Source organism: Rickettsia endosymbiont of Villa modesta (assembly GCF_964026485.1).
Classification (GTDB): Bacteria; Pseudomonadota; Alphaproteobacteria; order Rickettsiales; family Rickettsiaceae; genus Rickettsia; species Rickettsia asembonensis.
This window is the reverse complement of record NZ_OZ032157.1, coordinates 230686-288356: the sequence shown is the minus strand read 5'-3', so window position 1 is coordinate 288356 and position 57671 is coordinate 230686. Positions and strand designations below refer to the sequence as shown.

Below are 57671 nucleotides of genomic sequence, written 5' to 3'. Positions count from 1 at the left end.
GATAGTAGAATAGCTCAAAGTATTAATTTTTTATTATATGCTCCACTTTTTCGAGAATCAGAAATATATGAGAAAATATATAAAAAATCACCGGAAGAAGCATTGAAAATAGAAGGAGGAATAGCTGCTCCTAACGGTAAGTATGTTAAACAATTAGTAGATGCTAAAATAGGAACTAATATACATTTTAATACCAAAGAAAATTTAGAAAATAAAGCAAGTGAAGAAAAAGAGACTAAGATATCTTCAATAATTGAAAAAGCAATAACAACACTAGAGAAAGACAAAAAGGTAAGTATTGAAGATAAGAGACGAGAAGAAATAAAAAGGCATTTATCTAAATCCTTAGAAGGAGCTTCTGATTATATATTAACATTCAAAAAAAATGATTTAGTAGATATAATACATCAAGAATTAGATAAAAGACAAACTTGGTGGTCAAAGATTGTTAATTATATAAGTATAAAATCATATTCTATTTCTAAAGAAAATCTTGAGAAAATAGGAAAAATAATAAATAGTGAAATTAAAAATTCTCATACTCCTTTAAAGGTAGAAGTACAAGAACAGTTAAAAAAAGAGTTAAATAGATTAAATAATCCGGCATTGCCGTCAGAAGCTAAAAAGGTTCAGGCAAAATCCAAAAAACCTCCTGTTCCTCCAAAACCTGAACATCTCAAAAAAAGAAATCACGGATTATAATGTCATTCCTAGCTAAAATCGGGAATCCAGAAAAAAAGCGAAATTATTTGAGCTTTTAATTTCAAAAATTTTCTGTATTTATACTTTTTTTTTGGATTCCCGCTTTCGTGGGAATGACATAAAGAGCATTTACCGGCCCACGCAACAACGCCACGCGGGAATGACATCGAACACGTTTAATTATCTATGAACAATAATTTATAATTTATTACTTCCCATAATATTATATCCGCAATCTACATAATGAATTTCACCGGTAACACCTTTAGATAAATTACTAAATAAATATACTGCTGCTCCTCCGACATCTTCTTGGGTAGTATTACGTTTTAACGGTGCGGTTGCAGCGTGAGATTTAAGCATAGTACTAAAATCACCTATTGCACTAGATGCTAGAGTTTTGATAGGTCCTGCCGAAATAGCGTTTACTCTAATATTATTTTCTCCCAAATCGTTTGCTAGATATTTTACACTAGCCTCAAGTGCAGCTTTAGAAATCCCCATGACATTATAATTAGGTATAACTTTTTCAGCACCGTAGTAAGTTAACGTCACAATGCTTCCGCCGTCATGCATTAAGGCTTCTGCGGACCTCGAGAGTTCTAAAAGAGAGTAACATGAGATATGTAAAGAATTATGAAAATTTTCTAAGCTAGTATCAACATAACGTCCTTTTAATTCATTTTTATCGGCAAAAGCCATACCGTGAAGTAAAAAATCGAAGCTACCCCATTTCTCTTTTATATCATCAAATAAATTACTAATTGATTTTGGATTCGTAACATCAAGTTCGCTAACAAAATTACAACCTATTTCCTCAGCGAGTGGTTTAACGCGTTTTTCTAGTACTTTCGATTGATAAGTAAACCATAGCTCTGCTCCGTGTTTTTTAGCAAGCTGTGCAATCGCCCACGATATTGACATATTATTTGCAATGCCTGTAATTAAGCCTTTTTTTCCTTGTAGTAATCCTGTAGTCATTTATTTACTCATTATATTAAAACTTGCTGAAATGATAGCATGATGTATTATTTTGTAAACAAATAATCGATAAAAATGTATAAACCTAAAATCATATGTTTACTGCTAGGGATGTTAAGCGGTTTAGTTTTTGCTCCCACTTTCTTTATACCGGCATTATTAACGTTATCTTACTTATGTAATATAGTTCAAAAATCCGAAAATTGGCAAGAAGCCGCAAAATTTGGTTATTTATTCGGTTTTGGGCATTTTTTAAGTGGAATATATTGGATAAGTATTGGTGTTAGCGTTTATATTGCGGATTTTTGGTGGGCAATTCCTTTTGCGTTATTTGGGCTACCTATAGTTTTAGCTTTCTTTATATCGGCAAGCTGTATGCTTAGTTTTTTTGCTAAAAATAATAAATATTACCAATTTATATTCTGTTTATGTTGGGTATTATTTGAGTGGATACGTTCATGGATTTTTACCGGTCTTCCTTGGAATTTGATCGGCTATGCTTTCTCGTTTTCAGATATTTTAATACAGCCTTTAAGTATAATAGGGATATATGGACTTAGTTTTATAGTTATATATATTTCTACATCAGCTTATCCTTTATTTAGCAAACAATTTACTCAGTTAAAAATATTACTAGCTAGTTCAGTCTTAATATTAACCGTAATTGTCATTTATGGAGCAGTAAGGCTAAGTAATAACCCTACAAATTTCACTGATATAAAAGTACGATTAGTACAGCCTTCAATACCTCAAACCGAAAAATGGAATGAAGAAGAATTTTGGCATAATTTAATGCTACATATTAATTTATCGGAAAATTCCGAACCCACCGATTTAATTATTTGGTCTGAAGCAGCATTAGTAGTACCTGATGATATACCGCAAGTTAAATCAGAATTACTAAAAATGCTAAATTCTACAAATGCTATTTTGATAACAGGAGGGATCTCGGATAATAAAAAACAAGGTGATGAGTTTGAACTTTACTCAGCTATGTATGCTCTTGATAAAAATGATCATAAATTATTTGAATATCATAAATCACATTTAGTACCTTTCGGTGAGTATATGCCTCTTAAAAAGATACTACCGTTTAAGAAATTAACTCACGGTTTAATTGATTATAAAGAAGGAGACGGAGGGCTTGTTTATCTTGAAAAATATAATCTTAAAATTAAACCTTTAATTTGTTATGAATCTATTTTTCCTGATTTTGTACGGACGAATAATGAAATAGCCGATGTAATAATTAATATTACAAATGATGCGTGGTATGGTAAATCAAGCGGTCCATATCAGCATTTTCATATTAGTAGAAGTAGAGCCGTAGAGAATGGTTTACCTATGATTAGAGTAGCAAATAACGGTATTTCAGCTATAGTAGATCCTTTTGGTAGAACAATAAAAAAACTAAATCTAAATGAAATAAATTATACTCAAGGTTTAATTCCTAAAAAACTAACCTCTCCTACTATATTCTCGCAATTTGGTAATTTTACTATTCTATTACTCATCGTTTTTATACTTTTAATTAATTATTTATTAGCCTTAATTCTTGATAACTAAAGGGTTGTAGCATTATTATATTTAATTTTTAATAAAGTTGCTTGATTAAATATAAAGTATTATATATATATACTACATTTAAAGTTGAATAGACTTTATTAATAATTAAAGCTTATTGTTAAAATGAATGATTCAATAAAACATTTTTAAATTTTCATTGACTTAGCATTACCAAAGCATTAATTTTTTTTAAAATTAATGATCGTTATGATACCGGTTTAACAGGTGAAGAGCCGCCTATAAGTTGGACTGCAGGTCAAGATGTTCTATCGCAATTAATAGGGCAAACGGTATTAGAACAAACAGAAAATACATAGTTTAAGAAATGAATTTCTTTTTCATTTTGCAAGCCTTGCTGCATAAGTACTGAATCTTCATTGCGAGGAGCGAAGGGCGTTGTTGCATGGCTCGTTTATGTCATTCCCGCGTAGGCGGGAATCCAGTAAAAAAACATAAATACGGCAAGTTTTTAAAATTAAAAGCTCGATTTATCTCGCTTTATGCTGGATTCCCGCCTACGCGGGAATGACATTGAAGTATGGCTATCTCAGGCAATTCTTTTAGGTAATACTATTTATTGGTTATTGACATAATCTTAAAATGGTGCTTAACATTAAAAGTTAAGAGACTATCTATAAATAAGTTTAATTAGTAGTGAAAGAGCTTTTTTAGCAAAAATTGATAAGATTTTTGAAAGAATATTATTTGTATTTCAAATAAATCTTACTATTTGCAGCAAAAAATAATTTAATTAGCCTTAAAATTTATTTACAGATAGCCTCTAAGGTAGAGCTTTCTTGACTATTTAGCTTCTAGTCAAAGAAAGATAAGTTTTTTATCTTTACTTTACATTTCTACAGTTAAAAATATTTATGATATCTTTAAAGGTTAATAGTTTAATACAAAATTGGCGTTGGCGTAGATAATTTTTTGCGTTTATATGTTTGCTATATGCAAATTTAGATTTTGATTATTAAATTATAACTTATGACAGGATATTAAAATGTTTATCTCTAATATTTTTCAAAAATTTTTTTCTTTTCTTTTTGTTTTATTTATCACAGCTGCAATTTATGCGGATCAAAAAAAAGTAGCAATTATTGTTCCGCTTGAACATGCTGCAATGACCGAGATTATATTGGGAATTAAAGAGTCGCTAAAAGATATAGATGCAGAAATTATAGTTAAAAATGCTCATGCTGATTCTAATATACCTCTAGTAAATGAAAAATTGTCAAAGAAGTCAGCAAGTGTTATTAAGTAAGAATGGATTTATAGAAAATTAACATCAGTAGAAAAAGAAGAATTAAAGCTTTACCATAGAAGCGAAAGGGATAAGAGGATTTGTGATAGAATCAAAGCTGTTCTCACGTATGATGATAGCTATAGTATTGATGAGATATCGAAAGTGTTATTACTGAGTGATGAAGGGATAAGAAAACATTTAATAGATTATCATAATGCTCAGAAGCTTAAGCCTGGAAATGGCGGTAGTGATAGTAAACTTACTAGACAGGAGGAAGCAGAGTTAATAGTTCATCTAGAAAATAATAATTATGTGTATGCTAGAGATATAGGTTTGTTCATAGAACGTCAATATGGAGTAATCTATACATTAGCTGGGGTAATCAAGCTGTTACACAGACTTGGTTTTAGTTATCAGAAACCTAAGTTAATGCCTGGAAAAATAGATTTAGCTAAGCAAGAGGAATTTAAGCTGCAATATATACTTCTTTTACCTGAAGAATTGGTAGTGTTAGACATTAATTATCCATAAGAACATTGATTATTCGCTCATCTAAATATTCATTTTCCAACTTTTCAAGTTAAAGAAGTATAGTTTGCTAAAAAATAATTTAGCTAAAGATGAGTCTATTTATTTTATGGATAGTGTTCATCCTCAATACCAAACTCGAGCAAAATTTGGTTGGATTAGAAAGAATGTAGTTAAAACATTACCAAGTTTCAGTGGTTGGAAGCGTAAACATATTATTGGTGCTATTAATCTTAAGGATTTAGAGGTAGTAACAACTGACAATCCTAAGGTTAATGGTGATTATATTATTGAATTTTTAAAGAAATTAGAAGCAAATAATCAAGATAAAAGTAAGATTTATTTGATATGCGATAATGCTGGATATCATAGGTCAAAAAAGGTAAAAGAATATCTACAATACAGTAAAATAGAGTTACTATTTTTGCCAGCATATAGTCCTAATTTGAATCCAATTGAACGACTGTGGAAATTTATGCATTCTGTTGTAAGTAACAATAAATTTTATGCGAATTTTGAGACATTTACTGATTCTATACGAATATTTTTTGAAAATATTGAAAAATATAAAAATAAAATTTCTTCATTGGTAAATGACAATTTTCAAACCATTGTGCCTAATCATTTTAACAACTCTTCATGTTGAAGAAGTATACTTCTTTAACTTGAAAAGTTGGAAAATGAATATTTAGATGAGCGAATAATCAATGTTCTTATGGATAATTAATATCTAATACTACCATTCTTCAGGTAAAAGAAGTATATATAATTATTTATTAAAGCATCTTTATCAAAACCACGATCATATGCCCCCATTTTTATTTTCTCAATCGGCAGCACTTTAGCAACATCAGCTAAATCTATAGTTTTACCTTGTTCTATATATTCGTTTATCTCTTTATCTATCCTTTTGGAACATAATCTTTAACTATTTTTTTAAAATAATCGCTTGAAAATTCTTGTTCTTTTGAGGTTTTAAATAAATCAAGCATAACATTATCCAGCGATTTACTCCTATTATTCTCTTTAATGAGATTATCCAAATAAAGTGCAAAAACAAACCCACGATAATACGGTAATTTCTCTACTGTATAATCTTTCCAATAATCTGTTTTGATTAAATTATTAGGTTCATTTATTACAGGTGATAAATAATAATCCTGAAAGAATTGGTTAAATGCTTCTACAAACTCTTCAAGCGTTATAACTTCGGCACGCAAAGCTAAAACACGTGAATAATAATCGGTAAACCCTCACTCCACCAATAATTTAGTGCTTCGTCTTCTAAATTATTACGTATTTTCTTACCTATCCAATTATGCAGATGTTCATGAGCAAGCAACGTTATATACTTCTTTTACCTGAAGAATTGGTAGTATTAGATATTAATTATCCATAAGAACATTGATTATTCGCTCATCTAAATATTCATTTTCCAACTTTTCAAGTTAAAGAAGTATATAATCCCGTTTATCCACACCTTGAGGAATAAACGCGGTAAAACTATGAGTTAAGCCCGTTCCGCCCATATGTCTAGGTTGATTCCCCTCGATTAAGCTTATTAGATAATAAGGAAAATCATTATCATGGAAAAATGCTCTTTGTCCCTTGATAATTTTATTTATATAAGAAGCTATTTCTTCATCTTTAAGATCAAACTGACCATGCAGAGAAAGATATACAGGATTTTTTTGATCGACAATTTTGTAAATACGTAAATCACCCGCTGCATAAACGGCACTATATAATTCAATCGGCGTAACTTTAAATTTCACGCTTTTACCAAGACCATAATCTGATATTGTTTTCCAGCTATCAGGAATATTATTCCATTCAATATTAAACTCTACTATGTCATTTCCATTTAAATCGCCGGGAGTAGCAAAAAGCCCATAACCCGGTGAATGAATTAAATTTTGTCTAATTATTGCTTCGTGAACATCGCAAGGATTACCGGTTTTTTGATATATTTCGTAGCTTAAACGAATAATATTGATTTTTCCCGTATTTAAAATAACTTCATTCGAGTCTTGATTTCTAAACTGCAACTTTCCAATTGGATATTCTAGCTTAACATTTTTGATTTGCTGATAGTATGAACCGCTTGCCCAAGCATAGGGTAAATCTAAAATAACTTCACCGCTCATATCGCCTATTATTTCCGTTTCAACTTTAATAGCTGAAACAGGCATGTTAGACAAAGGTGTTATTTTGTAATTTACCTGCCGATAAGTATTTGCTAATACTAGATTTGGAATTAGAATTATGAATATTATCAAAAAATTTTTTAGAAAGTACATTTTCAAAACTCATGGATTTTAGAGATTATTTAGATTGTTGTACGACTCTCGATGCCATTCCTGCGTGGCATTGTTGCATGGAGCAGTTTCGCCTCTGTCATCCCGTGGCTTGACCAACGTTGTTACATAGAGCGTTTTATGTCATTCCCGCGAAAGCGGGAATCCAGTAAAATCTATGAAAAATTTATTTTTTTAGGTTTATTTTGTCAGTATTAAGACTATTTTTTCTAGATTCCTGCTTTCGCAGGAATGACATCGAGTAGGTTTACCGCTCCACGCAACAATAGCTGCTCACAATGACGATATCTATGTAGGCATGTATTCTATTTAATTATTACTTTCTACCATTAATTTATAAGCTTCATCATCTTCAAGCCATTTAGCGTTTTCTATTAAATATGATTCTTGAAATGCGGCGAGTTTTGGATCAGGTTCTCCCATTAAATGTTTAAGCCCGTCAAATAAAATACCTAAAAATCCAATATTATTCTTTTTACAATAATCTCTTACATCTTCAACATGCTTTTCACGGTCATCAATAAATACAATAAAACTAGCATTTAGTGCTTCAGAAAATTTTGATAAAGTACCGCTCTTTGAATGATTACCTGTTATAAATATCCCTTTATAACAAATAGCATCATCCTTTTGTCCTGAATTACACGCTGCTAATTCTTCATTATCTGAAAATTCTATACCTAGACTCTTTAATTCTTAATATCGCCAATCTTGCATCGAAAGAATATTGCCGAACTCTCCCGTATTCATTTGTGTAAGAGCATAAACAGGAAACTCTGCCTTGAGCTTGTTTATAACTTCTACCCACTCTTCATCAATTAATATTACTTTTCGCTGAAGCCGCCAATTACTGACAATTTCTTCATAATTATCATAATTACTTTTATTTTCCTTAATTCTATCAATCATTTTATTATAAGGCGGCTTCTTAAAAGTTTTTGATTTAGGAGCAATAATAGTATCGTCAACATCAATAAATATAGATACATCATCAGGGGCATTTTTTATTATTAAATCATAGATTTTTGCGGCACTATCGGCAGTTTCAAAATCTTTCATACGTTATTAAATTCAATCCTAAGCTCTTTAGTTAAAATATCCATCAGCTCAAATTCTGCTCTATTTTTCCATTTTCCTTGTTCATAAAAAAAATGATAAGGACCGCTAACCGGTGACGATAACCAAATTTCTTTGGCGGCACTTTGTTTATTTATTACATATATACCCTTATCAGTATCAAGATTTAATATATCACCTTGTAAATCCACGTCTATACTTGCTTCTTTATCTTGCTCTTCTATCTTGTCGGCTATATATGCAATTGTTGTTTCGGCTATTTTACTAAATTCTGTATTATTCATGATAACATCCGTTAAATGGATAAAAATATACGAAGATCAACTTCAAAAAGAGCAAGGAGTCTATAAGGAGAGGAACGCAGCGTATACTTAATACGTGAGTACCGCAGATCTTATAAGACAACGTAGCCAATTTTTGAAGTTCATCGAGTAGATGGTGTTTCAGGGTCAATTTCCGGATCAGGTACTTTAATCAAACTTTTTCGATAAGTTTCAACAAATCTATTATGATCATTAAGATTGTTAGAAAAATTATGTCCGCCTTTACCGTCAACCACAAAAAATAATGCATCCGTTTTAGAGGGTTTTACCACTGCTTCTAAAGATTTTAACGACGGACAAGAAATCGGACCGGGCGGTAAACCTTTTATATAATAAGTATTATACGGCAGTTCTTGCAATAAATCTTTTTTTGTTAAAGCTCTTACTAATTTAAATTTTCCTTCAGTCAAAGCATATATAGTAGTCGGATCGGCTTGTAGCTTCATATTTTTCTTTAAACGATTAATGAATACTGCTGCTATAATAGGCTTTTCTGCATTTGAGCCGGCTTCTTTTTCAATTATCGAAGCTAGAGTTAATACTTCAAGTCTAGTTTTTAACGGAGAGTCCGGTGAAAGATTTTGCATTACCTTATCTAAATTAGCAGACATTAAATTTCTCATTTGATCGATTATCTGCTCTTTTTGATCTCCATAAGAGAAAAAATACGTTGACGGCATTAAAAACCCTTCCGGTATTATCCCTTTTATTTCTCCAAATAAACGATTTTCTTCATTAATTTTTTTTATAATCTCACTAACTACCGTACCTTCCGGGACAATTATCTTATGTATTATAGATTTACCGCTTGCTAATATTCTTAAAGTTTGCAGAGGCGATATATTACGAGTAAACACATATTCACCGTTTTTAAGAGGTCTTTTTATAGAATAAATTTTAGCAATTACCTTAAAAATTCTCGGATATTTGATTACTTCATTAGAATAAAGTTTTGTAACTATTTGATTTACGGATAATTTAGGTTCAATAATTATCGTTTTATTTTGAGTAAGATCACCCGGCACAAAAATATAAAATATACTAAAATTTAGCAAAGTAATAAATATAGTTAGAGATACTATAACTAAAAAAAGTTTAGTTTTTAATAGGTTTTTTAACATAATAACTATTATTTTTATAAGACTTAGAAATATTGATAAAAAAATTACCGCGAAATATGGTTTTTTCTTGACATTTGAAATAACATATAGTAAAACTAACTTAAAGTTTGGTTGAAGTTAAATATTTGCTGAATTTAAATTATATAGTTTTTGCTAAATAAATCAATAGTTTTAATATTTGGTAATTAAAATATTAAAATTAGATGACTAACAAGCAACAAATTAATAACGTAAACCAATTTACTATAACAATAGTATACTCCTGTAAAATGAAAAGTTAGAATTTTTATTACAAACGAAAAATATAAATCTTTATTCATAGTTCATATTACTATACCGGCGTTAATACTGATCTTATAATGGGCATTATATATTATGATACAAGATCACAATACCGATCTAAAACACGAAGAACATACTGAAAGGTTAAAAGCTTTACAAAATAAGTTAGGAAACTTATCCGGTTTCTTGACAACAATGCGTTCTGACAACAATGAGGAATACAAAAAAATTTCCAATGATTTAGAAATTTTAATGAAACAACTTAATACTATAAGAAAAAATATGGAAATATATTTTGTTATTATATTAATATTAATGTTTATTATAATTCAGAAAATGTTGTGGACCACCGGTTCAAGACTTATATTTTAGGTTCTAAAAACTCCTGTTTAATAATTTCTGCAGCTATATAAGAAGGTATAGCATCATCTCGATCACTTGATACAAGCGAATTTTCTAAGCTAAGCCTGTGCTCACGTACTTTTGTACGCTTAGCTAGCGTACCTTTAAATTCATCGTGTCTAAAGCTTTCTGATTTTAGCTGTAATCGTTTTGATTTAAATCCTAATTGCTGCAAAATTTTTTGGCTTTCTGTTACCTGCTCATACGCTTTTTTAGAATTAAATAATAACTCTTGAAGCTTATTACTCATAAGACTAGCTCGGCAATTAAATTGGATAAATTCCGGAATTATTTCGCTACCTGCTATAATATTTATCAACGTAACATATTTTATTTTTATCAATAGCCTGATAATAAAAAAGCTTATAAGATTAACTTTATAAGCCACAATCATAGGAGTACCGGAAGCTGCTATCTCTAAAGTATTAGTACCGGATTTTGCTAAAGCTGCATCCGCAACAGCATAAGTTTTAAGTCTTTCACTTGAAAATAAATAATTAAACTTAACATCTTCTAAAAACGGCTTTATTATTGCCTCATGAGCAGGATTTGCAAGAGTAAATATAACTTTAAGATTATTACAACTCTTGAATATTTCTTCAATAGAAGAAATAAAAACCGGTAAATGCCTTAGAATCTCTCCTTTTCTGCTTCCAAGAGTAACACATAAAACTCTCTCATTCTCATCTATTTTAAACTCTTCACGTAAAGCTATTTTATCACTATAAAACTCCTGCTCCATAATCGGATGACCTATATATCTACAGTCAAGACCGACTTTAGTAAAATATGGAGGTTCAAACGGTAGTAAAGCAAATAAACAATCATAAATTTTAGCGTATTTTACTGCCCTACCCTCTTTATATGCCCAAACTGACGGTGCAACGATATGAATCATTTTCAGCTTTGGTAAAAGTTTTCTTACTCGCTTTGCCACACGATAAGTAAACCCCGGTGAATCTATGGTGATTAATAAATCGGCTTTACTATTTATTATATCCTCCACAGTTTTATCAATTAATTTTTTAAGCTTAAAAATATGAGGCAAAATTTCTACAAAACCCATTAAATTTATGGAAGTAATAGGAAATAAGCTTTTAAAGCTACCGGCTTCCTCCATACATTTACCGCCAACACCGACAAACTTTATACTCGTTGAATCCCCAAAATTGGCTGCGTCATCTTTATAAGTCCTTGAATGCTGAACGTTTAATATATGCTCCACTCCTCGGCTGAACTTCATATAACTACTCTTCATTTCACAGGAGCATATTCCTGTATTGTTTTTTAAATGCTGCATTATACGACCACCGATAAAATCGCCTGATACCTCACCGGCTATAAAGTAAATTTTTGTCATATTTAAATATTAATTGATTTTTTTGTCATTGCGAGAAAGCATTGTTGCGTGGCTCGTTTATGTTATTCCCGCGTAGACCTTGTTGCGTGGATCAATTTCACCTCTGTCATCCCGCGACTTGATCGCGGGATCCAGTCAAAAATACTAAAATTATTAGTATTTTTATTGTTTTTCGGATACCGTGGTCAAGCCACGGTATGACACCGAACGGATTTTTCGATCCACGCAACAATGCAACATGGGAATGACATAGGCAACCATACAGCAACCTCTTTATCTAATTACATATTATTAAATTCCATTTAACGGTAGCTTAAAGCTTCAGCAATATGAATTTTCAAGACCTTACTTTCATTCTCAAGATCGGCAATCGTACGTGCTACTCGGAGTATTCGGTTATAAGCACGCATTGATAAACGAAATTTATTTGCTGCTTCATTAAGTAAATCTCTGCCTTCATCCCCCGGCATAGCGTAATCTATTAGCAACTGCCCGTCTAATCTGTTATTTGTTTTAATATTATAACCCTCATATCTCTTTTCTTGAATCACACGCACTTTCTCGACTCTTGCAGCTATATACTCAGATTCTTCCTCAGAGTTATCTGCAATCAAATCATAATTATAAATATTAATATTTGATACCTCTATATGCAAATCAAATCTATCCATAATAGGTCCTGAAACTTTCATTTGATAATCGCTAGCACATTTGGGGGCTTTCATACATTCTTTATAAGGATCACCCAAATAACTGCATTTACAAGGATTCATAGCTGCTATTAACTGAAAATTCGCTGGATATTTTATATGAGTACTTGATCTTGAAATCAATATTTCACCATTTTCAATAGGTTGTCTTAAGGAATCAATAACATTATGTGGGAATTCAGGTAATTCGTCTAAAAATAATACGCCGTTATGAGCAAGCGTAATTTCACCCGGCTTTACTTTTTTTCCCACACCCCCACCGACCATAGCAGCAAGCGAGCATGAATGATGCGGAGTTCTGAATGGCCTTACTTTTGTAAGCTTACCGTCTGAAAATTTTCCAGCGATACTTGTATACTTCTTTTACCTGAAGAATTGGTAGTATTAGATATTAATTATCCATAAGAACATTGATTATTCGCTCATCTAAATATTCATTTGCCAACTTTTCAAGTTAAAGAAGTATACTTATGATAAATGAAAAGTAAAGTATATAGGTTTGAATAGAATAGCTATTCTCCTAATAATTTTATTTCAGCGTACAAATCTTCAAGATTTATATACTGATCATAAAAATTATTATATACTTCTTCAACATGAAGAGTTGTTAAAATGATTAGGCACAATGGTTTGAAAATTGTCATTTACCAATGAAGAAATTTTATTTTTATATTTTTCAATATTTTCAAAAAATATTCGTATAGAATCAGTAAATGTCTCAAAATTCGCATAAAATTTATTGTTACTTACAACAGAATGCATAAATTTCCACAGTCGTTCAATTGGATTCAAATTAGGACTATATGCTGGCAAAAATAGTAACTCTATTTTACTGTATTGTAGATATTCTTTTACCTTTTTTGACCTATGATATCCAGCATTATCGCATATCAAATAAATCTTACTTTTATCTTGATTATTTGCTTCTAATTTCTTTAAAAATTCAATAATATAATCACCATTAACCTTAGGATTGTCAGTTGTTACTACCTCTAAATCCTTAAGATTAATAGCACCAATAATATGTTTACGCTTCCAACCACTGAAACTTGGTAATGTTTTAACTACATTCTTTCTAATCCAACCAAATCTTGCTCGAGTTTGGTATTGAGGATGAACACTATCCATAAAATAAATAGACTCATCTTTAGCTAAATTATTTTTTAGCAAACTATATTGCAGCTTAAATTCCTCTTGCTTAGCTAAATCTATTTTTCCAGGCATTAACTTAGGTTTCTGATAACTAAAACCAAGTCTGTGTAACAGCTTGATTACCCCAGCTAATGTATAGATTACTCCATATTGACGTTCTATGAACAAACCTATATCTCTAGCATACACATAATTATTATTTTCTAGATGAACTATTAACTCTGCTTCCTCCTGTCTAGTAAGTTTACTATCACTACCGCCATTTCCAGGCTTAAGCTTCTGAGCATTATGATAATCTATTAAATGTTTTCTTATCCCTTCATCACTCAGTAATAACACTTTCGATATCTCATCAATACTATAGCTATCATCATACATGAGAACAGCTTTGATTCTATCACAAATCCTCTTATCCCTTTCGCTTCTATGGTAAAGCTTTAATTCTTCTTTTTCTACTGATGTTAATTTTCTATAAATCCATTCTTACTTAATAACACTTGCTGACTTCTTTGACAATTTTTCATTTACTAGAGGTATACGCTGTGGTGCTGCGTTCCGTGTTTCCTCCAAATTCCTCTTTATAAGATAGGTTATGCAAGAAGTCTATTGTTATACTCAATCGTTATTGGGAGCAGGCATTGTTGCATGGACCTGTTTATCCGTCATTGCGAGGAAAAATTGAAAATTTTGACGAAGCAATCTCGTGCTATAGTCCTGAGATTGCCATGCTCCTTTCAGTCGCTCGCAATGACGGTTAGGTGTCCACACGGGCAATGCCTTGCGGGAATGACATAGAGAGTTACGCACTAGTTAGTCGTTTTATTATCTCTTCTCTATCAATCAAAGGTAAAACACCTGCGATTTCCGGTCCTGATTCTCTACCGGTTAAAGCAAGGCGAAGAGGCAAAAATAACTCCTTACCTTTCTTGCCTGTTATATTCGTTATTTCTTTAGTCCAAATACTCCAGCTATCTTTAGTAATTTCTCCTTGCGGTAATAATTCTGCAGCTTGCTTTAAATAGTCCTTATCTAAATTTAGATTTGCTACATTCGGAGTTTTATGACAAATCTCCCACCAATCTTTTACATCACGTAATTTTTGTAAATTAGGTCTTACCGATAACCAAAAATTTTCATCAATATACTCGGCATCGATTTCTTTAAGGCGGTCTTTTACTTCGTCAAAATCTAAACTTATCAATAATTTATGATTTAGTCTTTCCAAATCTTCCGGCTGATAGATAGTCGGGCTTTTAGAAAAATTACTTATCTCAAATTGATTTGCTAGCTTCTCCATTGATTTATAAGGTAAGATTTGTGCCGATGAACCAAGTAAGCTAAAAAAGCTAGCTATTGCCATAGCTTCGATTCCGATTTCTTTTCTAAGAGTTGCAATCTCAAATCCCCCGACTCTTTTAGAAATTTTCTCATCCTTGTTAATAATTAGGCTTAAATGTCCAAAAGTCGGAGGAGGAGTATTTAAAGCCTCAAACATTTGAATTTGAATAGCGGTATTGCTAACGTGATCTTCACCCCTAATAATATGAGTAATACCATAATCAATATCGTCAATAACCGAGCATAACATATAGGTCATACTACCGTCTGCTCTTATCACTATTGGATCACTTAAAGCCTTGCCGTCATATTTAACTTCGCCTTTGATCATATCATGCCAGCTAATCGGTTCGTAATTTACCAAAAATCTATAATGCGGCTTTCTTCCTTGCTCTATATATTTTTGTATTTGTTCTTCAGTTAGATTTAAACTAGCACGGTCATAAATTGGCGGTAAACCTTTAGATAATTGAAATTTACGCTTTAATTCTAGCTCTTCAGGAGTCTCATAGCAAGCATATAATCTTTTTTTGTCTAGTAATAGATTTTTGATTTCATCATATCTACCTAAACGACTTAATTGATTAAATGTCTGATCCCAATTAAGACTTAAAAATTTTAAATCTTCTTCGATAGCGTCTTTATATTCCTGTTTACTACGCTCTAAATCCGTATCGTCAAATCTTAAAATAAACTGCCCGTTATGCTTCTTTGCATATAGCCAGTTAAGCAATGCTGCCCTGATATTTCCGACATGTAACATACCGGTCGGTGACGGAGCAAATCGTGTTATAACTTTTGTCATTTTTACTTATTTTTTTAGTGTTTCGTACTATTTTCTCGTCATTGCGAGGAGCGTAGCATTGTTGCAATCTCGTCAAATATCCTGAGATTGCTTCGTCGAATTACGTTGTAATTCTTCTCGCAATGACGATTATGACATTCTTACGCCTGTTTCTTTTCTAACTTCGCTTTATTATCTTCAATTAATTTCATCGCATCATCTAAGCTTAAATTTAGAAAATCATATTTTTTTGGCACTGAAATAAATTTACCCATATATTTTATGTAAGGACCGAATTTACCGTATCCTACCATAATTTCCTCGCCACTATCTTTATGAATACCTATTTTTAGCGGTAAGCTTAGAAGCTTTAATGCCATCTCAAGTGTGATGTCGTTTTGATTCAAGCTAGCAGGTACGGGGCTACGTTTTGGTTTTACTTTGCCTTCTTGTTCGCCGTGTTGAATATAAGGTCCGTAAGGTCCTTTTTTCAGATATATCTCTATCCCGTCTTTATCAGTGCCTAAAATTTTATTCTCATTAGGAGTAGCGGCAAGGTCGCCTTCATTTTCGTTATTATCGTTACCGCTAACAATAGATTTTCTGAAAGTACATTCAGGGTAATTACTACATGCTAAAAACGCTCCGAACTTACCAAGCTTTAAGCTAAGTTCGCCTGTTTTACATGAAGGACAAACTTTAGATTCTTTATTCTCACCGAACAAGTGATAATCAAGGGCTTTCTGTACATAGCTAATAATCTCGGTTATTTTTTGTTCGTTTACCGATTCAATATTATGGTTAAAACCGCTCCAAAAATTATTTAAAGCAGCTTTCCACTCAAGCTTACCTGCCGCTATTTCATCTAATTCATTTTCAAGACCTGCAGTAAAATCATATTCTACATATTTCTTGAAAAAACCGACTAAGAATACCGTTACCAAACGTCCTAATTCTTCAGGCATAAATCGTTTTTTCTCAAGAGAAACATATTTTCGATCTTGTAAAACCGATAAAATACTAGCATAGGTCGAAGGGCGACCGATCCCAAGCTCTTCAAGTTTTTTCACTAAGCTTGCTTCCGAATATCTTGGAGGAGGTTCTGTAAAATGCTGATTAGGAATAATTTCTTTAGTTTTAAGCGGTTCTTGTTCTTTTAAAGGCGGCAGCATTTTATTTTCTTCTTCAGCCTCATCGTCCACACTTTCACGATAAACCTTATAAAACCCGTCAAATGCTATAGTTGATCCGTTTGCTTTTGCCAAATATTCTTTATTTTCCGAAGCTAAACTTGCAACTACCAAATCCATTATCACATTTTCCATTTGGCAGGCTATAGTCCTTTTCCAAATTAGTTCATAGAGTTTATAATAATCCTTTTCTAGCTTTTCTTTTAAGCTATCAGGAGTATAAGTAATATTTGTCGGTCTTATAGCTTCATGAGCTTCTTGAGCATTTTTTACTTTGGATTTGTAAATTCTAGGGCTAGTCGGTAAATATTTGTCACCGTAATTTTTATCGATTAACTTACGTATATCAGCTATTGCGTCATTTGATAATGTAACGCCGTCGGTTCTCATATAGGTAATAAGCCCTATAGTTTCCTTACCTATGTCAACGCCCTCATAAAGTTTTTGTGCTATTTGCATAGTCTTTTTAGCACTAAAACCTAATTTTCTTACTGCTTCTTGTTGTAGTGATGAAGTAATAAAAGGAGGTTGCGGCTGACGTTGTTGTTGTTTCTTTTCTATCTTATCAACATGACAATTTTGAGATTTTAATTTTTCGGTTAAATCTTTGGCGTCTTTTTCGTTAATAATTGAGAATTTTTCTAACTTCTGATCGTTTACGTGAGTCAATTTAGCAGTAAATAATTCATTATTACTATTTTGCATTTTAAGGCTAATATCCCAATATTCTTCCGACTTAAAACGCTCTATTTCATCTTCTCGCTCACATATTAATCGCAGAGCCACGGACTGTACACGTCCCGCCGATTTACATCCCGGTAATTTACGCCATAAAAGAGGTGAAAGGGTAAAGCCGACTAAATAGTCTAAAGCTCTTCTTGCTTGCTGGGCATTTACTAAGTTAGTATCAAGTTTTCTAGGGTTCTCAACGGCATGAATAATTGCTTTTTTAGTGATTTCATTAAAGGCTACCCTTTTGAAAAAATCATCGGATTTAACTTTATTCTTTTCTTTTATTACCTCTGCAACATGCCATGAGATAGCTTCACCCTCACGATCCGGATCGGTTGCAAGATATACTGCATCAGCTTTTTTAGCATCTTTAACTATGGCATCTACATATTTACCGGCTTTATCGGAAATATCATATTTCATCGCAAAATTTTCATCAGGTAACACTGAGCCTTTTTTAGAAGGTAAATCTCTAATATGACCGAATGATGCAATGACCTTAAACTCATCACCTAAATATTTATTTATCGTTTTTGCCTTTGCAGGCGATTCTACTATTACTAATTTCATCTATTTATTATAAACTAATGATATTTTATTGCCGGCGTGACGTATTGCTTTGCCGGCGAGTTCTAATTCTAATATTACCGTATATATAATAGGAAGCGGTAATTCCGTTTCTTTTTGTAAATATTCAAAATCTATAGGTACTGCCGATAATAATTCCAATATAGCAGTACGCTCCTTTTGTGACGGTTCTTTAACATATCTCGTATTTACTGTTCCTAGCTCAACAAAATCCTTAAATAATCCATCATCTTTTTTCATAAATTCTTCATATTGCGGTAAATTAGCTATAATATCGTCCACTGATTCCACTAAATATGCTTCCTCTCTAATCAATTTATTTGTACCTTGACATCTTGGATCTAAAGGAAAGCCGGGAACGGCAAATATTTCTCTATTTTGTTCAAGTGCAAATTTTGCAGTTATTAATGAACCGGATTTTAAGCTTGCTTCTACTATCACTACTCCTAAGGCTAGTCCCGATATTATCCTATTACGCTGTGGAAAATGTTTTCCACGCGGAGTAGAGCCGATAGGTAACTCAGCTAATATTAAACCTTCTTCTGCTAAATTTTCAAATAGTTTTTTATTTTCTGGTGGATATATATTCAATACCGCCTGCAATAACTCCGATAGTTTGAGAAATTGCAGCTTGATGTACGCTGCTATCTATCCCCCTTGCTAATCCTGAAATAGTTATATACCCTTCTTTTACTAAATCATTTGCAATTTTATGAGCAAAGCTTCTTCCGTTTGCAGAAGCGTTTCTTGCACCTACTATTGCAACGCATTTATTATGATTTAATAACTCTATATTACCTATTATAGCTTAATATTGGAGGTGGATCATAAATTTCAAGTAATAATTTTGAATATTCCGGAGATTTATATGTGATAATCTTAGCATTGTCTTTTTCACGAAGCTCTAACTCTTTTTCAGCAGCACTTTTACTGAAAATTTTAATTGGTTTTGACTTTCCGCCTCGCAATGAAAAATCCGGAGCGTTATCTATGGCAGTTGCTGCATCACCGAATAATTTAATTAAACTAAAGAAAGTTTTAGGACCGATATTTTCACTCCTAATAAGACGTAAAATATTAATTGTTTCAATATCATAAGATATTTTAGGAGCAGAAAATAATTCTTTTAGCATTATTTAGGGTTATTTGATAGTGGTTAGTGCTGTATGTCATTCCCGCGTAGGCGGGAATCCAGTCAAGCGTATAAAAATTTGTGCTTTTATATGCTTATTTTGTTAAAATATAATTTTTTATCAATGTTAAGGTTATTTTTTTATGGATTCCCGCCGTTGCTAAGAATGACATCAGAACCATGCAACAAGACCGGACAAGCCTTGGTATGACACAGTAAAAAACTACAGCTTCTCAGCATGTGAGCTTAAATAATGTGCTATACCTTCATGTGACGGGGTAATTGCTTCCTCACCTTTATGCCAGCCGGCAGGACAAACTTCGCCGTGCTTTTGATGATGAGTTAAAGCATCGATTACTTTTAATGTATAATTAATATCACGACCGATAGGTAAGTCGTTAACTAGCATGTGACGTACTATGAAATCCTTATCAATTAAAAAAGTTCCACGCAAAGCAACACCGTCTTCATTAAGTACGTTATATTTTGAAGAAATATCCTTTTTTATATCGGAAACCATTGGAAATTGTACTTGTCCAAGTCCGCCTTTATTATGCGTAGTATTTTTCCAAGCTAAATGGCTAAAATGAGAATCAACGCTAACAGCTACTACTTTAGTACGTCTTTCGGTAAATTCACCAAGCTTATTGTGAAATGCTATAATTTCCGATGGACAAACAAAAGTAAAATCTAGAGGATAAAAAAATAACACTATATTATCCCCTGCAGCATAATCGCTAAGTTTAAACTTTTCGTCTATATTATTATTAGGCATAATAGCTTTAGCTGTAAAATCCGGAGCAGTTTTGCCGACAAATACTGACATATTCATAACCTTTTATTAATTAATAATCTGATATGATATATAAAACTAATTATTATTACAATAATAAATCTTTATAAATTGCTACTTATCTATTTTCTTTTCTGAAGAAGCTTTTAATTGGTTAAATATAGTTAACGCTCCGGTTACAAAACTACTCGGTTCTGAAAGATTTGCGGGTAAAATTACGGTGTTGGTATCTTTAGCCAAATTACCGAATGCACTAATATACTGCTCGGCTATTTTAAGAGCTACTGCATCGCTTCCTCCTGTTTTTTGTACGGCAGCTGCGACAATCTCAATACTATTTGCCGTAGCGGTAGCGACTAAGCCTATTGCTTCAGCTTCACCTTTTGCTCTGTTAACTTGATCTGTATAAGAAGCTTCTGAATTCAGTACGATTTGTGCTTTTTCACCTTCTGCATGGTTAATTTTTGCTTGTCTATTACCTTCAGATTCTAGAATTTGAGCTCTTTTTTGACGCTCAGCCGCTACCTGCAATTCCATAGCTTTAAGGATAGTTTGAGGAGGCTGTATATCTTTAATTTCATAACGCATACATTGTATACCCCAATTTATAGCAGCCTGATTAATAGCTGCTACAATCGCTACGTTTAAAGTTTCGCGTTCTTCAAAAGTTCTATCTAAAGGAAGTTTACCGATTTCCGAACGCATAGTAGTTTGAGCAAGCTGCGTTATAGCATAGTAAGGATTGTTAACCCCGTAAGATGCTGCCATCGGATCAATGATCTTAACATATAAAACACCGTCAATAGATAATGTCACGTTATCATTTGAAATAGCCGTTTGAGCGGTAACATCTATGGCTTCTTCTTTTAAAGTATGTTTGTATGCTACTCTTTGAATAACAGGGATTAGTAAGTTTAAACCGGGTTGTAGTACTTTGTCAAACTTCCCCAATTTCTCTACTACCCATGCTTGTTGTTGAGGTACAACTTTAACCATTTGTATTATAACTAAAATCGCTATAATACTGAAAATTAATAATGCATATTCCATAATTCAATACCTTTTTTTATTTCCACTCTATATTATTTTTAATAATAAAAAAAGGATTTAAATTAAACGGTACTTAAAATTATATATTTTTTTATCAAAAAAATGGGTTTTAATTACTTTGAGTAAAGAAAGAATGCTTGAATATTCTTCAAGTTGTTCATTTATATTTTTTATCTCATTTAAAGCACTATTAAAATCTTTCTGTAATAAATAAGTTTCAGCGGCTTTATTTTGTTCCAGTGTTTTAAGTAAAATACTTTGTAAAAATCTATAATAATAGTCGTCTAGTTTAGGTATATCAGACATAATAATAAATTATATAATTATTGAGATTTTAATTTATATATAAATTTTTTAATAATTCAATAATTTTTAACTAGATTTACATATACTTAAGTCTTTATCTACTATGTCGGAATCTATATTTAAACAGTCAAGGATTGAATGAAATACATAATCATGGCTAATTTCAGTATTAGCATAATTTTTAATTGAGTCTACCGATTCAGGATATTTTTCTCTAAAATCATCTGATACCCAAACTATAAGCGGCACTGTTATTTGTTCTGCAAGTAGTGGACCACCGTGACCGTAATAACCATTTTCTCCTAACGATTCGCCGTGATCGGATACATATAGTAAAAATGCATTTTTATCTTTAAGCAAATCTATTAAATTAGATAAAAAAAATCGGTGTATAAAATTGAATTATCATAGCTGTTAACTAAAGCAAGCTTATCGCAATCACTTGCATCTCCTTTAACTTTAATAGGGCAGGTAGGAGTGAAATGTTCAAATTCTTTAGGATATCTTGCGTTATAGTTCCAGTGACTTCCTGAGGTATGAACTACTAAAAATTGTTTCTCTGAATTTGTTATTATTTCTTTTATAAAAGGCAATATTTTTTCATCATGATCATTTAAAGAAAATAGAGCAGAGCCGCCCGGTACTATAGTAAAATTAACGTCATTATATATATTACTTAGGTCAAAATTTGCGAAACTCCTCATTAAAGTTTGAGTACCGATCCAGGTAGTATTAAAGCCAAGATTTGTTAAAATTGATAAAAAGCTGTTCTCTTGTCTAGTATTTTCAATTTGACTTGCAGGATAACGTGAAAGTAATGACGGTACGGAAAGATAGGTAAGATTAGAAGAGGATTTAGCTTTGAAAGAAGTTAGATTTTGGGCAGTTTTTAAGTAAGGAGTCGTATCTCTTTCATAACCGTTAATACCGAAATGATCAAATCTTGCCGATTCTCCTATAACTAAAACACCGATAATATCTTTATCTGATTTATCTATAAAGTTATATTGCTTACTAATATCTATACATGCATAATTTTTACCGGTTAGGTTTCCGGCAAAATTAAGGTAGCCATTATGTAAATACTGAATGGGAAAATAATTTTTTAGTATCTTAAATGAAGGAGTAATAATATTATATACAAAAATAAGTAAGCAAGCGGCAGATAATAATTTTGTTACGAATGATTTAGAATTTTCGGCAGCAAAAGATTTGAGAGTATAAAAACAGCTAAAAAGGCAAAAAATTATCCATATTATTAATTTAATGCTGACTAATTCATAAACTTCGTTTAAATCCGTTGAGAAAAAACTACCTATTACTTGTTTAGTAGGATTGATTTTGAAGAAATAAATGTAATAACTAGCAATAGCGGATGTTATAAATAAAAACCCTACGCCGATTTTTAACACTAATTTATGTACGCTAAGACCAAAAAATGCTATAAAAGAAAATATATAAATATAACAAAAATCTTTTGATAGCTCTAATATCCCTCTAAAAATCGTTGCTTTATAATAATCAAATTTATAAATCAATATTGCGGTATTAAATAACAAACAATAAATAAAGGCTAAAATAGCCGATAATTTAATTAATTTCGTATCTAAATGTTTTTGAATAGTTTTTAGCATATATAATAATTAATAAAGTAATTTTTATAACTATCATGATCATAAAAAATCTTCAAGAATTTTATCAGCTTTTAATACCAAATGCTCCGCTTATCGCTATTGATTACGGAAGCAAAAAATTCGGAATCGCATTATCTAATCAAGAACGTAGTATTGCTATGCCCTTAAACACTATAATTGAGATAAATAAAAAAATCGTTATTACTTCCTTGCTTAATATTATAGAAAAATATAAAGTTTGCGGTGTTGTAGTAGGTCTACCGATTGATATGAACGGAGCAGTAACGGAGCAAACAAATATAGTGATGAAATTTGCAGAAGAATTAACAAAATCTATAAACTTGCCTATATATTTACAAGATGAAAGACTAACTACAAAAGCTGCGAATAATTTCCTTAAATCATTCGGTGTTAAAAGAAAAGACCGTAATAACAATGATGATGCAGTAGCTGCTAGTATGATTCTTGAAACCGTGCTTGATTCGATTAAGAGGTTTTAGATTTAAAATCAAAAAATTATTAATTAATCAATTTAATAAATTGATTAATTTCATCAAAAAGAATAAAATATAAAAAAGTTCAAAAAAATTAATTTAATTATTTTTTATGATAGTACAAAAAAGTTATATTGATAATAACGGTAGACTTGCTATTCCTATAAAAGTAAGACAGAAATTAAAACTTAAAATAGGAGACGAGGTAACAATTAAGTATAACGATTCGGAATTAATAATATCGAGTTTTCATTCAAATATAGAAAAAGCAAGAAACATATTGGATAAGTATAAAGATGTTGATTTATATAAAGAATTACAGCTTATGAGAAAAGAAGATGCTGCAAAAGAATAAAACACCGGTAAAATCTAAGCAGGCTATATTAGATACTTCTGCAGTTATTGCACTTTTAAAGAGAGAACCGGGCTATAAATTATTAGAAGATATTATAGCAAGTAGTAGTATATCAAGTGTTAATTTAAGTGAATTTGTTAGTGTACTTACAAGAGCAAATATTCCTGCACATGAAATAGATGAAATAATAACTGATATTATACCGGAAATTATTCCATTTTCTGAAGACATTGCAATTCTAGCAGGAAAATTAATTAGTTATACTAAAGAATATGGCTTATCGCTTTGCGATAGAGTCTGTATTGCTACCGGTATATATTATGATATAGCTATATATACTAGTGATAAAATATGGGCAGGACTTAAAATAAAAAACGCTAATATTAAATTAATTCGTTGATAATTATACAATTTCTAGCTTTTCAAAAACCTTATTGTAAAGATATATTATTTATGATAGAAACGATGCAAAATAAATAAAATATATCATGAAAATATTAATTCTAGGTGTTACCGGTATGCTGGGTAACAGTATGTTTAGATTTTTAAGTCAGGATAGTAAGTTTGACGTTTATGCGACAGCTAGAAATAATTCCACTCGTTCTTATTTTTCTAAAGATTTATCCGATAAATTAATTACAAATGTAGATGTTGAGAATCATGATTCGTTAGTTGAGGTATTTAATAAAGCAAAACCCGAAATCGTCATAAATTGTATAGGGCTTGTAAAGCAATTAGCTGATGCAAACGATCCGTTAAAAGCATTGCCGATCAATAGTTTGCTACCGCATAGGCTAGCTAATTTATGTAAATTAGCTAATTCAAGGTTAATCCATATTAGTACTGATTGTGTATTTTCAGGCAAAAAAGGTAATTATAAGGAAAGCGATTTTCCTGACTGTTATGACCTTTACGGTCGTTCTAAATTCCTTGGCGAAGTAGATTATCCGCATGCTATTACGCTGCGTACTTCCATTATAGGTCATGAGCTAGCAGGTAATAGAAGCTTAATCAATTGGTTTTTAAGTGCAGAAGGGCAAGTGAAAGGCTTTGAAAAAGCTATTTATTCAGGATTTCCGACAGTAGAGCTTGCAAGAATAATAAGGGATTTTGTATTACCGAATAAAGAACTGCATGGGCTTTATCATGTTGCATCAAAACCGATTAATAAGTTAGAATTGTTAAAATTAGTAGCGGAAATATATAATAAAGAAATCGATATTATTCCGTCAGATGAGCTTGTAATAGATCGCTCGCTAGATGCTACTCGTTTTAATGAAGCGACGGGATATATGCCTCCAGAGTGGCGTGAGCTTGTAAGGCTTATGTGTGAGTTTGGGTAGTAAGGCCGTCATTGCGAATATAGGTTTGTCCGCTCTTGTCACCTAGTTCGCTTGATCGGGCTTGTTGTATGGATAGGAAAAACTACTCAATGTCATTCCCGCGTAGGCGGGAATCCAGAAAAATAACTTCAAATGTCGATATAAATAGTTATTTATTTAAAAAATAAACCTAAAAAAACAAGTTTTTTATAGGTTTTACTGGATTCCCGCCTACGCGGGAATGACATAAAACGATCAATGCAACAAGACCAGTTTGACCACGGTATGACACCATTTTAAAAAAATAATAAAATAAGGTACTAAATAAATAATGTTTGTAGATAAAACTTTAATGATTACAGGAGGCACCGGTTCGTTTGGTAATGCGGTGCTTTCTCGTTTTCTTAAATCCGATATTATCAATGATATTAAGGAAATTAGAATTTTTAGTAGAGATGAAAAAAAGCAAGAGGATATGCGTATTGCTTTAAATAACTCAAAACTTAAATTCTATATCGGGGATGTACGTAATTATAAAAGTATTGATGAGGCAATGCATGGTGTAGATTATGTATTTCATGCCGCCGCTTTAAAGCAAGTTCCGACTTGTGAGTTTTATCCTATGGAAGCAATCAATACTAACGTCTTAGGTGCTGAAAATGTTTTAAGTGCTGCTATTAATAACAAAGTTACAAAAGTTATTGTACTGAGTACCGATAAGGCTGTATATCCAATTAATGCAATGGGATTATCTAAAGCATTAATGGAAAAGTTAGCAATAGCAAAAGCACGTATGCGTTCTCCAGGTGAGACTGTGCTTTGCGTCACTAGATACGGTAACGTTATGGCATCTCGTGGTTCGGTAATTCCTCTTTTTATCAATCAAATAAAACAAGGTAAGGAATTAACCATTACAGAACCGTCAATGACACGTTTTTTAATGTCGCTTGTAGATTCCGTAGATTTAGTTTTATATACGTTTGAGCATGGACATCAAGGAGATATTTTCGTACAAAAATCTCCGGCAAGTACAATTGAAGTACTCGCAAAAGCGTTACAAGATATATTCGATAGTAAAAATGAAATACGTTTTATCGGTACACGTCACGGCGAAAAACATTACGAATCGCTAGTATCATCTGAAGAAATGGCAAAAGTTGATGATTTAAGGGATTATTACCGTATTCCTATGGACGGGCGTGATCTTAATTATGCAAAATATTTTGTTGAAGGTGAAAAGAAAGTAGCTCTTTTAGAGGATTACACTTCCCATAATACAAAACGTTTAAATTTAGAAGAAGTAAAAGAGTTATTACTGACGCTTGATTACGTACAAGAGGAGCTAAAAAATGCTTAAGGTAATGACGATTGTCGGTACTCGTCCTGAACTTATTAAACTATGCTGCGTGATTTCCGAGTTTGATAAATATACTAATCACCTCCTAGTTCACACCGGTCAAAATTATGCATATGAATTAAATCAGGTTTTTTTTGATGATATGGGAATTAGAAAGCCTGATTATTTCTTAGAAGTAGCGGCAGATAATACGGCAAAATCTATCGGGCTTATTATCAAAAAAGTAGACGAGGTACTTGAGAAAGAAAAACCCGACGCCGTTTTATTTTACGGCGATACTAATTCGTGTTTATCGGCGATTGCTGCTAAACGCCGTAAAATTCCGATTTTTCATATGGAAGCAGGAAATCGTTGTTTTGATCAGCGTGTACCTGAAGAAATAAACCGTAAAATCATTGATCATATTAGCGACGTTAACATTACGTTAACCGAGCATGCAAGACGTTATTTAATTGCTGAAGGTTTGCCGCCTGAGCTTATTTTTAAATCAAGTTCGCATATGCCTGAGGTCCTTGATCGCTTTATGCCTAAAATATTAAAGTCGGATATTTTAGATAAATTATCGTTAAAAGCAAAGCAGTATTTCTTAATTAGCTCACATCGTGAGGAAAATGTCGACGTCAAAAGTAATCTGAAAGAATTATTAAGTAGTTTACAAACGCTTATTAAAGAGTATAATTTCCCCGTAATCTTCTCAACACATCCAAGGACTAAAAAAAGGCTTGAGGATTTAGAGGGGTTTAAGGAGCTTGGTGATAAAATAAGGTTTTTACCGGCTTTTGGTTTTACAGATTACGTTAAACTCCAGATGAATGCGTTTTGTATTTTATCCGATAGCGGTACTATTACTGAAGAAGCATCAATACTTAATTTACCTGCTTTAAATATTAGAGAGGTACATGAGCGTCCTGAAGGTATGGATGCCGGAACGCTTATTATGTCGGGCTTTAAAGCTGAACGGGTACTACAATCGGTGAAAGCTATTACGGAAGAACACGAGAATAATAAACGCTTGCAAGATATCGTGCCGGATTATGCCGAAGCGGGTCTTGTATCAAAGAAAATATTGCGTATAGTTTTAAGTTATGTGGAGTATGTTAATCGCACAGTATGGTTTAAGAAGTAATCCTATTCATTATTATCATATCAAAAACATGAAATTCTTTAAATTAATAAAACCTAACACTTTATTTTTAAGTGTTTTTTTACTAATAACTCTTATATCTTCTTTTTGCTATTCCAAAGAAAATTCTTATAAAAAAATAGTTTTTCTTGTTAGTACAGAGACATTCGGCGGCAAAGGCGTATACGCAATGTATAATGAGATTAAAAAAATAGGTCATGATGTCAAAATTGTAATAGTACCTCATCCTCATCCCAATATTCAAGGAGGAATAGATACCGAGTTTATTAGTAAATTTGATACACAAGATGTGATATATCCATGCGGTAAGTATGCTTCTTATTCAAATGTTAATACAAAATGTGAAATTTCTGAATTAAAAAATTATCAGCCGGATTTTATCTTTACGCAAAACCCTTACGAAAATTTTCAAGGCTATATATCAGAACCTTTTACGGCTGCTAATTTGTATAAGAGTTTTAGAGGAACTAAAACAAAAATTATGTATATAGTCTATGGTCCGCATATCTTTCATCAAAAAAATATTGATGATGATAAGTTATCAAGTTTCATAGAGACGGTATTTGTTGATTCAGAAAGTACAAAGAATATCTTTATTAGTAATTATAAATTTCCTAAGGATAGAGTTATTGTTTCAGGTTATCAACCATACTATGAAGTAAGAAATGATAACATTGGAGAAAAACCAAACTCGGAAACTATTTTATGGCTTCCTAGATGGGAATTATCGTTTAAAAATAGAGATTTATATGAAGGAGGTTCTACTTTCTTAAATTATCACTATTTTTTCTATAATTATGCATTACAACATCCTGATATTCATTTTATTATAAGACCACATGTTACACTATTTACCTATGCGGTCAGTAAAAATTACTTAAGCCAAAGTGATATGGATAATATATTAAGTAGATTTAACTCTTTAAAGAATGTTACTGTTTCTACACATGCATTCAGGTCGTTACTGGATGATATAATGGTGTCGGATATTATAATAAGTGACGGTACTTCATCTCTTGCTGAAGTAGTAGTTGCCGATAAGCCTATAATTTACTTAAGTAATGGTTGGAATAATGAATTTAATAGCAATGCTCTATCTAAAGAATTAAAAAAATATATGTATTTTGCTTATGAGCCGCAAGATATTATTAACTATATAGAATTTATTAAGCAAAATCATTATTTACCTTATCATGAAAATAGTAGTGGCAGAAATCAATTTAAAAAGATGCTTGATCCTGTAGAAAACCCTGCTGCATTTATCGCCGAATATTTGTTAAAATTATAATAATTAAAATATGTATATATTAGAAGAAATTTATAATGATGGTGAAAGATTAATTCCTGGGAAAACTCATGATGTTTTAGAGGTAATTCGTCATAAAAGTAGTTATAAATTTTTTAAAAAAATTATAGAAGCCGATATACTTAATAGTCCATTAATGCTAAATCAAAAAATAAAAATTTTAGATATAGGTTGTGGAACAGGACACGGAACTTTCATGCTAAGCGATATATTAGGAGTAGAAATTACAGCAATAGATATTAGTAAAGAATCTATAATTTATGCTGAACAAAATTATGGAGCATCTAATATAAAATATATTAAATCTGATTTAGTTAGTTTTATTAAAAAGGCAGAAGGATACGACTATATCGTATCACGACATGCACTTGAGCATATTGAAGAGGGGCTAAATCTAGTACTTAATATTAAGTATAAAAAACGATTAATAGTAAATGTACCTTTTAATGAACCGGACGGTAATATACATCACTTAGTTCATTGGATTACTGAAAAAGACTTTGAATCATATAAGAATAAAGAATTTTTATATGAAGGGTTAGATGGCGTAACTAACGACACACATTCTGAAAAAAATCCTCCTAATTCTATAATCTGTGTATCCAGTAACTCAGACTTAAAGCCTATAAAACAACTATTTAACTATCCAATCTCAGCTTGGGCTCCGGAATTTTTAGAAAAATTAGGTTTGCAATTCCAAGATATATTAAAACAATTGCTGCAAGCTAGAGATGCATTTAAAAATAGTGAAGAGAAAAACTTAAATTATGAAATTAAATAATGCTTTAGAAGAAATAAAAATTCTTAAAAAGAAACTAATTATTAGTGAAGAAGAAAAATCTATTTTTTTAAAGCTATATAGAAAATTTAAACAATAAAGGCATTGCTAACTAAAGAGAGATGTCATCCCGTGGCTTGGGAACTAGATCTAGGAAAATAACTTAAAATACTAATAAATTTAGTATTTTTAACTGGCTCTAGTTCATAAATCACGGGATGACATCGAGCTTTTTATTATTATCTTTCTTTAGTTAGCAATGCCACAATAAAACTAAAATTTTATAAATTGTTTCTAAAAGTTATGATAACTAAAAAAGATAAACCTTTAAATATTTATTGTCCTTTAGTTTCCATTATTATACCTGTCTATAATGGGGCTAATTATATGCGTGAAGCGATAGATAGTGCTTTAGCCCAAACATATGAAAATATTGAAATTGTAGTTGTTAATGATGGCTCTAAAGATAATGGAGAGACAGAAAATGTAGCATTATCATACGGTGATAAAATACGCTATTTTCATAAAGAAAACGGTGGTTGTGGTTCGGCTTTAAATTACGGTATAAAAAACATGAAAGGGGAGTATTTTTCGTGGCTTAGCCATGATGATATATATTATCCTAATAAAATCGAGCATCAAGTTAACATATTAAATAAATTAGATAATAAAGATACTATTATTTATGGCGGTTATGAATTAATTGATGAAAAAGGAAGCTCTTTACGTTATATTAAACCGGATAGTGTGCTACCTATAAATAAACTTAATATTTCTTTATTACCTTTATTACGAGGATTAATACATGGTTGTTCATTATTAATTCCTGCTAAATATTTTCATGAAATCGGTATATTTAATGAAGCTTTACCGACAACGCAAGATTATGATTTATGGTTTAAAATTCTCCGTGTTGCCCCTATTCATTTTGACGAGTCTATCCTAATTAAATCTCGTTTTCATTCAGAGCAAGGTAGTAAAAAAATATCAAATCATAATGAAGAATGTAATGTATTATGGTCATCGTTTCTTCACGAGTTAACAGAAGAAGAAATGATCAAAATGGAAAGTTCTCCTTATTTATTTTTAACTCGTACAGCTACTTTTTTATCAAATAATACTCCGTATAAAAAAGCTTGTGATTTAGCAAATACTATGGCTAAGCAAGTACTACATGATACTAAAGTTAGTGTTATTATACCGGTATATAATAGAATAAATTGGGCAATTGAAGCTATAGAAAGTGTACTTATTCAAACACACAAAAATTTTGAGATACTTATAATAGATGATGGATCGACTGATGATATATCAGAATTAACTTCAATATGCAAAAAAGATAAAAGAATAAGATATTTTCATAAAAAAAATGAAGGACCTGCTGCTGCACGTGGCTTAGGTATTAAAAATGCTATAGGGAAATATATTGCTTTCCTTGATTCAGACGATTTATTTTATAAGGATAAAATAGAAATCCAATTAAAGTTTATGGAAGAAAATAATTTTATATTTTCTCATACTTCATATCAAAAAATAAATGAAAAAGGAAAATATATAGAATCTGTTCATTCTGGGTTTTTTAGTGGAAATGTTTTTCCTCAAGTTATACAAACTTGTCCAATAGCAATGCCGACAGTTATGGGAACTTTGACATTATTCCAAGAAAATTTATTTCCTGAAAATATAAGAAGCGGTGAAGATTGTTGTTTATGGATATCTATTGCTAGTAAAAACTCAATAGGTGGTATAGACAAAGAATTGTCTAAAGTACGAATTAGCGGTGGTACTAATACGTTTATGGACCCAAATAAATATTCAGTAGGTTTAATAAATATTACTTCTTACGTTCTTAATGATCCTTATTTAAGTAAATTTAGTCCGTTTACTATTAATTTGTTATTAGCGGCTGTTACACAATTAAGATTATTAGAAAATAAAAATAAAGACTATAAAAAAAGTAATATTTCTTTTTTCAACAATAATTATGTAATTCAAAAAATACAAACCTATTGCTTTGTGACAAAAATTTTGATTTTGTTAACTATTACTTCTATAAGGCAAGAAGGAATACGTGCAACAATCTCTAGAATACAGAGATGGCTTAGAAAGCATATATAAATAACTATTCCTCAATTATCTTAACTTTTGAGCCGTTGCCGATTTTAGTCATACCTTCGGTAACGACTAAGTCGCCTTCTTTAATATCGTTAGAGGTAATTTCAATTAGACCTTCTGTACGTGTGCCGATTTTTACATATAATTGTTTTACCGTATCACCGTCTATTTTATAAATAAAGTTACCTTGATTATTTCGTTGAATACAACTTTCAGGAACAGTTAGATTTTTGTGAGGATTAATTATAAGCGTAACATCTACGAAGCTATTATGCAGGATTTTTGTCCCCATAGGTAAAATAATTTTAGCTGTTAAAGTACCGTTATCTGATAAGTAATGCGATACTGCCCCGATTGTACTTTTAATTTTTCCTGCAATTAAAACTTCAGTATCGACTCCAACTTTTCCGCTTAAAGACTCCGGCAATTCAATAAAAATACTTTGTGAGTTTTCTGTTTCGGTAATGCTAAAAAGATAGTTGCCTATTTTTACTTCATCACCGACCATAGACTTCATTACGCCTATTTTACCGGAGTAGGGTGCAGTAATTATCATGTCGTTATATGTTTTTAGAGCTTTAGAATAATTAAATTTAGCATCTTCAAGTTCGCTTTTTGACCTTTTATATTCCTCATTGCTTACAAATTTTTTAGCAAATAAAGCTTCTTTTCTACTATAATCTTCTTGTTTTGTATTTAATAAAGCTGCTGCTCTAGATTTAGTGGCTTCTGCTATGTTTTTATCTATAACTAGCAATATATCTCCTTTCTTTACTATTTCTCCTTGATGTGCTGAGACTTTTTCAACTACTCCAATGGCATTAGCATAATAATCACGGCTATTATCATTCTGGCATTGCCCTACAATATTAAATATGTCGTAAAGTTCGGCAATTTGTACTTTAGTTGCTTTTACTCCTGTAATTTTTTCTTCTTCCTTTTTACTTGCTATAGTAGAAAGGGAAATTAAGTAAGGTAACAAGAACAATAAGTTTTGCGGGCATAATATTATACTATAAGTTGAATAGGTGTCATCTAGTTAGTTTGTCTGCGTTAGGTATTACCCGCGTGGATGGATTTCACCTCTGTCACCCCGTGGTCAAGCCACGGGGTGACAGAGTGGGTTTACCGGCCCACGCAACAATACCTCCAAGTTATGACAAAGTATACTTTTTAAGTTCCTCATCCGTTAACCATTTATATTCTTTTTCTAGAATTTCAAATCTGATTTTTTCTAATTGTTCATCAAGATCAGGTTCAGGAACGATAGCAGAACCCATAAATTCAAATCCTTGATAGTTAATTTTTAGTTTCTTACAAATTTCTTGTAATGATAGTAAATTTTCTTCTATATCATCAATAAATATTATTGATTGCGGATAATAATCTGTTTTGCGTAATACATATTCAAGTACGCTTCCTTTATCATATTCCGCAGTATAAATTATGCCATCTTTTAATGTAGGTTTACCGTAACCGATATTAAAATCCTCGATTGTTATTTCATCTTCTAAAGGTGAAAATTCTTGAAAATTTACCTTTAATTCAGTGAGTTCACGAATTCTCCATTCGATCATATCTTCAATTACGCCGAATTTACCGGTAGGAAGTTTAGTAAGCCCCATTGCCGGAATATTTTTTTCTTTAAGTAGAGTAAATATTTTTAAAATATCTAAATTAACGAACCTAGATTTTTTTCCTTTAAGAATAACGCTAAGTAATAATTCACATTCTTTTCTAGTAAGTGTTTTTTCAATGTTCTTCATGAATTCTTTTCTATAATCATGTGTTAACCTAGATTCATCACTATCCATTACAATTACTTCATCTACATCAAAAAGCACCAAGCTAGTATTATCGGCTTGTTTTACCGCTTCTATAACTTCTTTAAAATCATGAACTTTATTTATTTTACTATACATATTCTTTATTTTTTTTGCTGTATTACTTCTTCTAAGGAATTTGTCATTACCTTTAAATCTTCTTCTCTAGATAAATTATGGTGACCGTCTTTAATTAGCTTCATTACTATTTGTTTACTTATTATTTTTTCTAATAATTTTACTGAAACATTATAAGGCACGTCTTCATCTAACATTCCATGAATTAGATGTACCGGTATATTTATATCAATCTGTTTCTTTATCAATAATAAATGTTTTTTTGCATCTTCTATCAGTTTATAGCTTATAGGATATTTATGCTCACAATTTTTACCCCTTACTTCTAATATTCCCTCTTTTTGCATCTTATTTTGATCGTCTAGAGATATATTTTGCCAAATATCTTCAGTAAAATCCGGAGCAGGGGCTACACACACAAGCCCTTTTATTTTATCAGGAAATTTTAAAGCTGCAAGAAGTGCTAACCATCCTCCCATGCTCGAACCTACTAATATTGCCTTCGTATCAATTAATTTGTCTAAAATTAGTGATACTCCTTCTAACCAATCACTAATTGTTTGCTCCTCAAATTGTCCTGATGCGTTTCCATGGCCGAAATTATCAAAAACAATAAAATTATAATTGTTTTTTTTACAATAATCTATTAAATAGATAGCCTTAGTTGATTGCATATTAGACATCAAGCCGTGTAAAAAAATTACAGATGGAATATTTGTATTAATTATTCTATAATTATCATAGACAATAAATTTGTCTTGTGTTTTATTATAAAGCTTGTGCATTTTAAATAATTATTTTAATAGATTGAGATTTAATGCCTTCATTAAAGTCAAGTAAACGATACAATAAATATACTATTTTGCAAGTAGTTCCTGCTCTAGTCTCGGGAGGGGTTGAAAGAGGTACTATAGAAGTTGCAAAATATCTTAAAATTCTCGGTCATACTCCTATCATAATTTCAGCAGGCGGTATTCTAGTTAAAGAGTTAGATAAGGAAGATATATTGTATATTGAAATGAATAGTAGCAGTAAAAATCCTTTTGTAATTCTGAATAATGCAAAATTGATAGCAGAAATAATCAAAAAATATAATGTTGATATAGTTCATACAAGATCAAGGGCACCGGCATGGAGTTCATATCTAGCAACAAAATGGACGAACGCTAAATTTCTGACTACTTTTCATGGGGTTTATAATATTCCGAATAGTTTTAAAAAATATTATAATAGCATAATGCTAAAAGGCGAGAAAGTTATTGCTGTATCCAATTTTGTAAAACAACATTTGCTTGAAAACTATAAAGTTGATGAAGACAAAATAGTAGTAATTGAGCGTGGAGTAAATTGTGATTATTTTGATCCGGCAAATTTAACGCCTGAAAAACTTAAAAAATGTCGTGATAAATATGATGTACCGAGCAACGTGCCGATGATATTAATGCCTTCTAGAATGACAAGCTGGAAAGGACATCTTGTTCTAGTAGAAGCATTAAGTAAGTTAAAACATAGAGATTTTTATTGTTTAATGGTTGGTGATATATCTAGACATCCCAATTTTACTAATAGAGTCAAAGAGCTTATAGCTACTCTAAAACTTCAAAATAAAATTCAAATTTTCGGTAATGATTCGGATATAATAAACCTATACGGGATTTCCGATATTATCGTTTCTGCCTCAATCGAGCCTGAAGCTTTCGGACGTACTATTATAGAAGGGCAGGCGATGGAGAAGTTTGTTATTGCAACTAATATCGGCGGGGCAGTAGAAACGATAAATAATAATATAACCGGTTTCCACGTAGAACCAAATAATGCCGAAGCGTTAGCAGAGAAAATCGATTATTGCTTCTCGATTTTAGGTACTGATACTGCTAAGAAAATCCAAGAAGCAGCAAGACATACGGTAATTAATAATTTCTCTCTTGATCTGATGCTAAGAAAAAACCTTGAAGTCTATAAAGAAATCTTAAAAAACTCCCATAATTGAACACCTAGATTTAGTATATATACTTCTTTTACCTGAAGAATTGGTAGTATTAGATATTAATTATCCATAAGAACATTGATTATTCGCTCATCTAAATATTCATTTGCCAACTTTTCAAGTTAAAGAAGTATACTTATGATAAATGAAAAGTAAAGTATATAGGTTTGAATAGAATAGCTATTCTCCTAATAATTTTATTTCAGCGTACAAATCTTCAAGATTTATATACTGATCATAAAAATTATTATATACTTCTTCAACATGAAGAGTTGTTAAAATGATTAGGCACAATGGTTTGAAAATTGTCATTTACCAATGAAGAAATTTTATTTTTATATTTTTCAATATTTTCAAAAAATATTCGTATAGAATCAGTAAATGTCTCAAAATTCGCATAAAATTTATTGTTACTTACAACAGAATGCATAAATTTCCACAGTCGTTCAATTGGATTCAAATTAGGACTATATGCTGGCAAAAATAGTAACTCTATTTTACTGTATTGTAGATATTCTTTTACCTTTTTTGACCTATGATATCCAGCATTATCGCATATCAAATAAATCTTACTTTTATCTTGATTATTTGCTTCTAATTCCTTTAAAAATTCAATAATATAATCACCATTAACCTTAGGATTGTCAGTTGTTACTACCTCTAAATCCTTAAGATTAATAGCACCAATAATATGTTTACGCTTCCAACCACTGAAACTTGGTAATGTTTTAACTACATTCTTTCTAATCCAACCAAATCTTGCTCGAGTTTGGTATTGAGGATGAACACTATCCATAAAATAAATAGACTCATCTTTAGCTAAATTATTTTTTAGCAAACTATATTGCAGCTTAAATTCCTCTTGCTTAGCTAAATCTATTTTTCCAGGAATTAACTTAAGTTTCTTATAACTAAAACCAAGTCTGTGTAACAGCTTGATTACCCCAGCTAATGTATAGATTACTCCATATTGACGTTCTATGAACAAACCTATATCTCTAGCATACACATAATTATTATTTTCTAGATGAACTATTAACTCTGCTTCCTCCTGTCTAGTAAGTTTACTATCACTACCGCCATTTCCAGGCTTAAGCTTCTGAGCATTATGATAATCTATTAAATGTTTTCTTATCCCTTCATCACTCAGTAATAACACTTTCGATATCTCATCAATACTATAGCTATCATCATACATGAGAACAGCTTTGATTCTATCACAAATCCTCTTATCCCTTTGCTTCTATGGTAAAGCTTTAATTCTTCTTTTTCTACTGATGTTAATTTTCTATAAATCCATTCTTACTTAATAACACTTGCTGACTTCTTTGACAATTTTTCATTTACTAGAGGTATAATCATGAGATTTACCGTCATGATGTACTACAAGCATTAAAGTTTCCGGTAAAAATTCTTTTAAAGCTTGTTGTGCATTTTCTATAGATATTTTATCAAGATTGGCAAACACCTCGTCTAAAATTAATATTTTAGGGTTTGAAATTATAGCTTTAATGATTCCAATTTTTTTCTTTTGACCGCCACTTGGTGCATTTATTACATCATGGGAGTGTTGAGATATGAAGAGTAAAAGGTTATAATGTGATAAAAAAATAAGAAAGTAAAAAATGTCAGAGCATCAAATAACAATGGTCAGTTTAGATGAATTAGTTAGCCCGGAACATCAATATCGTAAATTTAAAAGTTAATTTAATTTCAAAGTAGTTGAAAGAGAGTTATTAGCGATAGAAACTGAAGCTAATTATAAAGGCTATGGAGCATTGAGGTTATTTAAATGTTTACTTCTACAATTTATGGAAGACTTATCTGATCGAGAATTAGAACGTTATTTGGCTGATAGTAATGCCGGCAAATGGTTTTGTGATTTTGCTCTTACAGAGACGACTCCAGATTATAGTGTGTTTAGTAAAATACGTAAGAAAATAGGTACTAACTTACTATCAAAAATATTTGCAAACTTTAGAGAACAACTACGAAAGCAAGGTTATATGAGCGAGGTATTTACCTTTGTAGATGCCTCTCATTTGATCTCAAAAGCTAGTCTTTGGACAGAACGTGATGAGTTGAGGAAGCAAAAGTATGACAAGCTAAATAATGAGACTTTGCCCAAAGTTGCGAATGATAAACAAGCTAAAATTGGTTGTAAAGGAGGTAATAAGTTTTGGTATGGTTATAAAAAACATGTTAGCGTTGATATCCAATCAGGGATTATTAATAAGGTTGCAGTTACCTCTGCAAATGTTACTGATAGCAAAGGTTTTAAACACGTTATGCCACGCTCCGGTGCTGCATATGTAGATAAAGCATATTGTACAAAGTCTACCAAAGATACAGCAACTAGGCAAGAAGTGCATCTTTGTGCTGTAAAGAAAAATAACATGAAAGATAAAAGTTTTGACCTTGATAGATATTATACAAAAATTAGAGCACCTTTTGAAAGAGTATTCTCACAAGATAATAAACGTGTCAGATATATTGGTATTGCCAAAAATCAATTCTCGGAATTTATGAATGCTATATGTTTTAATTTGAAACGCTTAACCGTTTTAACGGCTAGCTAATATTATAATGGATAACGCATAGATAATAACAAAATCTCCACTGATTTTTACTAATTTTGTATATATATACTTCTTTAACTTGAAAAGTTGGAAAATGAATATTTAGATGAGCGAATAATCAATGTTCTTATGGATAATTAATATCTAATACTACCAATTCTTCAGGTAAAAGAAGTATATATGGGTCATTGTTTATTAAAAATAGATATCATCATTGCAAACGGGCGTTGTTGCGTAGATACCCAAGTTGTCATTGCGAGGAGCGAAGCTTTGCTGCAATCCAGAAAAAATAATAAAAATTAGCATTTGTATACTGTCTTGCTACGTCAAAATTTACAGTTTTTTCTTCTTAGCTCAGACGTTAAATTCTTAACTAATCTATCTTTAATAAACGCTGCCGAATTAGGTGATAAGTTGTGTTATAGTATAAAGGAAAAATTTAGGTGTAGGGAAGAAAGTAAAAAGGCAGATAAATAAAACCTGCTTTTTTGTAATTATTAACGAGAATACAACTCGATTACTAAATGAACTTCTGCTTCAAAAGGATATGGAACATCAGAAAGAGCAGGAACTCTTAAATATTTACCGGTTAATGAAGGTACATCAAATGATAAATAGCCTGGTGTTGTTTGGCCTTGTTTTGAAACGGATTCTTGGATAAGCGGTATTTGTTTTACGGATTCTTTAACTTCTATAACATCACCTTCCTTTAGTCGTATGCTTGCTATATCGGCTTTCTTACCGTTTAATTTAATATGTCCGTGTGAAACTAATTGTCTTGCAGCAAAAATAGTTGGAGCTATATTCATTCTATAAACTACTGTATCAAGTCTGCTTTCAAGTAATCCGATGAAGTTTTCACCGGTATTACCTTTCATTTTTTGAGCAAGTGCAAAAATATTCCTAAATTGTTTTTCAGTGACACGACCGTAATGGCATTTTAATCTTTGCTTAGCTTTTAAATGTAAACCATAATCTGAAGTTTTAATCATGGTATTCTGCCCATGCTGTCCGGGACGATAATTTCGTGTATTGAAAGCATCCTTGCTATCACCCCATAGACTTACTCCAAGTCTTCTACTAGCTTTATATTTAGAACGAACAATTTTTGTCACTGATAATATCCTTAACTTTATATTTGAATTACAAGAAAATATATACATTTCTTATATCAAAGTCAATCATTGATTTTTAACCTAAAACTTTTTATATTTAATTAAAAAATATTTCATATGAGTTCTTTAGTAAGGTCAATCAATTTAGATAAAATCAATTATTCACAGAGTACAGTTAAAGACTATATATTATTAATGAAACCGCGTGTGATGTCGCTTGTGATTTTTACGGGTTTTGTAGGTATGTGGCTTGCTCCTTATTCTGTGCATCCTTTTATTGCCGGTATTGCTGTTGTTTGCATAGCTCTTGGTGCAGGTAGTGCAGGAGCAATTAATATGTGGTACGATAGAGATATCGATAGCTTAATGAAACGTACTCAAAAAAGACCTATCGTCAGAGGGGCTATAGAACCTGATGAGGCTTTATCTTTTGGTTTGATAACGGGATTTTTTGCAGTATTTTTTATGGCTTTATGTGTTAATCTACTTGCATCCTTTTTACTGCTATTCACTATTTTTTATTATATCTGTATTTATACTATTTGGTTAAAGCGTCGTTTTATACAAAATATTGTTATTGGCGGAGTATCGGGAGCATTACCTCCTGTGATAGGTTATGCCGCGGTAAGCAATACTATATCTTTAGAGTCAATTATATTATTTTTGATTATTTTTATTTGGACGCCGCCGCATTCATGGGCTCTTGCTTTATTCTGTAACGATGACTATAAAAACTGTAAAGTACCAATGATGCCTGCAGTAAAAGGGAATTTATATACTAAGAAACAAATTCTAATTTACAGCATTCTTTTATTTATTGTTGCATTAATGCCTTTTTTTATCGGAATGAATAATTTTATATATTTAATAACTTCCGGTATTCTTGGGTTAGTATTTCTATATTATTCCGGTTCTTTATTCTATGACACCCCTGATAACAAACAGGCTAAACGATTTTTTGCCTATTCGATATTTTACTTGTTTTTTATATTTTTACTTTTGTCCTCAACTAGCACTATATCCACTATTAGCTGAGAGATAATAGTGTTGGGTTACTTTTATGGAAGACAAAATTGAAACCCAACGTGAAGAAATATATCATAGGTTTATTTTCATGCAAGTGATTTTTTATTTATAACTATAATTTTTAAATTTTATGCTTTTGTTTCGTAATTTTGATAAGTAGTAAGAGTTAGAAGATATATACTTCTTCAACATGAAGAGTTGTTAAAATGATTAGGCACAATGGTTTGAAAATTGTCATTTACCAATGAAGAAATTTTATTTTTATATTTTTCAATATTTTCAAAAAATATTCGTATAGAATCAGTAAATGTCTCAAAATTCGCATAAAATTTATTGTTACTTACAACAGAATGCATAAATTTCCACAGTCGTTCAATTGGATTCAAATTAGGACTATATGCTGGCAAAAATAGTAACCCTATTTTACTGTATTGTAGATATTCTTTTACCTTTTTTGACCTATGATATCCAGCATTATCGCATATCAAATAAATCTTACTTTTATCTTGATTATTTGCTTCTAATTCCTTTAAAAATTCAATAATATACCTCTAGTAAATGAAAAATTGTCAAAGAAGTCAGCAAGTGTTATTAAGTAAGAATGGATTTATAGAAAATTAACATCAGTAGAAAAAGAAGAATTAAAGCTTTACCATAGAAGCGAAAGGGATAAGAGGATTTGTGATAGAATCAAAGCTGTTCTCATGTATGATGATAGCTATAGTATTGATGAGATATCGAAAGTGTTATTACTGAGTGATGAAGGGATAAGAAAACATTTAATAGATTATCATAATGCTCAGAAGCTTAAGCCTGGAAATGGCGGTAGTGATAGTAAACTTACTAGACAGGAGGAAGCAGAGTTAATAGTTCATCTAGAAAATAATAATTATGTGTATGCTAGAGATATAGGTTTGTTCATAGAACGTCAATATGGAGTAATCTATACATTAGCTGGGGTAATCAAGCTGTTACACAGACTTGGTTTTAGTTATCAGAAACCTAAGTTAATTCCTGGAAAAATAGATTTAGCTAAGCAAGAGGAATTTAAGCTGCAATATAGTTTGCTAAAAAATAATTTAGCTAAAGATGAGTCTATTTATTTTATGGATAGTGTTCATCCTCAATACCAAACTCGAGCAAGATTTGGTTGGATTAGAAAGAATGTAGTTAAAACATTACCAAGTTTCAGTGGTTGGAAGCGTAAACATATTATTGGTGCTATTAATCTTAAGGATTTAGAGGTAGTAACAACTGACAATCCTAAGGTTAATGGTGATTATATTATTGAATTTTTAAAGGAATTAGAAGCAAATAATCAAGATAAAAGTAAGATTTATTTGATATGCGATAATGCTGGATATCATAGGTCAAAAAAGGTAAAAGAATATCTACAATACAGTAAAATAGGGTTACTATTTTTGCCAGCATATAGTCCTAATTTGAATCCAATTGAACGACTGTGGAAATTTATGCATTCTATTGTAAGTAACAATAAATTTTATGCGAATTTTGAGACATTTACTGATTCTATACGAATATTTTTTGAAAATATTGAAAAATATAAAAATAAAATTTCTTCATTGGTAAATGACAATTTTCAAACCATTGTTCCTAATCATTTTAACAACTCTTCATGTTGAAGAAGTATATAATCACCATTAACCTTAGGATTGTCAGTTGTTACTACCTCTAAATCCTTAAGATTAATAGCACCAATAATATGTTTACGCTTCCAACCACTGAAACTTGGTAATGTTTTAACTACATTCTTTCTAATCCAACCAAATTTTGCTCGAGTTTGGTATTGAGGATGAACACTATCCATAAAATAAATAGACTCATCTTTAGCTAAATTATTTTTTAGCAAACTATATTGCAGCTTAAATTCCTCTTGCTTAGCTAAATCTATTTTTCCAGGAATTAACTTAGGTTTCTGATAACTAAAACCAAGTCTGTGTAACAGCTTGATTACCCCAGCTAATGTATAGATTACTCCATATTGACGTTCTATGAACAAACCTATATCTCTAGCATACACATAATTATTATTTTCTAGATGAACTATTAACTCTGCTTCCTCCTGTCTAGTAAGGTTACTATCACTACCGCCATTTCCAGGCTTAAGCTTCTGAGCATTATGATAATCTATTAAATGTTTTCTTATCCCTTCATCACTCAGTAATAACACTTTCGATATCTCATCAATACTATAGCTATCATCATACGTGAGAACAGCTTTGATTCTATCACAAATCCTCTTATCCCTTTCGCTTCTATGGTAAAGCTTTAATTCTTCTTTTTCTACTGATGTTAATTTTCTATAAATCCATTCTTACTTAATAACACTTGCTGACTTCTTTGACAATTTTTCATTTACTAGAGGTATACGTTCTTATATACTTCTTTAACTTGAAAAGTTGGAAAATGAATATTTAGATGAGCGAATAATCAATGTTCTTATGGATAATTAATATCTAATACTACCAATTTTTCAGGTAAAAGAAGTATATATACAAAATTAGTAAAAATCAGTGGAGATTTTGTTATTATCTATGCGTTATCCATTATAATATTAGCTAGCCGTTAAAACGGTTAAGCGTTTCAAATTAAAACATATAGCATTCATAAATTCCGAGAATTGATTTTTGGCAATACCAATATATCTGACACGTTTATTATCTTGTGAGAATACTCTTTCAAAAGGTGCTCTAATTTTTGTATAATATCTATCAAGGTCAAAATTTTTATCTTTCATGTTATTTTTCTTTACAGCACAAAGATGCACTTCTTGCCTAGTTGCTGTATCTTTGGTAGACTTTGTACAATATGCTTTATCTACATATGCAGCACCGGAGCGTGGCATAACGTGTTTAAAACCTTTGCTATCAGTAACATTTGCAGAGGTAACTGCAACCTTATTAATAATCCCTGATTGGATATCAACGCTAACATGTTTTTTATAACCATACCAAAACTTATTACCTCCTTTACAACCAATTTTAGCTTGTTTATCATTCGCAACTTTGGGCAAAGTCTCATTATTTAGCTTGTCATATTTTTGCTTCCTCAACTCATCACGTTCTGTCCAAAGACTAGCTTTTGAGATCAAATGAGAGGCATCTACAAAGGTAAATACCTCGCTCATATAACCTTGCTTTCGTAGTTGTTCTCTAAAGTTTGCAAATATTTTTGATAGTAAGTTAGTACCTATTTTCTTACGTATTTTACTAAACACACTATAATCTGGAGTCGTCTCTGTAAGAGCAAAATCACAAAACCATTTGCCGGCATTACTATCAGCCAAATAACGTTCTAATTCTCGATCAGATAAGTCTTCCATAAATTGTAGAAGTAAACATTTAAATAACCTCAATGCTCCATAGCCTTTATAATTAGCTTCAGTTTCTATCGCTAATAACTCTCTTTCAACTACTTTGAAATTAAATTAACTTTTAAATTTACGATATTGATGTTCCGGGCTAACTAATTCATCTAAACTGACCATTGTTATTTGATGCTCTGACATTTTTTACTTTCTTATTTTTTTATCACATTATAACCTTTTACTCTTCATAGCTCAACACTCCCCTATGGTAAAGCTTTAATTCTTCTTTTTCTACTGATGTTAATTTTCTATAAATCATTCTTACTTAATAACACTTGCTGACTTCTTTGACAATTTTTCATTTACTAGAGGTATATATGTTGTTTTTTGTAACGTATGCTCTTCAACACGCATTAATTTTCCTTGCAGTGTTTCATCATTTTTAACAAAATTCATTTTAGAAGGTATAGAATCCCCTAAGCTCGCTGAACTCGAGTTTGTTTCTTGAAAGGTTGATTTTGAAGGAAAATAAGATATATATATCTTTTACTGTGGTGGTTATGTTTTTAAAATAATGAAAAAACTTACCTGTTATTTTACAATTATTTTATTAACCTTTTCCGTTCAGGCTATAGGAGATAATAATAAGCAAATATATAACCAGAAAGATACTAAATTTTTAGAAGAAGCTGAAGGAACTGAAGCTCTAAAATGGGCAAAAGAGCGTATTGATAAAACAGAAAATGCTTTCAAATCTATGCCTACTTATAAGGTAGTTAAGAAAGAAATAGCATCTATTTTCTATGACCAAAGAAAAACTCCATATGGTATACTTCTTTAACTTGAAAAGTTGGAAAATGAATATTTAGATGAGCGAATAATCAATGTTCTTATGGATAATTAATATCTAATACTACCAATTCTTCAGGTAAAAGAAGTATACATCCATGACATGCACGAATTTTTGAATATGTACTTGAGCACAATCCAAACATTACAACTTATTTCTTAGAGAGTAGTGATAGCGGACATGGTAGCGGTAGTGACTTAAAAGACAGTGCTAATTATTTTAGCAATATCTATACATTTTTTGCAAATGCTTTGAAATTGAAGATTGATTAGACCTGTCATTGTAAGCCGGCACGGGCGTTGTTGCATGGATACCCGCACCGTCATTGCGAGCGATCGAAGACCGTGCGGCAATCCAGTAAAAATGCTAATTTTTAGCATTTTTTATTACTTTTTCTAGATTGCAGCAAAGCTTCACTCCTCGCAAGGCATTGTTGCGTGGATACCGATGTCATTCCCGCGTGGGCGGGAATCCAGCCTAAAGCGAGATAAATCGAGCTTTTAATTTCAAAAATTTGCTGTATTTATACTTTTTTTTCTGGATTCTCGCCGTTGCTCAGAATGACATAAAGAGCATTTACCGGTCCACGCAACAACGCCTCCTCACAATGACGGTTTTGGTATCCACACAACAATGCCTAGCTGGAATGACATAAACTAGCCACACAACAACACCAAAAGTCGCTCTCAATGACTCTAAAACCCTCTACGCAATAATGCCGTTTTACGAAAATAATTTTCCAATTCCGCTACGTAATAGATTTTTAGGGTTCATTTTACTGGCTTTTTTCATCATCTCGCTTATTTGCTTATATTGCTTTAGCAAAATATTTACCTTTTGTACCGTAGTCCCTGCTCCAGCAGCTATACGTTTTCTACGAGCAGCATTAATGATGTCAGGATTTTTACGTTCTTTCAGCGTCATAGATAAAATAATTGCTTCTTGATGTTCAATTATTTTACTATTTAATTTTGATTGATCTATTTGATCCATAATTTTACCGCTACCCGGTAACATGCTAAGTATACTTCCAAAACCTCCCATTTTTTTTATACTTCTCATTTGCTGAAGATAATCATTTAAATCAAACTTACCTTTTTTCAATTTAGCGGCCGTTTTTTCGGCTTCTTCTCTATCAACGATACTAGCTGCTTTTTCAACAAAAGAGATAATATCACCCATATCAAGTATTCGAGAAGCTAAACGTTCAGCATCGAATTCTTCTAAATCAGTTAGTTTTTCACCGCTACTTAAAAATTTAATCGGCTTTTTAGTAATATATTTTACACTGAGTGCTGCACCGCCCTTGGAATCGCCATCAATTCTAGATAAAATTAATCCTGAAATCTCTAACTTTTCATTAAAGCTACTTGCCGTAACTACTGCATCCTGCCCTGTCATACTATCAATTACTAACAAAGTTTCCGTAGGTTCCACTATCTTTTTTATTGCAAGGGCTTCCTCCATCATCTCTTTATCAATTTGTGTACGACCTGCCGTATCATAAATTACGACGTCATAAGCAGAAATTTTAGCCTCGGCAATAGCTCTTTTGACAATATTAAGAGATTTCTCACCTTGCACAATAGGTAATGAATTAATCTGTACTGAGTTTGCAAGTATAGCCAGTTGCTCTTGTGCGGCCGGTCTGTAAGTATCCAAAGAAACAAGTAAAACTTTTTTATTTTGATTTTTAAGTCGTAAAGCAAGCTTACTACTCGCCGTAGTTTTACCGCTTCCTTGCAGCCCTACCATTAGGAAATTTACCGGCGGCTTTGAATTTAAATTCAGCTTTGTCTCACTTTCACTTGAAGCTAAGAGATTTATCATCTCTTCATGAATAATTTTAATTATCATCTGCCCCGGTGAAACTGATTTAATAACCTCCTGTCCGAGTGCCTTTTGTTTAACTTCCGCTATAAAATCTTTTATCACCGGTAATGCAACATCCGACTCTAAAAGAGCTACTCTTATATCCCGCATAGCAGCATCTATTTGGGCTTCCGTTAAAATCCCTGAGCTAACTAGCTTATCAAAAATCTTCGTTAAATTTTGTGTTAAAGTTTTAAACATGCAAATAATTTAATTTATAAAGTTCTAATATATTTTGCTCAATATGTTTTAGCAACAATATATTTTATGGTTTTATGTAGGCGTTGTTGCATAGATCGATTTTCCGTTGTCATCCCGCGAGCTTGTAGCGGGATCCAGTTAAAAATACTAAAATTATTAGTATTTCAAGTTGTTTTTATGGCCCCGTGGTCAAGCCCCGTGGTCAAGCCACGGGGTAACACAACGGGTTTTACCTATCCATGCAATAACGCCTTTTATGGATAACGTGAAAAGGAACGTAGTGATATCGTGTTAATTACTAAAAAACTCATTCACTACTAATATATAACTTGTTTTTAAGTCTAAATCATAATCAACGGTATTATATATTAACTTTTTTATATCGGTAAATTTTTGTAGTAAATAGGAAGGATGCTTATTTGGCAGTTTATCAAAAATCTTATTTTCTAAATCTAGAAGCTCAATATTGACGTTAGCCGATTTTTTAAGAATTCTATTCAATAATAATAATAAATTATCAATAAAATCTAGCCATAATTCTCGGTCTTTAGTAGTAAAACGATTAATAAAATCTAACGTTTCATTATTTGCTATCGGCTGAATAAATTGAAGATATAATTCATTTATAGAATGAGGTTGAGATGAGTTAACATTAATTTTAAAGCATCTTGATCTAATTGTAGATATAATACTTGCAGCTCTTGAAGTAATTAAAAAAATGTAACTATTCTTTGGTGCATCTTCAAGAATTTTTAAGCATGAATTCGCCGCATTTAAATTCATAAGATCAGCCGCATAAATTACGGCAACTTTATAACCTGAAATTGCAGAAGTTTTACTTAAGAAATCTTGTAATTTTCTTATTTGTTCAATAGAAATATTTTTAGCATTAGATGTAGTTGAAGTTTCCCTAGCGATGAAATGATAATCAGGATTGTTTTCAAGAGGAATGCTATTCTTAAAAAGCTTACTATATATAAAATCTTCTAAATCTTTTAAAGCTTGCTCTATATTTTCGGATTCGATAAGCCAACTATTATATAGCTTATTATGTTTTAAGTTAAACTCTAGGCGTTCAATTATCAATGGTTGCAATACTGTTATGAATTGTACTTAAGAATTGTTCTATATCATTCCGGCTTTTGCAGAGCACTATTGCATGAGCCGGTTTTTCTAGTGTCACCCCGCAAGCTTGTAACGGGGTTTGAAAATTATCAGTACTGTAATAAGTTACTTCTTTTAATTACAAGCTTCTTTCATTTTTCTTCCAGCTCTAAAAGTAGGTTGATTGTAAGCATCTATTTTCATTTTTGCTCCGGTTTTTGGGTTACGGCCCTCACGTGCTTTTCTATGATGTATTTCAAATGAACCGAAACCTGTTATATTAATATTATGGTGGCTCTTTATAGCACTAATCACACTATCAAGAACTAAATTAAGTGCTTTCTCAGCATCAGCTTTTGTTAATGTTTTATGTGAAGCATGTTTATGATTATGACCATGATCGGTCATAAATGTTATAAATTCGGTTTTATTCATTTTTTTTGGTTCTTTTTTGTTATGTGTACTCATAATAAAATCAACTCTCTTTTAATGGGTTAATATGTATTGATATTTTTTTATAAAAAAATATATACAACTGGCAATAATATACATCAATATATTTTTTTATGTGAGTTAATTATAACAAACTACCCACATACTGCAAATGCCAGTTATTTACAAAGTTTAAAACATATATGTTATTATATTAATTTATAGAAAAATGTAGCCATTTTACATCAGTTATACTGTTAAAACTATCTTAATCAAGTAATTAAAGTGAAAATTTATCATTAAAACCCTAATTTAGTGTCAATAGTAAATTACAAAAGCTAATTTTCTACTTTGGAAGTGTTGAGAGATAAGAAATTAAGTAGCGAATTATAGGAAGGATATTTTTTTGGAAGAAATAGTGTTTAAAATTAAGATAATTTTTGTTCAGTATATTCTTTAACTTGAAAAGTTGGAAAATGAATATTTAGATGAGCGAATAATCAATGTTCTTATGGATAATTAATATCTAATACTACCAATTCTTCAGGTAAAAGAAGTATATATACAAAATTAGTAAAAATCAGTGGAGATTTTGTTATTATCTATGCGTTATCCATTATAATATTAGCTAGCCGTTAAAACGGTTAAGCGTTTCAAATTAAAACATATAGCGTTCATAAATTCCGAGAATTGATTTTTGGCAATACCAATATATCTGACACGTTTATTATCTTGTGAGAATACTCTTTCAAAAGGTGCTCTAATTTTTGTATAATATCTATCAAGGTCAAAACTTTTATCTTTCATGTTATTTTTCTTTACAGCACAAAGATGCACTTCTTGCCTAGTTGCTGTATCTTTGGTAGACTTTGTACAATATGCTTTATCTACATATGCAGCACCGGAGCGTGGCATAACGTGTTTAAAACCTTTGCTATCAGTAACATTTGCAGAGGTAGCTGCAACCTTATTAATAATCCCTGATTGGATATCAACGCTAACATGTTTTTTATAACCATACCAAAACTTATTACCTCCTTTACAACCAATTTTAGCTTGTTTATCATTCGCAACTTTGGGCAAAGTCTCATTATTTAGCTTGTCATATTTTTGCTTCCTCAACTCATCACGTTCTGTCCAAAGACTAGCTTTTGAGATCAAATGAGAGGCATCTACAAAGGTAAATACCTCGCTCATATAACCTTGCTTTCGTAGTTGTTCTCTAAAGTTTGCAAATATTTTTGATAGTAAGTTAGTACCTATTTTCTTACGTATTTTACTAAACACACTATAATCTGGAGTCGTCTCTGTAAGAGCAAAATCACAAAACCATTTGCCGGCATTACTATCAGCCAAATAACGTTCTAATTCTCGATCAGATAAGTCTTCCATAAATTGTAGAAGTAAACATTTAAATAACCTCAATGCTCCATAGCCTTTATAATTAGCTTCAGTTTCTATCGCTAATAACTCTCTTTCAACTACTTTGAAATTAAATTAACTTTTAAATTTACGATATTGATGTTCCGGGCTAACTAATTCATCTAAACTGACCATTGTTATTTGATGCTCTGACATTTTTTACTTTCTTATTTTTTTATCACATTATAACCTTTTACTCTTCATAGCTCAACACTCCCACTTTGTAAAAAACTATAAGTTTTTTAATAAAAAACAATATATACTTAATTTATTGATATAATGAAAACAAATCCTATTTTCTTAAACGTCAATAGAAATTTACAATCGGCAATGCCGACTATAAGTATAGAAGTCAACCGTGATAAGGCTTATTTATACGGAATGGATTTGGCAAATATAGGCAAAACGGTACAATATTTACTTGCAGGTCAACAAATCGGGGATTTTAGAATGGGTAATGATTTATATGACGTTATATTGCAATTTAATCAAAAAGATCGAAAAGATATTAGCGATTTTAGTAAAATTTTAATCAGGGCAAAAAATAACAATATGTTACCGCTGGAATCGATAGCCAATATTACAGAAAAAATATCAGTAAAATCATATAGTCATTATAATAATTCAAAATCCGTTACTATTTCTTCTGATCTTGCTCCTGACGGAAAAATTAATGATGCAATTAATGAAATCAATAAAATAGCCGCTAAGTTACTTGACCCTAGTAATACTATAATTGAATATATCGGCGAAATTAAACAAATGAGAGAGGCAGACAGTAATATGCTTATAACATTTGTATTTGCTCTTGTATACTTCTTCAACATGAAGAATTGGTAGTATTAGATATTAATTATCCATAAGAACATTGATTATTCGCTCATCTAAATATTCATTTTCCAACTTTTCAAGTTAAAGAAGTATATTTATCTATTTAGTGCTTGCAGCTCAATTTGAAAGCTTTACTGACCCTTTATTAATATTACTCGCCGTACCTTTCTCAATAACTGGCGGTGTACTTGCTCTCTGGATTGCCGGTAATAGCCTTAATATGTTATAGTAATATCGGACTTATTACTTTAATTGGATTAATTACTAAGAATTCTATTATGATAGTAGAATTTGCTAATCAGCTAAGAGAAAAAGGAGTAAAGGTTCAAGAAGCTATAATAGAATCCTCAAAACTTCGCTTGCGTCCAATTCTTATGACTACCCTTGCTGCTGTAGTCGGAGCTTTACCTCTAGTCTTTGCAGATGGAGCCGGTGCTGCTGCTCGTAATTCTATAGGCTTTGTAATAGTTGGAGGATTAAGCATCGGTACTATATTTACAATTTTTGTTATACCTGTAATATATCAAACTTTTAAGAAGGATTAATAAATTATAGAATTATAAAATTTAGTAGACATATAGTTCAAAATGAGAAATGATTATTTTACGTTTAACTACAAGGAGCTTAAATATGTTAATAAATACTTCTAATAATCCGCTTATTACTACTATACATTTATTATCTTCTATAGGTGCTATAAATTGGGGCTTAGTCGGATTATTTAATTTTAATTTAGTCACACTTTTATTTGGCTCATTTCCAATTATTGTTACAATACTTTATATAATTATAGGCTTTTGTGGTGTATATTCTTTCCTTTGTTTAGGTAAGCTATTTTGTAAACCCGGAATAGAAAAGGCGAAGTAAAGCTATATACCTCCGTAGTCGGTGTCATACCGCGGCTTGACCGCGGTATCTAAAAATACTAAAATATTTAGTATTTTTAACTAGACCCCGTGATCAAGCCACGGGGTGACAATAAGGCTAATATACTTCTTCAACATGAAGAGTTGTTAAAATGATTAGGCACAATGGTTTGAAAATTGTCATTTACCAATGAAGAAATTTTATTTTTATATTTTTCAATATTTTCAAAAAATATTCGTATAGAATCAGTAAATGTCTCAAAATTCGCATAAAATTTATTGTTACTTACAACAGAATGCATAAATTTCCACAGTCGTTCAATTGGATTCAAATTAGGACTATATGCTGGCAAAAATAGTAACCCTATTTTACTGTATTGTAGATATTCTTTTACCTTTTTTGACCTATGATATCCAGCATTATCGCATATCAAATAAATCTTACTTTTATCTTGATTATTTGCTTCTAATTCCTTTAAAAATTCAATAATATAATCACCATTAACCTTAGGATTGTCAGTTGTTACTACCTCTAAATCCTTAAGATTAATAGCACCAATAATATGTTTACGCTTCCAACCACTGAAACTTGGTAATGTTTTAACTACATTCTTTCTAATCCAACCAAATCTTGCTCGAGTTTGGTATTGAGGATGAACACTATCCATAAAATAAATAGACCCATCTTTAGCTAAATTATTTTTTAGCAAACTATATTGCAGCTTAAATTCCTCTTGCTTAGCTAAATCTATTTTTCCAGGAATTAACTTAGGTTTCTGATAACTAAAACCAAGTCTGTGTAACAGCTTGATTACCCCAGCTAATGTATAGATTACTCCATATTGACGTTCTATGAACAAACCTATATCTCTAGCATACACATAATTATTATTTTCTAGATGAACTATTAACTCTGCTTCCTCCTGTCTAGTAAGGTTACTATCACTACCGCCATTTCCAGGCTTAAGCTTCTGAGCATTATGATAATCTATTAAATGTTTTCTTATCCCTTCATCACTCAGTAATAACACTTTCGATATCTCATCAACACTATAGCTATCATCATACATGAAAACAGCTTTGATTCTATCACAAATCCTCTTATCCCTTTCGCTTCTATGGTAAAGCTTTAATTCTTCTTTTTCTACTGATGTTAATTTTCTATAAATCCATTCTTACTTAATAACACTTGCTGACTTCTTTGACAATTTTTCATTTACTAGAGGTATACACCTAACAGCTTCACTTGTGCTATAGCAGCTATTGCTGCTGTTTCAGCACGTAATATATTACTTCCTAAACTTACAGATTTTGTATTCTTATATGAGGCAAGAAGTTCCAGTTCATCATTAGTAAAGCCTCCCTCCGGTCCTATAATAATAGTTATATCACTATTACTAAGTGATGATAAAATTCGTAATATAGAATTTTCTTCTTTTGCATGTTCATTAGCATATAACATCAAATTATTATTCTCTTTAAGGTAATCTTGTATTGTGATAGCTCTTTCAATTATCGGGGGAGTAAGACGTTCTGATTGCTCTGTTGCTTCAATAACACATTTCGTTAAACGTTCGATATTTATCGTTCTAAATTGACACCGCCTAGTAATTAACGGAATAATTTTAGTTATACCGAATTGCGTAGCCATATTTATTGCAAGCATTAATTTATCTTGCTTTATTATAGCAGCAGCAAGAGTTAACGCAGATTCTGTATACGGCTTTTTTAACTGTTCTTTAAGTATAACCGATAGGTTATGCTTACCTATATCGGTAATTTGTGCTAAAAATTCTCCATCCGTACCGTTAAAGATACGCAAGCTATCATTTACTTTAAGACGTAGCACCGTTTTAACATAATGAACATGATCACCTGCTAATTCTATCTTGCTATTTTCAGCTAAATGACTATTAATATAGATACGGTTATACTTCATGCTTTAATATTGTGGATGATAAAAAAAATAATAGACATCTTTCCAAACCAGCTTATAGAGAGGAATTTAAAGGAGACACTTCAGCTCGCACCGCAGCGTATACCTCTAGTAAATGAAAAATTGTCAAAGAAGTCAGCAAGTGTTATTAAGTAAGAATGGATTTATAGAAAATTAACATCAGTAGAAAAAGAAGAATTAAAGCTTTACCATAGAAGCGAAAGGGATAAGAGGATTTGTGATAGAATCAAAGCTGTTTTCATGTATGATGATAGCTATAGTATTGATGAGATATCGAAAGTGTTATTACTGAGTGATGGGGAGGGATAAGAAAACATTTAATAGATTATCATAATGCTCAGAAGCTTAAGCCTGGAAATGGCGGTAGTGATAGTAAACTTACTAGACAGGAGGAAGCAGAGTTAATAGTTCATCTAGAAAATAATAATTATGTGTATGCTAGAGATATAGGTTTGTTCATAGAACGTCAATATGGAGTAATCTATACATTAGCTGGGGTAATCAAGCTGTTACACAGACTTGGTTTTAGTTATCAGAAACCTAAGTTAATGCCTGGAAAAATAGATTTAGCTAAGCAAGAGGAATTTAAGCTGCAATATAGTTTGCTAAAAAATAATTTAGCTAAAGATGAGTCTATTTATTTTATGGATAGTGTTCATCCTCAATACCAAACTCGAGCAAAATTTGGTTGGATTAGAAAGAATGTAGTTAAAACATTACCAAGTTTCAGTGGTTGGAAGCGTAAACATATTATTGGTGCTATTAATCTTAAGGATTTAGAGGTAGTAACAACTGACAATCCTAAGGTTAATGGTGATTATATTATTGAATTTTTAAAGAAATTAGAAGCAAATAATCAAGATAAAAGTAAGATTTATTTGATATGCGATAATGCTGGATATCATAGGTCAAAAAAGGTAAAAGAATATCTACAATACAGTAAAATAGAGTTACTATTTTTGCCAGCATATAGTCCTAATTTGAATCCAATTGAACGACTGTGGAAATTTATGCATTCTGTTGTAAGTAACAATAAATTTTATGCGAATTTTGAGACATTTACTGATTCTATACGAATATTTTTTGAAAATATTGAAAAATATAAAAATAAAATTTCTTCATTGGTAAATGACAATTTTCAAACCATTGTGCCTAATCATTTTAACAACTCTTCATGTTGAAGAAGTATATACACTAGTACGTGAGGATACGAGTACCGGTTCGACGTCTAAATTACCTCTAGAAGCGAAGTCTGCAAAGATGTCTAATAATATATCAAAAGAAGAAAATATACAGCTAAATTCACAAAGCTTCAGACAGGATGAATTTAAGAGTAAGTCTACGGGGCGTACTTACGTCCGTGAGTACAGACTTAACTCAAAAAATTCGCCTGTATCAAGCTTTGTGAATGACGCTGCACTAAAAGAAAAAGAAATCGGCGGCGTTAAAGGCTTAGAACCGACAAGATACGGTGATTGGCAGCATAAAGGTAAAGTAACTGACTTCTGATGGCTTTTTTCCAGCAAACAAAAATTTTACCCTATAAACCGCAAGAATTGTTTGATTTGGTCTGGGACGTAAAATCTTATCCTAAATTCTTGCCCTGGTGTTCTGCTTCTAGAGTTATTTCAGAAGATAAATATGAGATCATTGCTGAGTTAGTAATTCAGTTAAAAGGCTTTTCAGAAAAATATAACTCCCGAGTTACAAGCGAAATAACAGATGATGGAATATATTTGATTAATACGGTAGCTATTTCAGGACCTTTTGAATATTTAAAAAGTACTTGGCAATTTGTTCCATGCACGGCAGGAACTGAATTAAAATTTTTTATTGATTTTAAAATGAAGTCCTTAATACTGGATAAATTAATTGGTACTTATTTTACCAAAGCAACCGAAAAAATGATTATAGCTTTTGAAAAGAGAGCTAAAGAGGTTATTAAATAAAAAAGAGTAAGATTATAGATCTATAATCTTACTCTTTAGAAAATTTTGTATTTAGTTACTAGGCAATATCAGATATATATCCTTCATCTCCCTCATCTCCTAAGATTTGAGTTTGATCATCATTAAGATTATTATAATCAAAGCTATAAAACTGCTCTTCTTGCTCTTCGCTAGTACTAGAAGTGTGGTGGTTAAATAATGCTTCATAAGCTTCATTTATTTTAGCATATTTTTGTATTTCTTTTGAAAGTTCTACTTCTTTATTTTGCATAGCTTTCTCTGTACCATGCCATAGCTTACTTGTCAAATTTGGCTTGTATTCTGCTAATTGCTTATTTTTGTAACTTTCTCTCTTTTCAACAGTTCCTAAACTTAAAGCTTTTTCAATATCGTCACTTGAATAGCCATTTTGTATTAGCTGCTGAATAATACAACCATGTAAAGAAAGAATACTAGTATCTAGAACTAATTTATTTGTATATTGTCCTTTCACGCTAGGTATTTCCTGATATAACGCACGATCTGTTGATTCTACTATTTCATAACCACCATTATGTTTGTAACCAACGCCGTCTTCCGTTAAACTTAAGGTTGGCACACGAGTTATTGCATTAGATATTATCTTACCGTTTGTTCCTTCAATATATTTACCGGTAAATTTATCTACACCGTTTTTATCTATAGCAGTACCGTATACAAAACTTCCTAACCCCGAAGTAGCTAAATACTCTTCAACTTTAGTTGCTTCATGAGCTTTAGTAAAAAGCTTTATTTGTTCATTACTATCCATAATGCCTTTTGCCCCATAACTAGTACCAAAAACAGCCCCTGTTATTAAAGGTATTTTGCTTAGCCAACTACTAGATGAAAAAAAACTACTTATTCCTGCAAGAAAACTGCCTGATGCTAGTTTTGTATAAAAACTATAATCTGCTTTTGCTTTTTCTATTAAAGATAAGTAAGTAATAGGTTTATTACTTCCGAATAAATTACGTACTAATAATGTAAACATAGTTTATCTCCTTGTTTAAGTTACCATGTTTCATGGTTTTTTAAATATAACGCAAATGCACTATATAACAAAGGTAATCAAATGTCAACCTTTATTTAATAATAAGTTAATTAATGTTAATGCTTGACATTTTTTAGAAAAAACCATATTTTATGGTAATAGCGATAAAAAAGAGGTAGATATGTCTACATACAAAAATTCTAAACATATTAGCACTAAAAAACTTGCTTATATAGGATTAGACCTCGCATATAAAACTGATGATTTAAATGTTTATAATCTAGAAGCATCAAAGATCAATGAACAATTAACAGATAGTGGCTGGGAAATACTGACTGCTTCATGTGATTATGTCAGCACTGCTAAATATGGTTATAAAGCCGTCGCATTTATAAATAAAGAAACTAAAGAAGTTCATATTGCTAGTGCCGGCACAAAATTCAATATATATGATTTATTAGACGACTTACTTATCGCTCTTCACTATTTACCTACTAAACTAACTCCGCTTCAGGATTTTGTTAATGAAGTAATTAACAAATTAGGCGGCTTAAGTAAAGCCACGGAATATAGTTTTAATACTAGTGGTCATTCACTTGGAGCGATAACTGCAGATTTAACTTCAGTAGAAATACATTCTCGCAACTTACATTTTAATAAATCTACAACTTTTGACAGCCCTGGCTCAAAACCGATAATTGAAAGAGGCATAGAAAAAAATTTATTTACCGGAAAAGTAACAACTCCAATAGAAGAATTAGCTACCCATTCCAAGATATATAATGCAAAACATAATCTTATTAATATTACTAATAAGCATTTGGGAAAAACAACAATGGTCCTTCCTGGTAAAAAAACAGGACTATCACAATCAGAAGAATGGGCATCATATTTATATAATTTTGCCAAACAAAAAGTTACAAAATACTTAGGAATTAATGGAATAGTCGAAGGCTTTGAGGAAATAATAGCCGGAATCAGTAAACATGGACTTGTTAATTTTTCTGATTTAAAACAAAATATTACTTTAACCGTAGATGATTGGGAAGCAGG

56 protein-coding genes and 10 pseudogenes (2 of these 66 only partly in view) are annotated in these 57671 nt (G+C 31.2%); 30 read left to right on the top strand and 36 right to left on the bottom strand.

The window, feature by feature from the left end; translation table 11 throughout:
* A protein-coding gene (locus AC5584_RS01565; protein ID WP_499216623.1) for a DUF5410 family protein crosses the window boundary here: on the top strand, positions 1–702 show its 3' portion. The gene continues 465 nt to the left of window position 1, outside the view; the window shows 702 of its 1167 coding nt (coding positions 466–1167); its start codon lies beyond the left edge, outside the window; it ends in the stop codon at positions 700–702.
* Between the two features lie 198 nt (positions 703–900).
* On the opposite strand, the gene fabI is transcribed toward AC5584_RS01565, so the two are convergent.
* Entirely contained in the window at positions 901–1683 is a 783-nt protein-coding gene (gene fabI / locus AC5584_RS01560) for an enoyl-ACP reductase FabI (protein WP_499216622.1), read from the bottom strand.
* A gap of 75 nt (positions 1684–1758) precedes the next feature.
* Here fabI and lnt point away from each other — a divergent pair, with 75 nt between their 5' ends.
* The 5 genes and pseudogenes from lnt (at position 1759) to AC5584_RS01535 (ending at position 5669) form a co-directional block, all read left to right on the top strand.
* Positions 1759–3249 carry an apolipoprotein N-acyltransferase gene (gene lnt, locus AC5584_RS01555; protein ID WP_499216621.1) on the top strand — a complete coding sequence of 497 codons (1491 nt, stop codon included), beginning with the start codon at positions 1759–1761 and terminating at the stop codon, positions 3247–3249.
* Positions 3250–3446: 197 nt separating this feature from the next.
* Positions 3447–3566 (top strand): annotated as a pseudogene (locus AC5584_RS01550) (negative regulator of beta-lactamase); the annotation flags it as partial.
* Between the two features lie 686 nt (positions 3567–4252).
* Entirely contained in the window at positions 4253–4513 is a 261-nt protein-coding gene (locus AC5584_RS01545) for an ABC transporter substrate binding protein (RefSeq protein ID WP_499216620.1), read from the top strand.
* A 144-nt stretch (positions 4514–4657) separates the two neighbouring features.
* The gene (locus AC5584_RS01540; protein WP_499216619.1) at positions 4658–5026 is read left to right on the top strand and encodes a helix-turn-helix domain-containing protein; all 369 of its coding nucleotides are present in this window, start codon (positions 4658–4660) and stop codon (positions 5024–5026) included.
* Between the two features lie 64 nt (positions 5027–5090).
* Positions 5091–5669: an IS630 family transposase gene (locus AC5584_RS01535; protein WP_499216618.1), complete on the top strand. Its 579-nt coding sequence runs from the start codon at positions 5091–5093 to the stop codon at positions 5667–5669.
* Between the two features lie 256 nt (positions 5670–5925).
* On the opposite strand, the gene AC5584_RS01530 is transcribed toward AC5584_RS01535, so the two are convergent.
* On the bottom strand, positions 5926–6243 hold the full coding sequence (locus AC5584_RS01530; protein ID WP_499216617.1) for a hypothetical protein: 318 nt from the start codon (positions 6241–6243) through the stop codon (positions 5926–5928).
* Between the two features lie 228 nt (positions 6244–6471).
* A complete protein-coding gene (locus tag AC5584_RS01525) occupies positions 6472–7170 on the bottom strand; it encodes a hypothetical protein (protein ID WP_499216616.1) in 699 nt (232 codons plus the stop codon).
* A 204-nt stretch (positions 7171–7374) separates the two neighbouring features.
* Between AC5584_RS01525 and AC5584_RS01520 the strand changes: the two genes are divergently transcribed.
* On the top strand, positions 7375–7539 hold the full coding sequence (locus AC5584_RS01520; protein WP_499216615.1) for a hypothetical protein: 165 nt from the start codon (positions 7375–7377) through the stop codon (positions 7537–7539).
* Between the two features lie 111 nt (positions 7540–7650).
* On the opposite strand, the pseudogene AC5584_RS01515 reads toward AC5584_RS01520, so the two are convergent.
* The 3 genes and pseudogenes from AC5584_RS01515 to mltG all read right to left on the bottom strand — a co-directional run bounded on the left by AC5584_RS01515 (position 7651) and on the right by mltG (position 9862).
* Positions 7651–8400: pseudogene (locus AC5584_RS01515) on the bottom strand (DUF2608 domain-containing protein).
* The gene (gene cyaY, locus AC5584_RS01510) at positions 8397–8702 is read right to left on the bottom strand and encodes an iron donor protein CyaY (protein ID WP_499216614.1); all 306 of its coding nucleotides are present in this window, start codon (positions 8700–8702) and stop codon (positions 8397–8399) included. The pseudogene AC5584_RS01515 and the gene cyaY overlap by 4 nt, the downstream one beginning before the upstream one ends.
* A 140-nt stretch (positions 8703–8842) precedes the next feature.
* Complete coding sequence (mltG, locus tag AC5584_RS01505) at positions 8843–9862, bottom strand: endolytic transglycosylase MltG (protein ID WP_499216613.1); 1020 nt, start codon at positions 9860–9862, stop codon at positions 8843–8845.
* Positions 9863–10237: 375 nt separating this feature from the next.
* On the opposite strand from mltG, the gene AC5584_RS01500 reads away from it, so the two are divergent.
* Positions 10238–10516 carry a hypothetical protein gene (locus tag AC5584_RS01500; protein WP_499216612.1) on the top strand — a complete coding sequence of 93 codons (279 nt, stop codon included), beginning with the start codon at positions 10238–10240 and terminating at the stop codon, positions 10514–10516.
* Here the strand turns inward: AC5584_RS01500 and lpxB are convergent.
* The 13 genes and pseudogenes from lpxB to AC5584_RS01435 all read right to left on the bottom strand — a co-directional run bounded on the left by lpxB (position 10506) and on the right by AC5584_RS01435 (position 23315).
* A complete protein-coding gene (lpxB, locus tag AC5584_RS01495) occupies positions 10506–11906 on the bottom strand; it encodes a lipid-A-disaccharide synthase (RefSeq protein WP_499216611.1) in 1401 nt (466 codons plus the stop codon). The genes AC5584_RS01500 and lpxB overlap by 11 nt on opposite strands.
* Before the next feature lie 106 nt (positions 11907–12012).
* The gene (locus AC5584_RS01490; protein WP_499217102.1) at positions 12013–12138 is read right to left on the bottom strand and encodes a hypothetical protein; all 126 of its coding nucleotides are present in this window, start codon (positions 12136–12138) and stop codon (positions 12013–12015) included.
* Between the two features lie 70 nt (positions 12139–12208).
* Positions 12209–12964, bottom strand: coding sequence for an ATP-binding protein (locus AC5584_RS01485; RefSeq protein ID WP_499217086.1), 756 nt, complete (start codon positions 12962–12964; stop codon positions 12209–12211).
* Positions 12965–13207: 243 nt separating this feature from the next.
* Positions 13208–14161, bottom strand: coding sequence for an IS630 family transposase (locus AC5584_RS01480; protein ID WP_499217033.1), 954 nt, complete (start codon positions 14159–14161; stop codon positions 13208–13210).
* Between the two features lie 406 nt (positions 14162–14567).
* On the bottom strand, positions 14568–15911 hold the full coding sequence (gene gltX, locus AC5584_RS01475) for a glutamate--tRNA ligase (RefSeq protein WP_499216610.1): 1344 nt from the start codon (positions 15909–15911) through the stop codon (positions 14568–14570).
* Positions 15912–16051: 140 nt separating this feature from the next.
* Positions 16052–18382, bottom strand: coding sequence for a type I DNA topoisomerase (topA, locus tag AC5584_RS01470; protein ID WP_499216609.1), 2331 nt, complete (start codon positions 18380–18382; stop codon positions 16052–16054).
* The gene (locus tag AC5584_RS01465) at positions 18383–18640 is read right to left on the bottom strand and encodes a DprA-like winged helix domain-containing protein (protein WP_499217085.1); all 258 of its coding nucleotides are present in this window, start codon (positions 18638–18640) and stop codon (positions 18383–18385) included.
* Positions 18641–18718: 78 nt separating this feature from the next.
* Positions 18719–19160: pseudogene (locus AC5584_RS01460) on the bottom strand (DNA-processing protein DprA); the annotation flags it as partial.
* Between the two features lie 34 nt (positions 19161–19194).
* A complete protein-coding gene (locus tag AC5584_RS01455; RefSeq protein WP_499216608.1) occupies positions 19195–19533 on the bottom strand; it encodes a DNA processing protein DprA in 339 nt (112 codons plus the stop codon).
* A 222-nt stretch (positions 19534–19755) separates the two neighbouring features.
* On the bottom strand, positions 19756–20358 hold the full coding sequence (locus tag AC5584_RS01450) for a peroxiredoxin (RefSeq protein ID WP_499216607.1): 603 nt from the start codon (positions 20356–20358) through the stop codon (positions 19756–19758).
* Positions 20359–20439: 81 nt separating this feature from the next.
* On the bottom strand, positions 20440–21375 hold the full coding sequence (locus AC5584_RS01445; RefSeq protein ID WP_010423399.1) for an SPFH domain-containing protein: 936 nt from the start codon (positions 21373–21375) through the stop codon (positions 20440–20442).
* Between the two features lie 57 nt (positions 21376–21432).
* Positions 21433–21681, bottom strand: coding sequence for a hypothetical protein (locus tag AC5584_RS01440; RefSeq protein ID WP_499216606.1), 249 nt, complete (start codon positions 21679–21681; stop codon positions 21433–21435).
* A 66-nt stretch (positions 21682–21747) separates the two neighbouring features.
* Positions 21748–23315: pseudogene (locus AC5584_RS01435) on the bottom strand (phosphoethanolamine transferase).
* A 35-nt stretch (positions 23316–23350) separates the two neighbouring features.
* Here AC5584_RS01435 and ruvX point away from each other — a divergent pair.
* The 9 genes and pseudogenes from ruvX (at position 23351) to AC5584_RS01390 (ending at position 32189) form a co-directional block, all read left to right on the top strand.
* Positions 23351–23815, top strand: coding sequence for a Holliday junction resolvase RuvX (gene ruvX, locus AC5584_RS01430; protein ID WP_499216605.1), 465 nt, complete (start codon positions 23351–23353; stop codon positions 23813–23815).
* Positions 23816–23921: 106 nt separating this feature from the next.
* Positions 23922–24164 (top strand): AbrB/MazE/SpoVT family DNA-binding domain-containing protein, encoded by a 243-nt coding sequence (locus AC5584_RS01425; protein ID WP_499216604.1) that lies wholly within the window; start codon positions 23922–23924, stop codon positions 24162–24164.
* Complete coding sequence (locus tag AC5584_RS01420; RefSeq protein ID WP_499216603.1) at positions 24148–24564, top strand: PIN domain-containing protein; 417 nt, start codon at positions 24148–24150, stop codon at positions 24562–24564. The genes AC5584_RS01425 and AC5584_RS01420 overlap by 17 nt, the downstream gene beginning before the upstream one ends.
* Before the next feature lie 88 nt (positions 24565–24652).
* On the top strand, positions 24653–25507 hold the full coding sequence (locus tag AC5584_RS01415) for a dTDP-4-dehydrorhamnose reductase family protein (protein WP_410527217.1): 855 nt from the start codon (positions 24653–24655) through the stop codon (positions 25505–25507).
* 310 nt (positions 25508–25817) lie between these two features.
* Positions 25818–26843: a UDP-glucose 4-epimerase gene (gene capD / locus AC5584_RS01410; RefSeq protein WP_499216602.1), complete on the top strand. Its 1026-nt coding sequence runs from the start codon at positions 25818–25820 to the stop codon at positions 26841–26843.
* Positions 26836–27969 carry a non-hydrolyzing UDP-N-acetylglucosamine 2-epimerase gene (gene wecB, locus AC5584_RS01405; RefSeq protein WP_499216601.1) on the top strand — a complete coding sequence of 378 codons (1134 nt, stop codon included), beginning with the start codon at positions 26836–26838 and terminating at the stop codon, positions 27967–27969. Before capD ends, wecB begins: the two co-directional genes overlap by 8 nt.
* Positions 27929–29275 (top strand): hypothetical protein, encoded by a 1347-nt coding sequence (locus AC5584_RS01400; RefSeq protein WP_499216600.1) that lies wholly within the window; start codon positions 27929–27931, stop codon positions 29273–29275. Before wecB ends, AC5584_RS01400 begins: the two co-directional genes overlap by 41 nt.
* 16 nt (positions 29276–29291) lie before the next feature.
* Positions 29292–29774, top strand: a pseudogene (locus tag AC5584_RS01395) (class I SAM-dependent methyltransferase); the annotation flags it as partial.
* Between the two features lie 600 nt (positions 29775–30374).
* Positions 30375–32189, top strand: coding sequence for a glycosyltransferase family 2 protein (locus tag AC5584_RS01390; RefSeq protein WP_499216599.1), 1815 nt, complete (start codon positions 30375–30377; stop codon positions 32187–32189).
* A gap of 4 nt (positions 32190–32193) precedes the next feature.
* Here AC5584_RS01390 and AC5584_RS01385 read toward each other — a convergent pair.
* From AC5584_RS01385 to AC5584_RS01375, 3 genes and pseudogenes are all read right to left on the bottom strand, one after another.
* Positions 32194–33193 (bottom strand): annotated as a pseudogene (locus tag AC5584_RS01385) (efflux RND transporter periplasmic adaptor subunit).
* Between the two features lie 147 nt (positions 33194–33340).
* Positions 33341–34108 carry a DUF2608 domain-containing protein gene (locus AC5584_RS01380; RefSeq protein ID WP_499216598.1) on the bottom strand — a complete coding sequence of 256 codons (768 nt, stop codon included), beginning with the start codon at positions 34106–34108 and terminating at the stop codon, positions 33341–33343.
* A gap of 5 nt (positions 34109–34113) precedes the next feature.
* Positions 34114–34872: an alpha/beta hydrolase gene (locus tag AC5584_RS01375; RefSeq protein WP_499216597.1), complete on the bottom strand. Its 759-nt coding sequence runs from the start codon at positions 34870–34872 to the stop codon at positions 34114–34116.
* Between the two features lie 32 nt (positions 34873–34904).
* Between AC5584_RS01375 and AC5584_RS01370 the strand changes: the two genes are divergently transcribed.
* Complete coding sequence (locus AC5584_RS01370) at positions 34905–36077, top strand: glycosyltransferase family 4 protein (RefSeq protein WP_499216596.1); 1173 nt, start codon at positions 34905–34907, stop codon at positions 36075–36077.
* A 256-nt stretch (positions 36078–36333) separates the two neighbouring features.
* Here AC5584_RS01370 and AC5584_RS01365 read toward each other — a convergent pair whose 3' ends face one another.
* The 3 genes and pseudogenes from AC5584_RS01365 to AC5584_RS01355 all read right to left on the bottom strand — a co-directional run.
* Positions 36334–37287: an IS630 family transposase gene (locus AC5584_RS01365; RefSeq protein WP_499217084.1), complete on the bottom strand. Its 954-nt coding sequence runs from the start codon at positions 37285–37287 to the stop codon at positions 36334–36336.
* Positions 37288–37413: 126 nt separating this feature from the next.
* On the bottom strand, positions 37414–37542 hold the full coding sequence (locus tag AC5584_RS01360; RefSeq protein ID WP_499216595.1) for a hypothetical protein: 129 nt from the start codon (positions 37540–37542) through the stop codon (positions 37414–37416).
* Between the two features lie 6 nt (positions 37543–37548).
* A pseudogene (locus tag AC5584_RS01355) lies at positions 37549–37686 on the bottom strand (ABC transporter ATP-binding protein); the annotation flags it as partial.
* 130 nt (positions 37687–37816) lie between these two features.
* On the opposite strand from AC5584_RS01355, the gene AC5584_RS01350 reads away from it, so the two are divergent.
* Positions 37817–38653 (top strand): transposase, encoded by an 837-nt coding sequence (locus tag AC5584_RS01350; protein ID WP_499217083.1) that lies wholly within the window; start codon positions 37817–37819, stop codon positions 38651–38653.
* A gap of 497 nt (positions 38654–39150) precedes the next feature.
* On the opposite strand, the gene rpsD is transcribed toward AC5584_RS01350, so the two are convergent.
* On the bottom strand, positions 39151–39768 hold the full coding sequence (rpsD, locus tag AC5584_RS01345; protein WP_023508073.1) for a 30S ribosomal protein S4: 618 nt from the start codon (positions 39766–39768) through the stop codon (positions 39151–39153).
* 117 nt (positions 39769–39885) lie between these two features.
* Between rpsD and cyoE the strand changes: the two genes are divergently transcribed.
* Positions 39886–40803, top strand: a complete 918-nt coding sequence (gene cyoE / locus AC5584_RS01340) for a heme o synthase (RefSeq protein WP_499216594.1) — start codon at positions 39886–39888, stop codon at positions 40801–40803.
* Positions 40804–40979: 176 nt separating this feature from the next.
* Here the strand turns inward: cyoE and AC5584_RS01335 are convergent, their stop codons facing one another.
* Positions 40980–41336: a transposase gene (locus tag AC5584_RS01335; RefSeq protein WP_499217082.1), complete on the bottom strand. Its 357-nt coding sequence runs from the start codon at positions 41334–41336 to the stop codon at positions 40980–40982.
* A gap of 63 nt (positions 41337–41399) precedes the next feature.
* On the opposite strand from AC5584_RS01335, the gene AC5584_RS01330 reads away from it, so the two are divergent.
* The gene (locus AC5584_RS01330; protein WP_499217081.1) at positions 41400–42437 is read left to right on the top strand and encodes an IS630 family transposase; all 1038 of its coding nucleotides are present in this window, start codon (positions 41400–41402) and stop codon (positions 42435–42437) included.
* Here AC5584_RS01330 and AC5584_RS01325 read toward each other — a convergent pair.
* Together AC5584_RS01325 and AC5584_RS01320 are read right to left on the bottom strand one after the other, a co-directional pair.
* Positions 42413–42985 carry a winged helix-turn-helix domain-containing protein gene (locus AC5584_RS01325; protein ID WP_499216593.1) on the bottom strand — a complete coding sequence of 191 codons (573 nt, stop codon included), beginning with the start codon at positions 42983–42985 and terminating at the stop codon, positions 42413–42415. The genes AC5584_RS01330 and AC5584_RS01325 overlap by 25 nt on opposite strands.
* Before the next feature lie 384 nt (positions 42986–43369).
* Positions 43370–44206, bottom strand: a complete 837-nt coding sequence (locus AC5584_RS01320) for a transposase (protein ID WP_499216920.1) — start codon at positions 44204–44206, stop codon at positions 43370–43372.
* A 490-nt stretch (positions 44207–44696) separates the two neighbouring features.
* Between AC5584_RS01320 and AC5584_RS01315 the strand changes: the two are divergent.
* Positions 44697–44957: pseudogene (locus AC5584_RS01315) on the top strand (prolyl oligopeptidase family serine peptidase); the annotation flags it as partial.
* Between the two features lie 738 nt (positions 44958–45695).
* Here the strand turns inward: AC5584_RS01315 and ffh are convergent.
* The gene (ffh, locus tag AC5584_RS01310; RefSeq protein WP_499216592.1) at positions 45696–47045 is read right to left on the bottom strand and encodes a signal recognition particle protein; all 1350 of its coding nucleotides are present in this window, start codon (positions 47043–47045) and stop codon (positions 45696–45698) included.
* A gap of 66 nt (positions 47046–47111) precedes the next feature.
* Here ffh and AC5584_RS01305 point away from each other — a divergent pair, with 66 nt between their 5' ends.
* Positions 47112–47309 (top strand): hypothetical protein, encoded by a 198-nt coding sequence (locus AC5584_RS01305; RefSeq protein WP_499216591.1) that lies wholly within the window; start codon positions 47112–47114, stop codon positions 47307–47309.
* 27 nt (positions 47310–47336) lie between these two features.
* On the opposite strand, the gene AC5584_RS01300 is transcribed toward AC5584_RS01305, so the two are convergent.
* From AC5584_RS01300 to AC5584_RS01290, 3 genes are all read right to left on the bottom strand, one after another.
* A complete protein-coding gene (locus tag AC5584_RS01300) occupies positions 47337–48131 on the bottom strand; it encodes a DNA polymerase III delta subunit-related protein (protein WP_499216590.1) in 795 nt (264 codons plus the stop codon).
* A 153-nt stretch (positions 48132–48284) separates the two neighbouring features.
* Positions 48285–48617, bottom strand: a complete 333-nt coding sequence (locus tag AC5584_RS01295; protein ID WP_499216589.1) for an HU family DNA-binding protein — start codon at positions 48615–48617, stop codon at positions 48285–48287.
* A 588-nt stretch (positions 48618–49205) separates the two neighbouring features.
* The gene (locus AC5584_RS01290) at positions 49206–50042 is read right to left on the bottom strand and encodes a transposase (RefSeq protein ID WP_499217080.1); all 837 of its coding nucleotides are present in this window, start codon (positions 50040–50042) and stop codon (positions 49206–49208) included.
* Between the two features lie 228 nt (positions 50043–50270).
* On the opposite strand from AC5584_RS01290, the pseudogene AC5584_RS01285 reads away from it, so the two are divergent.
* Together AC5584_RS01285 and AC5584_RS01280 are read left to right on the top strand one after the other, a co-directional pair.
* Positions 50271–51379: pseudogene (locus tag AC5584_RS01285) on the top strand (efflux RND transporter permease subunit); the annotation flags it as partial.
* A gap of 85 nt (positions 51380–51464) precedes the next feature.
* A complete protein-coding gene (locus AC5584_RS01280) occupies positions 51465–51701 on the top strand; it encodes a DUF378 domain-containing protein (protein WP_040257031.1) in 237 nt (78 codons plus the stop codon).
* 130 nt (positions 51702–51831) lie between these two features.
* On the opposite strand, the gene AC5584_RS01275 is transcribed toward AC5584_RS01280, so the two are convergent.
* A complete protein-coding gene (locus AC5584_RS01275) occupies positions 51832–52785 on the bottom strand; it encodes an IS630 family transposase (RefSeq protein ID WP_499217079.1) in 954 nt (317 codons plus the stop codon).
* Positions 52786–52919: 134 nt separating this feature from the next.
* Complete coding sequence (locus AC5584_RS01270) at positions 52920–53639, bottom strand: 16S rRNA (uracil(1498)-N(3))-methyltransferase (RefSeq protein ID WP_499216588.1); 720 nt, start codon at positions 53637–53639, stop codon at positions 52920–52922.
* Positions 53640–53650: 11 nt separating this feature from the next.
* Here AC5584_RS01270 and AC5584_RS01265 point away from each other — a divergent pair.
* The 4 genes and pseudogenes from AC5584_RS01265 to AC5584_RS01250 form a co-directional block, all read left to right on the top strand.
* A pseudogene (locus AC5584_RS01265) lies at positions 53651–53746 on the top strand (palindromic element RPE1 domain-containing protein); the annotation flags it as partial.
* Between the two features lie 216 nt (positions 53747–53962).
* Positions 53963–54838 carry an IS630 family transposase gene (locus AC5584_RS01260; RefSeq protein WP_499217078.1) on the top strand — a complete coding sequence of 292 codons (876 nt, stop codon included), beginning with the start codon at positions 53963–53965 and terminating at the stop codon, positions 54836–54838.
* A 79-nt stretch (positions 54839–54917) separates the two neighbouring features.
* Positions 54918–55166 (top strand): DUF1674 domain-containing protein, encoded by a 249-nt coding sequence (locus AC5584_RS01255; RefSeq protein ID WP_499217077.1) that lies wholly within the window; start codon positions 54918–54920, stop codon positions 55164–55166.
* Entirely contained in the window at positions 55166–55606 is a 441-nt protein-coding gene (locus tag AC5584_RS01250) for a type II toxin-antitoxin system RatA family toxin (protein WP_499162212.1), read from the top strand. Before AC5584_RS01255 ends, AC5584_RS01250 begins: the two co-directional genes overlap by 1 nt.
* A 58-nt stretch (positions 55607–55664) precedes the next feature.
* Here AC5584_RS01250 and AC5584_RS01245 read toward each other — a convergent pair whose 3' ends face one another.
* Positions 55665–56618, bottom strand: coding sequence for a hypothetical protein (locus AC5584_RS01245; RefSeq protein ID WP_499216587.1), 954 nt, complete (start codon positions 56616–56618; stop codon positions 55665–55667).
* A 181-nt stretch (positions 56619–56799) separates the two neighbouring features.
* On the opposite strand from AC5584_RS01245, the gene rlip reads away from it, so the two are divergent.
* A protein-coding gene (rlip, locus tag AC5584_RS01240; protein ID WP_499162211.1) for a secreted effector lipase Rlip crosses the window boundary here: on the top strand, positions 56800–57671 show its 5' portion. It continues 190 nt past the right edge of the window; only the first 872 of its 1062 coding nucleotides appear in the window; it begins with the start codon at positions 56800–56802; its stop codon lies beyond the right edge, outside the window.

What these genes read in the sequence shown, in the direction of transcription:
- AC5584_RS01445 (WP_010423399.1), bottom strand. Translation starts at nt 21,375, where the DNA reads ATGGAATATGCATTATTAATTTTCAGTATTATAGCGATTTTAGTTATA.
- wecB (WP_499216601.1), top strand. Translation starts at nt 26,836, where the DNA reads ATGCTTAAGGTAATGACGATTGTCGGTACTCGTCCTGAACTTATTAAA.
- AC5584_RS01370 (WP_499216596.1), top strand. Translation starts at nt 34,905, where the DNA reads ATGCCTTCATTAAAGTCAAGTAAACGATACAATAAATATACTATTTTG.
- capD (WP_499216602.1), top strand. Translation starts at nt 25,818, where the DNA reads ATGTTTGTAGATAAAACTTTAATGATTACAGGAGGCACCGGTTCGTTT.
- lnt (WP_499216621.1), top strand. Translation starts at nt 1,759, where the DNA reads ATGTATAAACCTAAAATCATATGTTTACTGCTAGGGATGTTAAGCGGT.
- AC5584_RS01280 (WP_040257031.1), top strand. Translation starts at nt 51,465, where the DNA reads ATGTTAATAAATACTTCTAATAATCCGCTTATTACTACTATACATTTA.
- fabI (WP_499216622.1), bottom strand. Translation starts at nt 1,683, where the DNA reads ATGACTACAGGATTACTACAAGGAAAAAAAGGCTTAATTACAGGCATT.
- AC5584_RS01450 (WP_499216607.1), bottom strand. Translation starts at nt 20,358, where the DNA reads ATGTCAGTATTTGTCGGCAAAACTGCTCCGGATTTTACAGCTAAAGCT.
- cyaY (WP_499216614.1), bottom strand. Translation starts at nt 8,702, where the DNA reads ATGAATAATACAGAATTTAGTAAAATAGCCGAAACAACAATTGCATAT.
- AC5584_RS01465 (WP_499217085.1), bottom strand. Translation starts at nt 18,640, where the DNA reads ATGAAAAAAGATGATGGATTATTTAAGGATTTTGTTGAGCTAGGAACA.
- gltX (WP_499216610.1), bottom strand. Translation starts at nt 15,911, where the DNA reads ATGACAAAAGTTATAACACGATTTGCTCCGTCACCGACCGGTATGTTA.
- AC5584_RS01545 (WP_499216620.1), top strand. Translation starts at nt 4,253, where the DNA reads ATGTTTATCTCTAATATTTTTCAAAAATTTTTTTCTTTTCTTTTTGTT.
- AC5584_RS01520 (WP_499216615.1), top strand. Translation starts at nt 7,375, where the DNA reads ATGCCATTCCTGCGTGGCATTGTTGCATGGAGCAGTTTCGCCTCTGTC.
- topA (WP_499216609.1), bottom strand. Translation starts at nt 18,382, where the DNA reads ATGAAATTAGTAATAGTAGAATCGCCTGCAAAGGCAAAAACGATAAAT.
- AC5584_RS01270 (WP_499216588.1), bottom strand. Translation starts at nt 53,639, where the DNA reads ATGAAGTATAACCGTATCTATATTAATAGTCATTTAGCTGAAAATAGC.
- lpxB (WP_499216611.1), bottom strand. Translation starts at nt 11,906, where the DNA reads ATGACAAAAATTTACTTTATAGCCGGTGAGGTATCAGGCGATTTTATC.
- AC5584_RS01425 (WP_499216604.1), top strand. Translation starts at nt 23,922, where the DNA reads ATGATAGTACAAAAAAGTTATATTGATAATAACGGTAGACTTGCTATT.
- AC5584_RS01455 (WP_499216608.1), bottom strand. Translation starts at nt 19,533, where the DNA reads ATGCTAAAAGAATTATTTTCTGCTCCTAAAATATCTTATGATATTGAA.
- AC5584_RS01440 (WP_499216606.1), bottom strand. Translation starts at nt 21,681, where the DNA reads ATGTCTGATATACCTAAACTAGACGACTATTATTATAGATTTTTACAA.
- AC5584_RS01415 (WP_410527217.1), top strand. Translation starts at nt 24,653, where the DNA reads ATGAAAATATTAATTCTAGGTGTTACCGGTATGCTGGGTAACAGTATG.
- AC5584_RS01250 (WP_499162212.1), top strand. Translation starts at nt 55,166, where the DNA reads ATGGCTTTTTTCCAGCAAACAAAAATTTTACCCTATAAACCGCAAGAA.
- AC5584_RS01255 (WP_499217077.1), top strand. Translation starts at nt 54,918, where the DNA reads ATGTCTAATAATATATCAAAAGAAGAAAATATACAGCTAAATTCACAA.
- AC5584_RS01390 (WP_499216599.1), top strand. Translation starts at nt 30,375, where the DNA reads ATGATAACTAAAAAAGATAAACCTTTAAATATTTATTGTCCTTTAGTT.
- ruvX (WP_499216605.1), top strand. Translation starts at nt 23,351, where the DNA reads ATGATCATAAAAAATCTTCAAGAATTTTATCAGCTTTTAATACCAAAT.
- AC5584_RS01525 (WP_499216616.1), bottom strand. Translation starts at nt 7,170, where the DNA reads ATGAGCGGTGAAGTTATTTTAGATTTACCCTATGCTTGGGCAAGCGGT.
- ffh (WP_499216592.1), bottom strand. Translation starts at nt 47,045, where the DNA reads ATGTTTAAAACTTTAACACAAAATTTAACGAAGATTTTTGATAAGCTA.
- AC5584_RS01305 (WP_499216591.1), top strand. Translation starts at nt 47,112, where the DNA reads ATGGTTTTATGTAGGCGTTGTTGCATAGATCGATTTTCCGTTGTCATC.
- AC5584_RS01420 (WP_499216603.1), top strand. Translation starts at nt 24,148, where the DNA reads ATGCTGCAAAAGAATAAAACACCGGTAAAATCTAAGCAGGCTATATTA.
- cyoE (WP_499216594.1), top strand. Translation starts at nt 39,886, where the DNA reads ATGAGTTCTTTAGTAAGGTCAATCAATTTAGATAAAATCAATTATTCA.
- mltG (WP_499216613.1), bottom strand. Translation starts at nt 9,862, where the DNA reads ATGTTAAAAAACCTATTAAAAACTAAACTTTTTTTAGTTATAGTATCT.
- AC5584_RS01380 (WP_499216598.1), bottom strand. Translation starts at nt 34,108, where the DNA reads ATGTATAGTAAAATAAATAAAGTTCATGATTTTAAAGAAGTTATAGAA.
- AC5584_RS01295 (WP_499216589.1), bottom strand. Translation starts at nt 48,617, where the DNA reads ATGAGTACACATAACAAAAAAGAACCAAAAAAAATGAATAAAACCGAA.
- AC5584_RS01375 (WP_499216597.1), bottom strand. Translation starts at nt 34,872, where the DNA reads ATGCACAAGCTTTATAATAAAACACAAGACAAATTTATTGTCTATGAT.
- AC5584_RS01500 (WP_499216612.1), top strand. Translation starts at nt 10,238, where the DNA reads ATGATACAAGATCACAATACCGATCTAAAACACGAAGAACATACTGAA.
- AC5584_RS01400 (WP_499216600.1), top strand. Translation starts at nt 27,929, where the DNA reads ATGTGGAGTATGTTAATCGCACAGTATGGTTTAAGAAGTAATCCTATT.
- AC5584_RS01245 (WP_499216587.1), bottom strand. Translation starts at nt 56,618, where the DNA reads ATGTTTACATTATTAGTACGTAATTTATTCGGAAGTAATAAACCTATT.